Here is a 57,671-nt window from a genome sequence, read left to right as displayed (position 1 = left end):
TTTACCCTAGTTAAAATCTTTCTAAACTTTCGTTACATGGTGACCTGAACGAATTACGGTTTCTAAACTCGCTTAAATTGCCTATAATGATCAAGAACCTAAGTATATGGCCTTTAAATCTTCTTCTACAATTTGATTATGTGTCCTTCTAACAAAATATGCCTTTGCGTTTGGTCGGGAACTAACCGATTTAGTGAGTGTTTCATTTACAAAGTGTAGGGCCACACCATCATCTACGCCATAACCTTCGTTTATTTTTCCTTCTAGAATTAATTGGTGATAAGATGGCCTTCTTTTATTCTCACCATCATAATGAGGGCAATTACTTCCTTTTAACAAACCTAAGCAATCCAGTTTATATAAGGGTGCATTTAACGGATCGGTTAATCCTTCTTCGAACCAACAGATTGCACCCGCACTTAATCCAGCAAGAACAATTCCATTCTCATATGCTTGTTTCAGGATCCTATCTAATCCCCATTCTTTCCATAAAAGAAGCATATTTCTGGTATTTCCCCCACCCACATATATAACATCCTGATCCAGAATATATTTTTCTAGATCCTCAAAATTTGGTTCAAATAAAGATAAGTGCGTTGGTTGACAGGGAAGCGTATTAAACGCCTTGTAGAATCGCTCGATATAGTTTGTTTGGTCTCCACTAGCTGTTGGAACAAAACACACCTTGGGGAAATCCTTGTTTACTTGAGCTAAAATATATTGATCTAACAAAAGATTATCTGGCTCCATCGAAAAGCCCCCGCCGCCCATGGCAATAATCTGTCTCATATGAGATTTTCCTCCTAGAATATCATTTAATATTAATTCTCCAAATACAAACCAATACCTTTTTACTATTAAAATCTATCTGATTGAATTTGGACATTCACCCAGATGGTTCAGCATGAATATCCTAGTAAACATCTACATTTAAAAGGAGTGTTATCATTTGAATCGGTTTTACTCACATTCCGTTCAACCTGGTGATAATCTTTGGCAGTTGGCGAGAGCATATAAGACTACTGCAGAAGAGATTTTCTCAGTAAATCCTGGAGTCAATCCATATTATTTGAGGGTTGGGGAACATATTAAAATCCCAAATACCCAATTGAAAAAGGATCGTTGCATTAGCCAGACTGAGCTTGAATACCGTAACGATATGCGTAGCCTGTGGGAGGAGCACGTTGCATGGACAAGGATGGCCATTATTAGCCTAACCTTCAATTTGCCTGATTTACAATTTGTCCTTACTCGACTCTTACAAAATGCAACAGACATGGGGAATATGATTCGTCGATTGTATGGTGACGAGGCTGCAACCACTTATTCAAATTTAATTAAGGAACATCTTCTGATTGCAGCTGACCTTGTGAAAGCAGCCATTGCCGGTGACCAACAAGCGGCCATGACCGCAGAAAAAAAGTGGTATCAAAATGCAGATGAGATTTCACAGTTTTTAAGTGCTGGGAATCCATTTTTATCTGAAGAAGAAGTACGAAGGATGTTTTATGAACACCTAGACTTAACGAAACAAGAAGCCGTCTTTATGATTAATAAGGAATATCAAAAAGACATAGAAGTATATGATAAGATTGAAAAGCAAGCACGCGAAATGGCAGACATGATTTCTGACGCTATGGTGCTGCTGTATCCGGATATGTTTTGACGTTTTTCCCTCCTTTAAAGTAGGAGGTTTTTTTTGATTATCTTTTATCCAAATCTTTTAGCTGACCGAATCCGCGCACGCTCTGCCTCTACCTCACGATTTTTGGGTTCGGCGCTTGTCTCTAATGCGTTCAACAAATTACCCGTAATCAAAGCTATTTCATTGATTGCCTGATTAAATGCCTCTTCGTTAATCTTTGATGGCTTGTTAAACCCTGTTATCTTTTTAACGTACTGCACAGCTGCAGCGTGAATCTCTTCATCAGTAGCTGGTGGTTCGAAATTAAATAAAGTTTTAATGTTTCTACACATAAGTTACCCCTCTTTTTTTGTTCAGATTATAAACCTACTATACACGATAGGTCCATGTTGATTAAACACAGAATTCATTAATTTTATCAAATTCATTCTGTTTAAAAGCAGAATATCATCATTATCATTTATAATTGGATTATCTAGATGAAAATGAGATCAGGTAGGTAATTAAATGAAGGTATATCGATTAAAAAGGCAGTTTAAAGGATTCAAAAGAGGAACACAGTTCTACCTCGTTGCCGAATCAGAATTTATCGGAGTTAAAGAGTTTGTTATGAGAACGAAAGATTTAACGAATCATATTTCTCTGACTGAAAATGAACTTCAAGCGTATTTTATTTTTATAAAGGATTCATATCAATAACGCCGTTTAGTGAGGTGATCTCTTTGCAATGGAGTAAGACGAAAGCCACAATTGAAAGTTTTTTATGTGAAAAACTAAAAGGAGGCATCAAGGTACATGCAACGGTTTATCGCAAATTCCATGATCGTCCAAGCAGAGTCTGGATAACATTAGATAAAAAGGAAATAGTAAGTGCCTCCGATATTTCGTATGCAGTAAAGTATGAAAAAGTATATCAACAGATGAAAGAAAAAATAGATTTAAAAGGGATTCCTTATAATGAGGATTGGGCAGCAATGTTTAACTCAAAGGAACGGCAGGAATTAGAAAAGCTATCCGACGATGCTGAAGTAATAATGATGAACCAAAATAATACGTTTGAATCTTATTACCTTTATTCAGCTTTTATGAAATATAGCTCTTTATCGATTGAGGAAGCAATAAACTCTGAGAATATCTTGATTAGGGCATATGCCATGTTCGATAGAAGGTTAGGGAAAAGAAGATTAAAAGAATTAGATATAACAGAGCATACACATCCATTAATTCTAGATTTTTATAAGATACGATGTGATGTTGAAGGCATTACTAGTGAATTCAGAAGAACATAAAGAAACTTAGAGATGAATTTTCTCTAAGTTTTTTAGTGCATGATTTATTATATTTAGGTTTTGCTTCATTCGATCGTCTTTCCGGTTAGGTGGGCTTGGAGCTTCTCTTTATTTAGGTTTGTTGGGAAAAATAAAAATGGTTCTAGCATTTTTTGCATGTGGGCACCTTTTTCGTTTAGTGTTGTTGGGATGAAGGACTTTTCTAGGGATTGGGCATTTCGTTCGGGTCTTCATTTGGCTTATGAAGAACTTTTCAGCATGCTGCGAGATCGTTTCGGGTTTTCATCAAGCTTATGAAAACCTCTTTTGCATGTTGCGAGTTCGGTTTAGGCCTTCATTGAGCTTTCGATGATTTTTGACCAAGTCTAGTTGCCATAAAGGCCAAGAGGTTCCTCTTTTTAGGAGGTTAATAGCACTCTAGACGTCTTGGTGTATCATCACTTTCCTATTTTTAGGAGAATGATAGCACTCTAAATGCCCTGGAGTATCATCACTTTCCTCTTTTTAGGAGACTGATAGCACTCTAGACGTCCTGGAGTATCATCAGTTTCCTCTTTTTAGGAGATTGATAGCACTCTAGATGCCCTGGAGTAGCATCAGTTTCCTCTTTTTAGGAGGTTAATAGCACCCTAGACGTCTTGGAGTATCATCGGTTTCCTTTTTTTAGGGAACTGCAAGACTCTAGGTGGCAGCATCAACGAGAAAACTCTTATTCTTTTATTAAATAAACAACTTCCTCGTCTCGCTCAACTTTAAATGTTAGATCATCCTCTACATGTAAGACTGTTGCATACTCGGAAAGAGTCTCTCCTGATACAGAAATTCCATAGCCGGTATTAGACGGATATCCATATACATAACACACCACTTCTCCATCCTTCAGAAACACGATTTGGTTCATGCCTTCGTTCACGGTTTCCTGGATGCGGTCCCACTTGTAGCCTATTGTTTCATAGATTGTATCCTTCGGTGTGTACGGGCTGAAGGAATAGACCTTGTCCCATTCGAATGGTGTAACCTCTTTTAAATTTATCGTTTCAACTGATTGTTGAATGTATTTGACTTCTTCTTGAAGTAAGCCTTCATTCTTCTCCCACAAGTCCTTTTTAAATAAAACGAATAGAACCACTATAATTCCTACAAGGACAATCGTTTTTTTGTACTTCATCAAACTTTCACCTCCACACATACTTCCACAAAAAAGGGCATTAATCCTGCATGGATTAACACCCGAAACTACACTAAATGTCGTTCTATTGTGAACCAGGCATACAAGCGAACTATGGGCACCAAAAGGGCAACTAATCCGACAAACAGAAATGCTCCACCATCTAAAAATAGAATCATAGCTAATACAAAGGCTAGAATCGCTTTAAGATTACCAGAGAATCCATTGATTGGTTCATTTCCAACAAATAGTGTTTTCCTGCCTTTTAATGTTCTTGAATAACACTGATCATAGTAAGTCGTGATATAGAAGAAATACGTTGCAATTACAAGATTGTTTTTATCTGTGATTTCTGCCGCACATTTTTCACAATAAATGTTTTTCACCGTATCATCCCCTCGATAAAAATCTTACCTTGTTTACGACTATTTCCATAAAAAGGTTTCATACTATTTATCGTGGGTGGCCTAGTCTAGTTAGTCGCTCATCTAACATCTCTTTCCACTCATCTGCCAATTCTTCGACAGCCAAAATCTTGTTGATCCCTTCAATATCCCTTGGCCTCTTATAATAAATCTCATTTGCCTCAAGGATAGAGACTTGATTTGGATTTCGTTCTTCTAATGAAATCGTAGAATCCCTTCGTACCGTACCTTCTTTTAATACTCTCGCCAAGTAACCCGTAAAGCCCGTTTGGACCATCATCTTTAAAAGATAAGGATTGTTCGTCCTTTTTGTAATGGTACTGCACGGTATTCTCCCCTGGGTGATTTGAATAACAGCATCACCAATTTGATAAATGTCTCCGATACATACATCTTTTTCTTCCATATTGGTAAGAGTTAGATTCTCTCCAAAGGTTGGAAGTGGAAACTGAACTAAAAATTCACTTCCCCATAGTGCGTAATGTTCATATGGGTAAAAACATACAGCACGGTCAGGACCACCATGATGCTTTAAATCGGCTACTCCATCTCCACTGAATCCGTCTTTTGTTAAAAAAGCTTCTTCCACTTTCTTTTTTCGGATTGCCGTAATGACTTCTTCGTTTTCTCCATATTTCATTTTTTCGGGCAGCCCAATTGAAAAATTCTTAATTTCGATTGTCATCACTATTTCCCCCCACACTTATAGTTTCACTTTATGGATTCCTCCATCAGCCGATTCCGTTGCCCCTTGTAAAATTCTTTTGTAAACTCAGGATGATGTAGAGCCCCCTGTTTTTCTGCAATAGCAAGTGCAAAATCAACATAGGCATGGCCCTGTGCAGTAATGATATTACCTGATTTCACAACTGGCTCGTATCGGAAATTCTCCTCTTCAAAGCAACCTAGAAAATTACGCTGCTCTTGATGGAGAGTGACTGTATATGGTTTCCCTTCAAGCACTCCCGCTCTCGCTAACACATATGTACCACTGCAAATGGCTGCAGTTAATTTGTTCTGTTCATGTAGTGTTTTTGTTATATCATACAGTTCCATCGTGTCTTTGACATTGATCAAGTCTCCGCCAGGGATGATTATCCCGTCGTACTCCGTCGGTTCCACCTGCTGGTACATTAAGTGCGGCACAAATTGTAAACCCGATTCCCCGGTTATCATTTTGAGCGAGTCCGCAACGGTTATAATCTGGTGCGTCCCTCTTAGCATTGCCGTTGCCACGGTTATCTCAAATTCAGAAAACGAATCATATATGGCGAGTAATATTTTTTTCATAAAAAAGCACCCCTTTACCCTAAAAGTTCTACAAGGTTGACACATTTCCCTTCTAGGATTCTATTATTAAAAGAGGTGCTAGTAGAACGTAAAATTACTCCTCGATTCCCACAAGTCCTTTAAACATTTCTACCCCGATTTCAATAATTTCATCGCGGAAATCATATTCGTAGGTGTGGATGGATGGATGATTCTCACCATTTCCTATATAAAAATAAGCACCTTTTACAAGTTTTAAATAATGGCCATAGTCTTCTGACGCACGGTATGGTGAAGTTAGCTCACGTAAGGGCAGTCCTTTCTCGGTTGCAACACGGCGGACATTATTAACCGATTCCTCATGATTGACGGTTTCTGGAAACTCATCCCGATACTCAAAGCTAACATTAATGCCGTGCTCTTTCCCAAGTTGAGTCGCAAGATTCTCGATACTTTGTTGAAGGATATTTAGTTCCGCCTCTTTTTCCGCACGAATGGTTAACCGTAGAACACCCTTATGGGCTGAAATTCCGTAATTCTCCGAGCCGATATCTACTTGAATTATCGTGCATAGAACCAACCCGTCATATGTTTCAGGTGAAGTTAACCTTGGTAAAGTCTCAATGATTTTAGCGATTGCAAAAGAAGGATTGACTCCATCCTCAGGCTGGCTAGCATGTGCAGGTGAACCAACCATTTCAATGGACATCCCTTTCGAAGCACAGTGGGCTGTCCCATCGATCACATGCACGGCCTTGAATTCGATTCCCGACATATTGTGGTAGCCGTAAATTTCATCGACTCTTTCTTCAATCATTATTTCAGCGCATTCTATACCACCTTGCCCCGTTTCTTCTGCATGCTGAAAAAGGAAAATGATATTTTGATCCGCACCTTTTTGATCAACCTCGAGGGCAAATCCGGCAAGAGTGGCGGAATGCCCGTCGTGGCCACATTTATGGGATACCCCTGGATTTTTTGATTTCCACGGAAGGTCAATTGTTTCGGGAATAGGGAGAGCATCAAAATCGGCTCTAATTGCAATCGTTGGTCGGTCCTCACCAACTGCATATTTCGCATAGAAATAATTACCCTTGTCGATAATTTTGATGTTTGTTGTATGTTTTTGAAGGAATTCGATCAAATGCTGTTTCGTCCAAACTTCTTGATAGGACAATTCAGGATTCATATGTAATTCATGCCTCAACTGAATCGCTAACTCTAGATTTTTCTTATCCACTGATATTCCCCCCTACTGTACCCTTAATCACAGCCCTGTGTGATTACTCCTTAAATTTATATGAAACTATCAATTTTGTATGTGGTAGATACTCAAAGAAAATATAACGCCCCATATGTTTGCTCTCGATTTTTGTTGATTCAAACCATCCACCGTTAACCTCGACCTCATTGGCCCAGTCTTTTCCAAGGTCATCTACATATTCAATGAATCCTTCTTCAGAAAGATAATCTCTTTGCATGACATGTGGGAAATCTTTTACAAACGGAACGCTCACATATCCTAAAAATACGGCAACGATTGCAAACGCAAATAGCGCCCCCGTTAACTTCATAAAACTCTTAAAATCCCAAGACTGCTTACTCTTTTTATTTTTCTTAGGTTTTGTCTTTCGCTCACGAACTGCCTCAATTCCTAATGCCGTAATAATCCAAGGTATGATAATAATGGCCATAAGAATAACGGCAAAACAAAAAATAAGCGTGAACCAATAATACAACATTCGTTCTTCCTCTCCCCCTGCCAATCAATGCTGAATATCGTTAATTCCATTCTACTGGAAACTAGGGATTGTATAAATAAAAAATCGACAAGTAAGACACTTGTCGATCACATTCTTATGGTTTTAAGATAACCTTGATACAATTGTCTTCCCTGTCGTTGAAGATTTTATAGGCATGGCTTGCTTCATCTAGAGATACCTTGTGGGTGATGATATCGGTTGGATCGAATTCCTTGTTGACGATTTTTTTGTAAAGCTCTGGCATGAAATGAACAACCGGAGCTTGTCCCATTTTTAAAGTGATGTTGCGAGAGAAAAAAGCACCTAATGGGAACACATTATAGTTTGCACCGTATACTCCAGTCAACTGCACCGTACCACCTTTTCGGACAGCCTTTGTTGAAATTTGTATGGGGCCAAGTGTTCCACCTTGTAGCTTTAGCTTTTGCTCGATCAATTCGAGAGGTGACTTTTTCCCGTCCATTCCTACACAATCAATCACGACATCCGCCCCGCCACTCGTAATTTCCTTCAAATGTTCTCCCATATCATCATGCTTTGTAAAATCAAATATCTCAACTTTATTCGTGGCTTTGGCATGTTCCATTCGATAACCGAGATAGTCAACCGCGATAACACGTTTTGCCCCCTTCATCCAGGCAAACTTTTGTGCCATTAAGCCAATTGGCCCACAGCCCAAAATAATGACCGTATCTCCCTCTTTTACTCCTGCATTCACCACGCTCCAATAGGCGGTTGGTAGAACATCACTTAAAAAGAGCAAAGCCTCATCATCTAATTCGCAGTCTTCTGGAATTTTAAACGGAGTGAAATTGCCAAACGGAACTCTTAAGTATTCCGCCTGACCACCAGGATGATCACCGAATTTTTCTGAGTAGCCAAAATAGCCACCTGAATCGTAATGAGGATTCGCATTATCACATTGACTTTCTAATTCGTGCTCACAGTAATAACACTTCCCACATGCCACTGTAAAAGGAACAACAACGCGGTCGCCTTTTTTTACATGAGTTACGTCAGGTCCTACCTCTTCGACAATTCCCATTGGCTCATGTCCAATTACATAGCCGTCTGGCAAAGGAAAATTTCCTTGATAAAGATGGAGGTCAGAGCCGCAAATGGCGGTTGATGTGATGCGCACAATGACGTCATCGCTTTTTATTATTTTTGGAGCTTCTACTTCCTTGACTTTTACTTTATATGGATTTTGATACGTAACAGCCTTCATGTTCACACTCCATTCTTGAACGGTTTACAGGTTATTTTTTACGTCTTGAGGGAAGTTATGCTACAAGCGTTTTGGCATAAAAATCCTGCGTTCGTAAAAGCTAAAAAATGGCGAGATAAAATAATTGACATACTTGTATATACAGGTTAAAATGAAAACGTAATCACAGCTTGTATATACAGGTTGTCTAATGAAAATATCCTTAAGTTTAAGGGGGAAAAAACATGAGTAAGTACACAGATCCTGCGAAGGAACTGCTTGACCATATTGGTGGGAAAGAGAACGTTGCCGCTGTCACACATTGTGCAACAAGAATGCGCTTCGTTTTAAACGATCCGAAAAATGCAGATATAGAAAAAATTGAAGGTATCGGGCTAGTAAAGGGTACTTTTACACAAGCAGGACAATTCCAGGTCATTATTGGAAATGAGGTTGCTACTTTTTATAATGAGTTCGTCAAACACGCCGGTGTTGAAGGAACGAGTAAGGAAGAAGCAAAGGTTGCCGCTAAGCAAAATATGAACTGGCTTCAACGCATGATGGGACATTTAGCGGACATTTTTACACCGCTTATTCCAGCCCTTGTTGTTGGGGGTCTGATTTTAGGTTTCCGAAATGTCATCGGTGAGATTGATTTAGTGGATAACGGTACAAAAACAATCGTGGAAACCTCTCAATTTTGGGCTGGTGTTCACGCATTCCTTTGGTTAATAGGTGAAGCCATCTTCCACTTCCTACCCGTTGGAATCACTTGGTCGATTACGCGTAAAATGGGAACCTCACAAATCCTTGGGATTGTGCTAGGGATTACGCTTGTATCTCCACAATTGCTGAATGCATACGGAGTTGCAAATGCAGAAGAAATTCCAGTTTGGGATTTTGGATTCACAACCATTGAAATGATCGGGTATCAAGCACAAGTAATTCCAGCTATTTTAGCAGCATTTGTACTTGTTTTCTTAGAGCGTTGGTTACGTAAGATTTCACCAAATGCGATTTCAATGATTATTGTTCCGTTTTTTGCACTAGTTCCAACTGTCTTAATTGCTCATACTGTTCTTGGACCAATCGGTTGGACAATTGGTTCTTGGATTTCTGATGTTGTATACACAAGCTTAACTTCAGCATTTGGTTGGTTATTCGCAGCAATCTTCGGATTTGCCTATGCACCACTTGTTATCACTGGTTTACACCATATGACAAATGCTATTGACCTTCAATTGATGAGTGAGTTTGATGGAACAAACCTATGGCCAATGATTGCTTTATCCAATATTGCCCAAGGTTCTGCCGTTCTTGCAATGATTTATATTAATCGTAAAAATGAAGAAGAAAAACAAGTTTCCATTCCGGCATGTATTTCTTGTTACCTCGGTGTAACAGAGCCAGCGATGTTTGGTATTAACTTAAAATACGGCTTCCCATTCCTTGCTGCGATGATTGGTTCAATGGTAGCTGCCATCATCTCAGTAGGTAGTGGTGTTATGGCGAACTCAATTGGGGTTGGTGGAATACCTGGAATTCTATCCATCCAGGCTGCTGACTGGTTAATGTTTGCTATTGCAATGCTTGTTGCGATTGTCGTGCCATTTATTTTAACTGTCATCTTCGCAAAAGCTAACGTTGGTAAAATTTCATTTGGTAAAAAATAAAAGCTATGGGAGGGGAAATTACCCCTCCCTTTTTTCACATTAACGCGGTAAAATGAGAATAATCAAATTTTTACATCGATTGGGGATTCTTTATGAATAACAAGTATCTAACAATCTATAGCGATTTAGTAGAAGAAATTAAAAATGGAAACATCAAAGCGCATAGTCTTTTACCTTCAGAAAATGAATTGAAGGAAGTATACAATACTTCTCGAGAAACGATTCGAAAGGCATTGAACCTGCTTTCACAAAATGGCTATATTCAAAAAATAAAGGGCAAAGGCTCTATTGTCATTGACGTAAATAAGTTTGACTTTCCGGTCTCAGGGCTTGTGAGTTTCAAAGAGCTAGCCGAAAAGATGGGAGAAAGGCCGATAACAAATGTGCATGAGTTGACGGTTGGTAAGCCGGATACGTTTATTAAGCAACAGCTCCAGCTTTCTAGTAAGGACCAGGTGTGGAAAGTCATCCGCACTAGGGAAATGGGCGGCGAAAAGATTATTTTGGACAAGGATTTTATTTCGCGAAAATATGTCCCGGAGCTTACCAAGGAGATTTGTGAGGAATCGATTTATGCCTATTTGGAAAATGAACTGAAGATTACCATCAGTTTTGCGAAAAAGGAAATTACGGTCGTGGAGCCAACAAATGAAGACCGAGAGCGACTCGATCTAGATGGTTTTCATAATGTCGTTGTTATCAAAAACTATGTGTATCTGGATAATGCGAGCTTATTTCAATACACAGAATCCCGCCATCGCCCAGACAAATTCAGGTTTGTCGATTTTGCACGGCGAACACATGTGTAGGTTGTAGGTGGGGTTTTTATTTGGGGCTAGGTTGGTTGAAACTAGGCGGTTGTTAAGTTAACAATGTGGTTTGCTGGTTCGTATATGGATATTATTAGGTGATTTGAACCTGTTAAGGCAGTTATCTAGTTCACATATGGATAACTTTAGGAGATTGCATACTATTTAATCCAGTTACCTAGTTCAGAAATGGATATTACTAGGAGATTACGAACCTATTAAGGCAGTTATCTAGTTCGCATATGGATAACTTTAGGAGATTGCGTGCTAGTTAAGGCAGTTACCTGGTTCAGAAATGGATATTACTAGGAGATTGCGAACCTGTTAAGGCAGTTATCTGGTTCACAGATGGATAACTTTAGGAGATTGCATACCAGTTAATCCAGTTACCCGGTTCACATTTGGATATTCCTAGGAGATTGCGAACCTGTTAAGGCAGTTATCTAGTTCACAGATGGATAACTTTAGGAGATTGCATACCAGTTTATCCAGTTGCCTAGTTCAGAGATGGATATTACTAGGAGAATGCGAACCTGTTAATGCAGTTGGTCGATTTACAATTGGATAATTATAGAATATCACTTTCTGAAAGGGGTCCAACTGGACCCCTTTTTCAGTTTGTCCACACAAAAAACAGGATGGCCCACTAAAGGCTCATCCTGTTTTTTCGTTATTAGCGAACTGTTTTTAAAGCTCCGCTCCAAGATACAACTTGGTCTAACATTAAGTTTACGTTGTCTAGGTGTAGATCTTGTGGTTTGAACTCTGAACCATTTTCAAAATCTGTGAATAGTGAAAGTGTTGGATGTGTACGAACGTCCGCGATCATTAATTCACCCATGATTCCACGAAGGTGTTCAGCAGCACGTGCACCACCAGTAGAACCGTAGCTTACGATACCAGCAGCTTTGTTGTTCCAAGCTTCACGAGCTAGGTCTAACGCATTTTTCAATGCACCAGTGATAGAGTGGTTATATTCTTGAACGATGAATACGAATCCATCAAGATTAGCTAATTTTTCATTCCAAGCAGCGATTCCAGGTGCATCAGCTTCACCTAGGAATGGTAATTTGAAGTCTGCGATATCTACGATTTCATAGTTTGCATCTCCACGCTTATCAGCGATTTCTTTTACCCATGCTCCTACTTGAGGACTTACGCGTCCTTGACGAGTACTACCTAAAATAATACCAATGTTTAATTTTTCGTTTGACATTACTTGTTCCTCCTTTTGTTGATTACCAAAAAGTTTATCTAGTAAACCCATGATGTACTCTCCTTTTTATATATTAAAGGATATTTTTGTAAAATACCTTTAATTTATTTATCTCTGAAGTAAATATCTTAACTTCAAGATAAATCTTATAACAAAACAATTTTCTTGTCAACCAAAAGACTTCTAAATAATTTGTACCTTTTTTAAAAAAATAAAAAAGATCAAATCGAATTTGATTTGATCCCAAATGCTATTTATCGAATCGGGTTGCCTGCACGTATTTTTTCTGGAATATATCTTCTAATCGCGAATATCAGTTCACCAAGAAAGTACAAGGCAACTGTTGGCCAGATTAAAGCCCAGAAACTTCCGACAGTGCCATACAAAGTGACAAGCCTTGGATGAACATACGCTAGGCACAAAAGAGAGAGCGCAATCCAGCAAACGGAATAGGAGAAGCAAATATGGCCTTGCAGTTGAAACTTATGACCTGAGTAGTCCCACCATTTCCGACCGAAAAACCACTCAAGCAGGAATCCGCTACAATACTCCACTAACGTTGGGATTAGAAAACAGAGAACCAACACGACTGTCCAATGCATATCTTTTCCTATTAACAGAATGAGCAACAGAGGTGCAAACCCGTACATGGGCTTAAATGGCCCGAAGAAAAAGTTATCCTTAAAGAACACTCGCTTCCTTGCATAGCTATAGCTATTTTCCAAAAGCCAACCGAAAAATGAATAAATGGTAAAGAAAAAGACAATCGCCATCACTCCATCCCATGAAAACAGGATCGGCATCTCAAAATCAAAACCACTTACTAAACCCTGAAACATTTACAAATCACCTCAAGGAAAATATTCCTAATTAGGATTAGCACACTCAAATGAAAATATACAAGTGTCGTATGCATGTTAGATCTCTTATAAATCATTGTTGTATAAATTCAAAAAAATAGTGCCCACTACAACTTAATAGAAGCAGGCACTACTTTTAGTTACGTTAGCGTGAAGATTTTGGAGGTTGGCACACGTCACATTTACGTTGATGATTATTTTTAAATTTTGTAAATGTCTTTTCAAAATTGTTCCCACATGCACATTTAAATAATAATTTTTGAGAAAAACCGTGATATTCTGTCGAGAGCAACTTGCTCTCCGAATTTTTCTCAACAAATTCGTTGATTTTGCCGATTGTCCATCGTTTATTCATTCTTATACACCTCAAATATTAGATCGCTAGGCGAAGTCTTTTCTAAGCATCCGTTCTACTTAGCCTCTAATTATAGCATGTACTGAAAAGGAATTAAATATGGGACGAGGGACCTGTCCCCGCGACCCACCTCAGTTAATTTTCTTTTTAATGTTTTCTATTACGGAGTCAATATCCGCATAGCCATGATAACGAAGATAGATGACATTTTTATCTTTTGAAGCGAATACTTCTTTCATTTCCTCATCTTCGTGAACAATCAAAAGGTCAAAATCTGGATGCTGCTTTTTAACATACTCTTCAACGGCATTTTCATGTCTATACCAATCTATCAAATCATACACTAGATGATCCGATATCGCTGAAATACTGAGTTGATAAAAGTTCGTAGAAATACTTGGTGAATATTCACCACTCCCATCCTTCCAAGTCTCCCCTGGAACTACGCCGTTTTCGTCTGTTTCATATTGAACGGGTGCAAAAGGACTCCAGTTATATGAGATCCGATTCGACCAGTCCACATTATCTCTCATATATTCAGATTCTCCACGAACTAAAGCTGGGTTCTGCTCGACATCTGCTAATCTTACAATCGGTAAATTCGGGCTCTCAACTGGCAATGTTTTGACATCCGATTTAACCAGTTGTGTGAAAGGAACGACAGCAGTGAGGCCTGAAACGACCATAAAAAGAAAGGAGATCACCGTAGTTATTCGATGGTGCTTCTTCCATGGGGCATGATGATCAATCGGTTTTCCTTCTATCAATTTTTTTCGTAAAGCACGAATGGAGATGGCTGCTAGTAGGGAGTTATAGGCCTGATAGCCAATAATGATGGATAAAATGGTTTGTACAAGTACTGTTCCCTCTACCAAATGGTAGATTGGTGCTCCATCAAGAAACCAAATTGAAGATGCCATTCCAATGATTAAAAGCACTGCAACAACAACAAAACGAGCAGTTGAGGCTAATTTTTTATCCAGTGCCTTTAATGTATACGATTGCTCGGCAGGGTCTGTATGTAGTTCTGGTGCCTCACGCTCCACTGGTGATGAAAACACGTGAAAACCTTGATAACCCGTTACATAATCCCATCCACTTTCAGCATACATCTCAATCTGTTCCGGTTTCATTTTTCTTTTCATTGAAACATCGATTCTATATCGCATTTGTTTTGGCTCACCTTTAACAAAATGAGCAAAATGAATTCCCATCTTTTTAAAATGGTATCCCTTCGCCGCCATGTCAGCAAACCAACTTTCATGCTCACCAATTCGCCAATAATCACTAGGACGAAGTTTACGGACGATCTTATTCATGTTCGTCACCCCCCTCTAAAATCTTTCCATCCTGAATCTGAGATTTTAATCGGCTGTACTCCATCCGTAATGCTTGCTCCCCTTCAGGCGTAATTTCATAAGTTTTTCGTCGCCCATCATCTTCTGCTAATGAAATCAGGCCATCCTTTTGCATTCGTGAGAGCACTCCGTATAGAGTTCCTGGGCCCATTTTCACCCTGCCATTCGAAACTTCCGTAATGGCTTGCATCAACTGATACCCATGATTAGGATGCATTAACGCAAGCAAAACATAGTACATCGCTTCCGTCATCGGTCCCCCATTATATGCCATTCTTTACACCTCTTCTTTCGTTGGGACACAGGGAAAGGTCCCTTGTCCCAAATGGGATGATTAGCCTGTCACCACATCTTACACCGTTATTATGTACCTCGATATTATGTATCGCGATATATCGCATGACATAATAGTACTTTAAAAAGTATCTAATGTAAACCACAAAAAAAGCGATTGCATTAATTTTGCAATCCGCACAAGTAATTAAATCTTTTTAGGTTTAGGTATACAATCTTCTTCAGGCTTGATGTGAACCTGTTTCCAAGGCTCATTTCCTACTTTTCGAAACTGAGCAATTTCAACATCAGTTCCATTTGTTAATGTAAAAAATAGAATACAATAATCCGTTCCATCCTTACCATGGAAGCAAATCGTTTTCATGTATCCATTTTTAACCGTCGGGTACAAATGTTGAATCATTTTGCACCATTCGCCATATTTTATTCCTACTACGGATTCTACATCGTGGTCCCAGCCATGATATGGGGCACATAGAAAATCTTCTCCTATCTTACTCATATCCGAAATTCGAAAGCCTTCTTTTTCGTGTTCCAACTGGATAAATCCATAAGAATAGCCAAAATACTCAACCATCAGGTCTTCCCGTAACTCAATCGTTTCAATTTCATAAAAGAATCTGATTTTCTCATTTCCATCTGGTACTCGACAAAGCTTTAGCAAACTCGTATGCCCGATTCCAGCAAACGAATCTACATATTTTTCATAGGATAGTTTATTTTGATAGGCTTCGGACAAAAAATTATAGGCAATTGGAAATGGCATCTGACCGTTACCGATTGAACCGCAACTCCTCTTTCCTAGACTTGCTGCCTCCCGTAAAATACTAAAATAGTTGATAAGTGTATCTTCAGGGGTTCTCGTCAATTCTAGAGGTAACTGGATTTGCTCATGTGTTTTATCATAATATGGATCGAAGAACTTCCAACTGCTAAATCTTAGATTTAAAGCGTTTAAGCAAGATGGACGAAAATACTTTTGATGATAAGAGTTTATGTCCATTTGATTCCGATTTCGCATATTCATCACCCTGGTTTCAGTTTATGGGCGAGTGTAGGAAAGGGTGTTTTTCATCAATCTTCATCTACAAAAATGGTACACAAAGGACAGGTCCCTCTTCCCAACTGGGACGAGGGACCTGTCCCCGTGTACCACTTATACTCCGCCATATCTTCTTTTGCGTTGTCGGTATTCTTGTAATGCATTCATGAATTCTTCCTCATCGAAATCGGGCCACAGTACATCGGTAAACCAGAATTCGGTATAGGCCAGCTGCCAAAGGAGGAAATTGCTCAGTCGTTTTTCCCCGCCGGTGCGAATCAGTAAGTCTGGCTCGGGCAGATCTGCTGTATATAGGTATTGATTAAACTGCTGTTCATCTAGCTCATCAAGGCTCAATTTATCATTGTTAATGTCTTTAAGCATTGTTTTCATGGCATGGAGAAGCTCATGCCTGCTTCCATAGTTGAGGGCAAAATTCAGCAGAAGTCCATCATTGTCTTTCGTCCGTTCAATTGCATACTGAATCGCTTCACGTGTATGAGACGGAAGATTCTCCATATCACCGATCGCCTCAATCCGTACATTGTTGGAAATAAGTTCTGGTAGATAAAGGTGAAGAAACTCCTTAGGTAGCCTCAAAATAAACTCTACCTCAGGCTTTGGACGCTTCCAGTTTTCCGTGGAAAACGTATATAATGTCAAAACCTTCACATCAAATTTAACTGCTGCCTTTACAGTTTTTAAGACGGCAGAAATCCCTTCCTTATGGCCAGCAACTCTAGGCAAGCCCCGCTTCTGAGCCCAACGGCCATTCCCATCCATAATAATTGCGATATGTTCCGGAGTTTGACCTTCACGATAATCGAATGATTCTTTCGCTTGTTTCTGATTAAAAAAAGGAATTCTCATTGCCATATTTTTAACTCCTTAAAAATTTGTTTTTCCAGTGGGTCATAGGGACAGGTTCACTGTCCCATTTGGGACGAGGGACCTGTCCCCCTGTACCATTCATTATTCGTCACTTCGGTATTCTAATAGATCTCCTGGTTGACAATCCAAGGCTTTACAAATCGCTTCTAATGTTGAAAAACGAACCGCTTTTGCCTTTCCATTTTTCAATATGGAGAGGTTAGCCATTGTGATCCCAACCCGTTCCGAAAGTTCTGTTACGCTCATTTTTCTTTTAGCTAACATTACGTCAATATTTATTATTATCGCCATTGTTATCACCTCAGACCGTTAAATCATTTTCTGTTTTTATATTGATCGCTTCTTGTAAAAGTTTTTTGAGTAGGGCCGCAAAGACTGCAACCACCATTGAAGCACCAACAATGACCAATCCGAGTAATACGAGGCCTGGTGCATCATCCCACTCTGCTACGATAAACACGAATGGTAAAGCTAATACATATAAACCACAAATCGTGATGGCACAGGTTCTGATTTTCTTTAGAGCTATTACTGATAGATCCGAGAAAGCAATGTTTTTGTCGATATAATTTAAAAGCTTAAACGCTTGGTACAGTGCAACGTAAAACGGAATCGCCGAAACATACATGATAGTTAAAATACCAAGTACCATATACCCCAATGTCGCACCATTTGTTGCTTCTTTAAATGCGATACTCACAACCTGTGGAAGCCCAAATATACAGAGAGCTAAAACGGGAATTCCTATTATAATAACGGCCAACCTTAAAAAACGTGTTGAACTTAGTTTCATAACCTACACCTCTTTTATTTATTGTCAATTTAATTTACCACACTTTTTATCGTTTTACAATAAAATGTTATTGAAATTTATTTTGTTTTTGTTGTTTACAGTTGAGTTAATCATTTAATCCCTTTCTGCTGCATCCACCCGAATATATCTCCCAAACTAAAAAAAGCGCCCGCAAGGACACTTTAAATGATTTATACATATCTCCAAATATACACGCCAACCGCAATCAATGAGAGCAAAATCACGATTGTATAGATCAGGGTCAGGGTGATGCTGTTTCTCTTGGTTTTTTCACGGTAGTTTGCGTCCCCTTTTCCTGCTATTAAAATGGTTCCAATTAATGCAACGATTCCAAGGATAATGACGATAGTAAATGCCGTATTCACTTTATTTTTTCACCTCGATTATAAAGATGTCTCATTTTCGATCATAGCCTTTTTTGGGAGCTTTTCGCTTGTTTCTTGAACAATGATCACAGCTGCAATCACCATGATAATCCCAACATATTGCCACATTTGCAAGGTTTCTTGAAAAATAAAAAAGCCAATAATTGCTGCAACAACTGGTTCTATCGTAGCAATAATAGAAGCCCGGCTTGACTCAATATACTGTAAGCCTTTTGTATATAGGATAAACGCCATCATCGTTGAGAGAAATCCTAATCCGACTATGTAAATCCAAGCTTTTATATCCGTAAATAGATTCGCTACCTTCCATATCCCGCTAAATGGTGTTACTGCAACTGCAGCAAAAATAAACGTATAAACCGTGACAGTAAGAGAATCATATTTTTTAAGTGCAAACTTGCCAAAGATGCTATAAAGCGCATAAAAAAATCCGGATCCGATTCCGACCACAAGACCGAAGAGAGAAATTGTACCTGAAAAGTTTGGAAAGACTCCTACAACAAAAGCACAGCCCACAATAGTTACCACAAGTGCCAGGACTTTTCGTGTGGTGAGTTTCTCTTTAAATAAAATTCTAGCAAATATCGTGACAAATGCTGGTGCGGTATAAAGGAGAATCGCAGCAACAGAAATAGAAGTTTCCTCAATCGCTACAAACATGCACCAGTTAAAAAAGACAATACTTATAATTCCTGTACCAATAAAATATTTGCTGTCAGTTAGCTTCATTTTGAAGGCACTCGGATTTCTCAAAAGAGCATATGTAATGAGAAAAATAGAGGCTGCGATTGCTCTCACAGCAACAACCTGTAGTGGCGTAAAGCCAATTGCGTACAGATTGCTTACAAATAAACCGATAATGCCCCATAAAGCCGCACCTGCTGCAATTGAAAGCCCCGCCGTCTTTTTGTTCATTAGCGTTTCCCCCGATGGATGTATTGCCAATATGTTACCAGAATTCGAAAAATTTTAAAAGTAAATACACCATTTTCGCATTATCAATTACACAAAAGTTCCTAAAGTTACAATTTTACATAAAAAAAGCCGAGCATACACCATCACTCAGCTTTCCTTTATTTTTCTTATCTTATGGGCACTTCAATTGTCTCATCATCAAAAAGCACTTTAAGGACCAATGGTTTATCTGTTTCAGAAACAGGTGTTGGAACTTGGAAATAGATATGAACATTCCCTTTTGTTAGGGGATTTACACTAGCCCCACCGAATTTAGTACCTTCCTCTTCCTCTGTTGCTGCTAAACTTTCAAACTCATGCTTGCCATCGTATTGTAAAAAGAATTTAACTGGTGCAAGCTTGTGTCCATAGTGAAAAATATCCGTTGTATCGTTGTTTATGGTACCTGTTAGATGCAAATAGATTTGAGAATCTGCATTCGTACTGCGTGTTGCCCAAATATCATCGGGCTTCGGATTGGAAACCGAAAATTCTTTTACAAAAGAGGCATTCGTAAGCTTAATCTCTATGGAGTCATTATCATAATAAAATACCTTGTCTGAATCAAATAAGTTTTCAGCAGGTTGTGCTTCTTCTTTCTCATCGTCACCAGAGGCTCTAAAAACTTCTGCTTCCTTGCTATTTGTTTCTTCACTATTTTCTTCGGTTTCTTTTGTTTCAGTGTCTTCTTCCTGAGTATTTGTTTCTTTTTCTGCTACGTCCGTATTAGACGGCTTTGACTGGTTTTCGCTCTTTTTCGATGCTTCATCCGAACTACCACAAGCTGTTAGTAGAATTGCTAATACCAAAGTAAAAAGTATACTTCCCCATTTTTTCTCCATCTTTCTCCTCCTATAAACCCACTCAAAAACTAATTATAGTATCCAAATTTTGGGCATACAACAGAATTCAAAAAAATAGGCAATAATTCCCTCTCCTTAAATTTCAAATACAAGACCTTTTAACTATATCCAACTTAAAATACATCCTTACTTCCTGCTTTTTACAAATCCCCTTGCCTTGAATAAAAACAATACTGATTTTTCCCTTTATGTTTTGCTTCGAACATGGCCATATCGGCATGTTTCATAAGAACCTGCGCTGTATTGCCGTCCTCTGGATAAAAGGCGATTCCTATGCTTGAGGTCACGCTAACAGAAATGTCTTCGATAATGACGGCTTCCCGAATGGACTGGATGATTGTTTCAGCAAATTGCTTTGTCTCCTCAACATTTGTATTCGTAAGAAACAGATTAAACTCATCCCCTGCCATCCTTGACAGCATTCCCTGTTCTGGCAAAAGTTCCTTTAATCGCAATGATATTCGTTGAATGAAGGTGTCACCGACATCATGGCCATATGTATCATTAATCGCTTTAAATCCATCGAGATCTAAAAATAATAATGAAAGAGGTTGTCCTCTCTCGATTGCTTCGTTTAGTTTTTGAGCAAAGTATCTCCGATTAGGTAGGCCTGATAAAGGGTCATGGAAGGCGAGCTGGTGCATCATCTCCTCCACTTCTTTTCTTGCAGTAATGTCTGTAAAAAACACTTGGACAAATGTTTCCCCTTGCATTTCATATGGAAAACCAGATACTTCGGCATAAATGGTCTGCTTATCCACACGAATCATTTTTTCTTCAATCGCTTCAACCGGCTTATCATTTCGGATTGCCTTCCATCTATTTTTAATTATTTGATGATAATCGGGGTGAATGAAGTCGAGAAAATGCTTTCCGACGATTTGCCTTGCAGTCGTGCCTCCTAAAATTTTCATTCCAGTAGGATTGATATAATGAATTATGCCAAACTTATGGATGGTGATCCCAACTGGTGCCAATTCTACTAAACGCTTGTAATGTTCTTCACTCACTAATAAACGAGTTCTCAGTCTGTCGTCGCTGCTTGCATGAAAAAGGAGCAATACAAGCAGAATGAGAATAAAAATCGTAATAGCCGTTGCGATTGTATATCCAGATAAAACATATCCTAAATGGCCACCTTGGTGATGAAAATCGACTTTTTCGAAGGTCGTTGCACTCATTCCAGTGTAATGCATGCCTGCGATTCCTGTGCCTAAAAAGATGGATCCGGCAAATCCAAACCAAGCTTCATTTCTATATTTCGAAAATAGCCAGAATGTCACCGATGATCCGATAAACGCTGCTAAGAGAGAAAGCAACAAAAGTAGAGTTGCATAGGAAAGATTGGCCTCCATTTGCATCGAACGCATGCTTAAAAAGTGCATCCCAAAAATACCGAGACTCAGCAATAAACTACTAATCGCCACTGTTTTCGTTTGCTGTCCTTTCGAGATAAGGGAAAAGGCAAGCAGCGAAAAAAACACAATTAGAAATAAAGAGGCAAGGACAAGCCAGGTATTGTACGTGACGGATACGTTTATATGGACTGCTAGCATCCCGATAAAATGCACCGCCCAAACACCCCCGCCCATCACAAGCGAGGCTGAAAACAACCAAAACATATCGCTTTTTGCGCTTTTCATATTTCGTTTTATTAAATGAAGGGCAACATATGAAGTAAAAATACCAATCAGTATCGAAAGAATAACCATCCATAAATGATACTCTGTCTCATAGCTACCTTGAGTTGAAAACAACATATATAAAACACCTTTTCAAAAGATTTGGGGCGATGCCGTCACCACCTTATCATTAGGATGGTTTAATAGGAGAAATACATTCAAAATACGATTGGATTACAAATAAAAATCCACGAAACTTGTTCGTTTCGCGGATTATCGGTTAGCTCTTTTTTGCCTTTGTAGCACTGCCTCTGACAATGAGCTTTGTGTGAATGGTTATTTTTTTACAGATTTCACGCTTAGTTGCAATTCGTTCAAGCAGTAAGTCGACCGCGGATTCTCCCATAATTTCCGTGTACAATTTTACGGTTGTAAGCGGTGGCATCATGTATTGTGCAGAGGACACATCGTAAAAGCCGACGATGCTTAGGTCCTCCGGTATTTTAACACCTAATTCATAAGCTGCCTTGTAGCAACCGACAGCAATTGAATCGTTTGCAACAAACACCGCGGTTGGTTTTTCTTTCTGAGTGAGCATTTCCTTAAGGATTTGATAGCCATCCTTTGGATTATAGCCGCCAATTTTGACGAATTCCTCATTAAAGATTCCTTTTTCCTTTAAATAGCATTCAAAGACATCCTGTCGTAAGTCCTTGAACCGATTACCATACATATCTGTTTCAACGCCACCGATAAAACCTATTTTTTGGTGTCCTAGGTCAACCAAATAGTTGAGGGCTGTTTTCGTCGCAGAGGTAAAATCGATGACAACTGCATCAAAACTATCCTCATCTGGGTTTGAATCCACAAAAACCGATGGCTTATCAAAGCTCTTAATCAATTCAATATCTGCTTTTTTAAAGGTTCCAAGGCAGATGATTCCGTCCACCTTTGAAAGACTTCTTTTTGTATCGTCTTTTGTAATTTTGAAAAATTCCATCCCCAGGCTTTCAAGCTTCTTTTCTAGTGCAACCCGAATCGAAAGATAATAGGTGTCGACCAATTCCTCTTCTAGTGAATAGGAATAGTAGAGTCCCACTATCCCTTTCTTTTTCGTTTTTTTCTTTTTCGGGGTAACGACATAATTTAGTTCCTCTGCCGCTTCGAAAATTCGCTTTCTAGTCTCTGGTGCAACGTTTAACGTTTCATCATAGTTTAACACCCGAGAGACCGTTGCCATGGAAACCTGCGCTAAATCTGCTATATCTTTAATTGTCGCCATATATCATACCCACTTTTATATATTCAAATGCGCCTTGGCGTATTTGCGCCCGATTTTTTTCGACAATGGTCGAAAAACTCCTTTGAAAAATCGTGGCATCCGCCGGAGGCTTTAACTTTATTAAACTAAAATTATCCCTATATACTCATTGATTTTATCTACTTTAAATAAATTGGAACCTTTTGATGAATAAAGTTAATACTTCCATTTTAATACAGATGATCAATTGTTACACTGCTTCTTTGTAGCTTTTTTTCCTTATGAATTTAAGCTTTGTTTCGGAAATGATGATGGCTACAAGAATAATAATGGCTCCGATGATCATTCTTGTTGTTAACACTTCGCTTAAAATGATAACGGAGAATACCATGCCCCAGAATGCTTCTGTTGATAATATGATGGCCGCATTTGTTTCGGTCGTGAATTTCTGGGCGACTGTTTGCAGTAAAAACGCAATTGTTGTGGAGAAAATCCCTAAGTACAGAACCGCCGATACTCCTTCAAAACTAGCCGTAAAATTCATTTCTCCTTTGAAAAGGACGACGATGAAACCCAAAACCGTGGCAGCCGCCATTTGAATCACCGTTAATAGCACTGGATCTTCATCTTTCACAAACTGTGCCGTGTAGAAAATATGAAATGCAAATGCAACCGCACATAACAAGGTCAAGAAGTCTCCAAAGTTGATGCCTCCTGAGAGCTGAAGTGATAACACTCCTATTCCGGTTATCGCAAGCACTGCGCCAAAGAGCTCAAACTTATCCATTTTTCGTTTAAAGATAAAGAATGCAATAATCGGAACAATCACCACATTTACCGCCGTTAAAAAGGCATTTTTCGATGGTGTGGTATAGACTAACCCGACTGTTTGTAGAGCAAATGCTAAATATAGAAAGATTCCAATGATCGAACCCTTGATTAACGTACTCTTTTTGATGTGTTTTAGTTTCTTAAAAAATACAAGACTTAACAAAAGAACACCAATTAGGAAACGGATTGCTAGAATTTGATAAGGTGTATAATGTTCCAGCGACACCGCGCTCGCCACAAACCCGCTTCCCCAAATGATGGCTACTATCGTAAGACCTATTTCCCCAAAATATTTCCGCATGTAAACCTCCACCTATTGGGACTCAAGGGACAGGTCCCTCGTCCCATTTTTTAGATTCGTGGGACAGGGGACCTGTCCCCGTGTCCCATTAATTGAAGAAAGACGCTTGATGTCCACGTGAAGGAGGTATCGACGAGCCCACTTTCTTAAATATAAGCAGAGTTTTTTCCTGCTTAATGTTTATTTTAGCGTACAATAAAGTATTTAGCTTCTTCAACTAGATTTTCTTTTTTAATACTCCGAATTTCAAATTGAAGGCGGAAGTCCTCAATCACTGTTCGATATGGAGGTAACTGCTCTTCACCACAGCTATTGCTTCCAACACCACTTTGCTTATAATCAATGGTCAACACATTGAATGGTGACTTCTTAATATTACCCCGGTGTTTCGCCTCTTCAAGTGCACTTGTTTCATAATCATGAATTGTGAAGTCATACTCTTCTTTAAAATTAATCAGGTACTTGTGGTCACCTTTTGCTAGCGCTAGGAAAGAGGTATCACATCTTGATCCATTTTCCTGTGGATACACATAATCAGTGTGCATGTCTTCAACAGTCTTGTTGTAAAGTCCAATTGGTTGGCTACGTTTCGTATCCTGATAGGATTCAGAATCCCCACGACCATACCAAGTAACATCGTTGTAATCTTGGTTAAGGTTCATTGTTACTCCAATACGTGGCAGCATTTCTGGAATTTCTATGCCACGTAGAACTTTTTCACCTTTTAAGTCAACGTTTAGTGCACCATTTTTTGTAATCCGGTAATTGTATGTTAAATGGAAGCCCCATGCTTGGTTTACAGTTGATAAGAACTTCGTGATAACTACGTCCACATGGTCTTCAGACACCTCATAAGTGACTTCGCCAAGCTGTTCTTTTGTGTTTTTAAGGAAGTACTTGTTAATCCAGTCATCCTTTTTATACATATCATTGTCAATAATCGCTCTCCAAAGCGTTACCTCAGGGCCTTTGCTGATAATCTCTTCCCCTTCACTTTCGAAGGATTCAAGTGTGCCATACACATTTGAGAAAACAGCCTTGAACATATCATTTTCAATTTTAAGCTGAGCTGCTTCGTCTTCAATGACAAAATCAGACCCGATTGAAGCGACAGTATTCAAGCCTTTTTCAAGTTTCGTAGATTCTAGTAAAAAGCTTTCCTTTGTAATCTCGTGTCCTTTTTCCGCATAGAGAGTATCTTCAGCTTCTCGAAAGCTTAGGTAGATACGAACATCGTCATGCTGGGCAGCTTTTGCTACATCGATTGGCAACTTAATTTCTGCTACTTCCTGAGCCTGGATACTCGGTAGTTTGATTTCTTTTTCCTCGATCAGTGTGCCGAAGGATTTCACTTCAATATGAAGCACGATTCCACTTATGTTTCTAAAATCGTATAAGTTCTTCACACGGATTTTTCCTTCTGCTAAGTTTACTTCTTCCGTCACAATCGGCTCGATAACCTTTTTGTATTCGATTAGTCCTGGTGATGGCGTTCTATCTGGGTAGACAAGCCCGTCAATACAGAAATTTCCGTTAGTTGGGAAGTCGCCGTAATCGCCGCCATACAGATAGTATGTTTCACCATTTTCATTCGTCGTTTCAATTCCATGGTCACACCATTCCCAAATAAAGCCACCTTGTAATCGAGGATACTTTCGCATTAACTGTTGGTACTCAGTTAAACCACCAGGACCATTCCCCATCGCATGTCCATACTCACATAAAATATGGGGCTTCTTACCTTCTGCATTTTTACCAATTTCTTCGAGCGGCTTTAAGCGAGTATACATGGTTGTGTAAACATCACTGTAAGCTGCAACTCTGTCACCCTCATAATGTACGAGTCTAGTAGGGTCGATTGCCTTGATCGCGTTGTACATCGCTGTGAAGTTGCGTCCAGCTCCTGACTCATTTCCTAATGACCACATCACAATACTTGGGTGATTACGGTCTCTTTTTACCATACGAACTGCACGGTCTACATATTGTTTTTCCCATAATTCATTATCGGATATCCAGTTATAATTACCCGTGTTTTCGAAGCCATGGCACTCAAGGTCCGCTTCATCTATTACGTATAATCCATACTCATCACATAAATCATAAAATACATCATTATTTGGATAGTGCGCTGAACGAACAGCGTTAATATTATACTGCTTCATCATTTTAATATCCTGAAGCATATCCTCATAGCTTACCGTTCTACCTGTCTTCGGGTGTGAGTCGTGACGGTTCACCCCATTAAAGAAAATGCGTATTCCGTTGACGCGGATTTCATTGTCGATAACCTCAATTGAACGAAAACCAACGCGAAGCGGCACAATTTCCTTATCACCGTTTGGTAAAGAATATTCAAAAACAAGATGATAAAGATTTGGCTCCTCTGCATTCCATAAATGCGGCTTTTCTATTAATCTACTAATCTCGAATTTTCCGTCAGCCACTTCGATGTCAAACTGATCCACTTTCTCATCTTGGTGATATAGAGTTGCAAATAAACCTTTTACATCGCTTGTTAAAAATTCTCCACCGATTTTCAAACTGAAATTTTCATAGTTTTCATCAGGCAGTGTTTCCACAAAAACATCCTGTAACGAATTTTTGTTGATTTTAAAAAGCTCAACACTTCTAAAAATTCCCGACAGCCACCACATATCCTGGTCTTCTAAATATGTGCCGTCAGAGAACTGATACACCCTTACCGTTAGACGGTTAGTTCCTTGTTTCACATACTCCGTAATGTCAAATTCAGACGGTACTCTAGAAACCTTGCTGTAACCGACATGCTGTCCGTTCACATATAAATCAAATGCAGAGTCAACCCCATTGAATTTTAAAATAAGGGCTTCGTCATCTGCTAAATTAGAAACCTCTAACTCTCTAAAATAAATCCCTGTTGGATTTTCCTGTGGTACAAATGGAGGGTTGATCGCAAATGGGTACAAAACATCTGTGTAATGCATGTTTCCGTAACCCTTGATTTGCCAGCTTGATGGCACTTCGATATCATCTAAACCTTCGATTGCGAAGTCCTCCGCCTCAAATCCCTTTGGTGAAAGCTCTGGTGCATCTACAAATAAAAACTTCCACACGCCGTCAAGTAATGTATAGCCGATACTATTTTCTTTGTTAAACGTTTTTGCATTCTCTTTTGTTTCATATCTATAAAAATCGGTATGTGCAGGGAGTCTGTTGATCCCAGTTAGATGGATATTCTCCCATCTTTTCATCTCTCGTCGCATATTATCTTCCTCCGGAAACCAGTATTTTCTCAATTCACATTTTTAATTCCCAGTACATTAAATGGTTACTCTTTAACTGACCCACCCAATATTCCCGAAATAAAGTGCTTTTGCATAAGCAAGAAAAATACCATGATCGGGAGAGTCGATAAAGCTGTGCCTAGCATTAATTGCCCATAATCAATGCGTGCCAGTCCAATTAAACTTGATAATGCTACAGGCAACGTAAACATTTCTTTTGAATTTAACGTAATTAGTGGCCAGATCAAACTGTTCCACTGAGACATAAATAGAAAAATTGAAACGGCTGCCAATGCTGGCCGAACAACCGGCAAAACAATAGTAAAGAAAATCTTAATTTCTCCAGCACCATCAACACGTGAAGCTTCAATAATCGAATCAGGCACAGATAACATATTTTGCCTCATTAAATAAATAGCAAATGGCGATGCTAAAGTTGGTAGAATAATAGCCTGGTAAGTATTAAGCCAATCAAAGGTCACCATCATTTCAAACAATGGAATTAGGGTAACCTGATATGGAATCATTAATGAACATAATATAATGAAGAAAATTACATTCTTCCCTTTAAAACGAAACTTAGCAAACGCATAACCCGCCATAGCAGCTATAAGCGTACTTAAAACGGTATAGACTATTGCGATAAAGATAGAGTTCCAAAAGATACGTGCAATTCCCAGCGAGTCTTTTAATGATGCAAAGTTCTTTGCAAGAAAATCCCCTGGAGACAATTTAGGCGGTAATGAAAAGATCTGTCCTGTTGGTAGAGTTGATCCTACTATCATCCAATAGAACGGTCCAATTGATATAATCACACCAATTAGTAGTAAGCCATAAATAAATATTTTTGAGAGTTTATTGGAAGTTTTCATTCGTCTGTGTCACCTACCAACTTCATTTGAATCCAAGAAATAACAGCAATAATTAATACAAGTACATATGCAATTGAAGATGCATAACCAAACTCAAAATATTTAAAGCCAACCTCATATAGGTAAAGCGTTATTGTCATTGTTGCACTATTAGGGCCACCTTCAGTTAAGATAAAAGGTTCATCGAATAGTTGAAGGGTACCGATTGTAGACATCACGACTGTAAATACGAAAACCGGTTTTAGTTGTGGAATTGTAATCATAAAAAACTGTTTGAATTTACTTGCTCCATCTATGCTTGCAGCTTCGTATAAAGAATCAGGGATATTTTGCAAACCAGCTAAAAAGATAACCATGTTATATCCCGTCCATCTCCACGTCATAACTAAAATCACTGAGACCTTCGCCCAAAAAGGTGAAGTAAGCCATGTAATCGGCTCAATGCCGGCTACTGATAGAAGATAGTTTACAAGACCAAATTGCTCATCAAGCAAAATCATGAAAACAATTGATGCTGCAACAAGTGCGGTAATGGCAGGCATAAAAAAAGCAATTCTAAAAAGGCTTTTGAATTTAACCATTGACGAGTGCAGCCCAACCGCAATTATTAGAGCAAGAAAAAGCATCAACGGCACTTGAACGATTAGAATTTGAAATGTATTGAGTAATGATTTATAAAAAATTGGATCTTGGAATAACCTTGCGTAATTTGATAATCCAACAAACGTTTTTTCAACCCCACGTACCTCTTGGAAACTTAATAAAAATGAAGAGATAACTGGATAAATTGTAAAAACGATAATTAAAAGAAGAGCAGGTCCCATAAAAAAGTATGGTGCATTTTTGGGAGTAATGATTTGTGAACCGACTCTCTTCTTGGTTTTTCCCTTAACATCTGTAATGATTGTAACGACCTTATCCGGCTGTTCCACTAAAACACACCCCTAACTATTAATAAAGATGAGGGCTTTTTTACTTCTTTTTTCTCACCCTCATCCCAGATATATTAGTTGATACTATTTTTTAATCTCATTTTCTAATTGCTTACTAGCGTTTTGTAATGCTGAACTAACCTCTTTATTCTCAAGTAAAACCGATGCTTGTGTATTACTCATGACTTTACTTGCACGTGCAAAGTTTTCATCTAACGGGATCTCTGGAACTTGGTCTACAATATCAGATACCTTTTTAAAAATTGGACTTTGATTAAAGTATTCACTTTCAGCTGTAAATATTGGTGAATCATATGTGCTATTTAAAGAAGGGAACAAACCAAACTTTTCAAAACCGATAAGTTGTGCTTCTACATTCGTTGTAAAATACTCAACAAAAGCATAAGCAGCGGATTGATTTTTACTAGACGACGGAATTAACAAGGATGATCCCCCAACGTTTGCATATCTAGCACCATCATTTTTGAAACTTGGAAGATAGAAAACATCCCATTTTCCAGCAAGATCAGGAGCTTGATCCATAATTGTTCCTGCGTACCAGATCCCATAAGGGACCGTTGCTACTGCCCCATTCACAGTAGCTGTTACAATTCCATCCCAACCATCATTATTAAAAACTAAATCCTCTTCATGTAATTTTTGAATTACTTCCATTGCTTGGACAGATTCTTCTGATTCTAGGTTGATATTTCCTTCAGTATCAAAATAAGAGAGTCCTTGTTGCTGTAGCATCATGTGAAATACTCCGTCGTACTTCGCAATATCAATTGGTAATAATTGAGCACCTGTTGTATCTTTAATTTTCTTTCCTGCTTCAATGTAATCATTCCAAGTTTTAATTGAATCTGGATCCACATTTGCTTGTTCGAAAAGATCAACACGGTAGAACATAACTGCTGGTCCAATATCCCAAGGTGCAGCTATCATGTCGCCGTCTTTATTCTGAACGGATGCAATTTTAGCTGGGTTGAATGAATCTTTATATTGGTCATAACCATGTTCATTCAGTTTCATGAACCCCTGTGGGAACTGATTAATATAGCCAGGAATTCGTTCATCTTCCATAAGGATTACATCCGGTAAGCCGGAACCTCTTGCTGCTAGACCGACAGTTAACTTCTCATACAAATCAGAACTATTAAAATCTTCTACTTCAACTTCAATATCAGGATGTTTTTTCTGAAAATCTTCCACAGCTAGATTCATAGTTTCAGCTGCTACATCCCATCCCCAAACGGTAATTTTTCCTGAAGGATTATCGAAGTCCCCCGTAGAGCCTTGTTCATCCGTCTTGTTTGAACAAGCAGAGACTACTAATAACAATAAAACCATGATGAATGAAAGATACTTTTTCATTTTCATAACCCCTTTTTTTGTTAAGTCCTATATTTTCCCTTTCAATTTTACAGGTTTATTATATAAAGTATTTTAGTAAATGTAAACGCTTTTAATAATTATTTTACTAAATATTTTTTCTTTGTTATCTCATTTTCACACAAAATCTCTAATTTCTATGATCATTTCAAAAATAAAGTTAGTATAATCAACGCCTTTTCATAAACCTTCACAAAGATTATTTTAGTAAAATACAGAAAACTTAACAAGGTCGTAAGAGACTTTGGCTTGAATTTGATGAAGGACTATTTAATTGAAATTCTTGCTCGGAGTGGTTTTCATTGAACTTATGAAGGACTTTTCGGATGGGATACTTGCTCAAAATGTTCTTCATCGGGCTTATGAAGAACATTTCGAACCAGTTTTCTGCCCCAAGTGGGCTTCATCAGGCTTATGAAGTACACTTTAGTCATGTTTTTCACCCGAAGTGGTCTTCATGCTTACACAACTAAAACTAAACTCATGAATAACAAAAAAGCCGATTCCCCACAATTGGGAAATCGACTCTTGTTAGTATGGGCACGGGATCAGGTACCCTAGATCGGACTAATCGTAAATTCAAATTCCATGTCTTCGTTTGGATTTAGCAGGTATTCTGGGTGAACAGGTGCTCCCCAGCTGTCGTCTCCTCCAACGCCCATTTGTTTGCCTGCCACTGTTACAACTGTGTAGTGTACATTTGGCAACTCATAGTGATGTGCCGCATTTTCTAGTTCAAAGGCCGTGTAAGGTGAGAAATTGCATTCTACTGGACGAGATGTGGATGCAATTTTTATTCCCTGTCCGTCACGGTTTGTAAGGTTTACCCAACGTACTCCCGTGCGATTGCCCGATTCTTGCGGTTTTAAATAGCCAGACAAATTGTCTGCAACTGTATTTTTAAATACCCCGAGCCTTGCGCCAGCAGCTCGGTCTAAATAATTTTCCTCCGGCCCCATCGCGTACCATTCTAATTGGTCATAATCAGAAGAAACCTTGAATGAGACAGCAAAGATTGGCATTTGCGGAAGATTGCCAGCGCCATGATAATTTGATTTTACACGAACACTTCCATCTGCAAATACGGTAAATGTATTCTTCACTTCGATTTCCGAGTGAATCGAGAATTTATAGGCAAAAGTAACCTCTACACGGTCCTCTTTTTCCTCTACATCCCAGCCAATCGATTTGCGAGCTAGACTAGCAGCATACCAACATCCTGATGTAAACCCTTGGGAAAATCCTCTGTCATTGTCGGTAGTAGCTCTCCAGAATAGCGGAAGTAGTGGGGCCTCAATCATCTCTCTGCCTCCATATTTCATCGAAATCAGACTACCAGCCTTTCGACAGAACATGATTGTAAAATCAGTACCATGTATACCAACATTTTGTGTTCCGTATGCTACTCGTAGATTCCCGCTAGGAACTTGAGTAATCTGTTTTTGCTCTTCAAACACATATTGTCCAAAAGCAATTTCATGGCCTGAATCTGCCCAAGTCTCTTCATCTTTCAGTTTGAAAGATGCATGGATGACATATTCACCTGCTTGTTCAAGTAAGTCTGTTGGCCAATTAAATTCAGCTCGACCTTCACTTTGTGCAGGAATCACCACTGTTTGATTCTGATTACGATACAATTCCTTACCATTTAAGAATAAAATGTATTCTAAATCATAATTCGATGTATCTTCAAATAGATTTTCATTTTTAACAGTTACACCTGTTTTATCAACAGTAAGTTTGATATTTTGATAGAGATATTTTACTTCTTGCATCTTCGGTGATAGCTCGCGATTAGCATAGACGATGCCATTCGTACAGAATCCATAATCTGTAGGGCGGTCGCCAAAATCTCCTCCGGTCGCAAGAAACTCCTGACCATAGCGGTCTTTTTTCACCAAGGATTGGTCAATATAGTCCCAAATAAATCCACCTTGGTACATCTCATATTTATTTTCAAGTGCCGTGTATTTGTCCATGCCTCCAAGGGAATTCCCCATCGCATGTATATACTCACAGCTTATATAAGGCTTTTCAGGATTGTCAGTTAAATATTCCTCAATATCTGTAGGCTTTGCATACATCCGGCTTTCCATATCACTTGCGTCGTTGTAGTCACGATTATGGAACACACCCTCATAGTGGACAAGTCGACTTGGGTCAACAGACTTGAAGTAACGAGTAACATTTAAAATAACCTCACCTGCATATGACTCGTTCCCACATGACCAAATCAAGACGGACGGATGGTTTTTGTCTCTCTCTAGCATTGAAACTGCTCGATCTAAGACAATATCATTCCATTCTGGTTTGTTTCCAGGGATATTCCATGATGGTTCTACCTGCCCCATCTTCTGCCAGGATCCATGTGTCTCCAAATTCATTTCATCAATCACATAGATTCCGTATTCATCACATAACTCATACCAATAGCTTTGATTTGGATAATGGGAGGTACGAACGGCATTGATATTGTGTTGTTTCATTGTTTTAATATCCCAAAGCATGTCTTCCTTTGTAATCGCACGGCCGCTCCGATGGTTGAATTCATGACGATTGACACCTTTGAACATAATTCTTTCGCCATTAAGTCGCATGATTTTATCCACAATCTCAAACTTCCGGAATCCAACCTTTTGAGGAATAACCTCCACAAGTTCCCCTGAAGCATTATAAAATTGGATAAAGAGCTTATACAAGTATGGATTTTCCGCACTCCATAGCTTTGGAGCTTCTACCGCCATCGATAGTGAACCTTTTTCAGCCGTAAGCTCGTTACTTATTTTTGCTACAACATTTCCTTGTTTATCATAAAGCTCAGCTATGATTTGTGAACCAACAAGGACATTTGGTAGAAGCTTGAAATCTACTTTTAGCTCTGCCTTTTTAAAAGAAGAATCAAGTTCGGTATGAATGTGGATATCCTGTGCATGAATTTCAGGTACGGTATAAAGATAGACATCTCTATAAATACCGGAAAATCTCCAAAAGTCCTGATCCTCTAACCAACTTCCCGTGCTACGTTGAAACACCTCAACTGCCAGTTTATTTTCACCATTTATTATAAAAGGAGTTAAGTCAAACTCAGCAGGAGTAAAACTGTCTTCGCTATACCCAACAAATTTCCCATTCAACCAAACGTAGAAAGCGGACTCTACACCTTGAAAAGAAATATACACAGGTTTGTTTTCCATATTCTCTGGTACTTTAAAGTACTTCACATAACTACCGACTGGGTTGAAATCTGTTGGGATTTCTGGAGGACGTATATCTTGATGTCCATCCCACGGATAAATTGTATTCACATATTGTGGCGTTCCATATCCTTGTAATTGAATGTGGCCCGGAACGGTAATATTTCCCCAAGCCGAGAACTCAAAGTCCGTTTCGTAAAAACGCTCAGGTCTTGAATCAGGGTTGATTGAATAATAAAATTTCCAATTTCCATTCAAGTCGTAACGCATCTTCATCGCAGATGCATCTTTCGCTTCCTCTATTGTTTCATAGTATACATGGTTAGAGTGAGCAGGTATTCGATTCACGGCAAACACATTTACATCAGTTAGCCAATCTATACTTGGAGTTTGGATTCGTTTTGTTTCTTGAATTTGAGTATTCGACATCATCATACTTCCTTTCTATTCATCTACCAAGTGATGTTAGTTATTTTACAGACCCCATCATCCCTGCTACGAAATGCTTTTGCAACAGGAAGAAGATAAGTGCTGTAGGTAAAGTTGCGATTACAATGGTTGTCATAATAATCCCATAATCCGGTGTAGAACTATAACCGAGATTTGAAATGATTAATGGAATTGTATGATTTTCAGGTGATTGTAACACAACAAGCGGCCACAAGTAGTTGTTCCAGCTTGCCATAAACGTAATAATTGCTGCCGCCGCATAGGTTGTTTTCATCGTAGGTACATATATTCGGAAGAATACACCAAGCTCTGTTAAACCATCCATCCTTCCCGCTTCTAGTAGCGCTTTTGGAAACATCTTTGTATTCTGTCTGAAGAAAAAGATCAGGAATGCCGTTGTAATACTTGGCAACATAGCAGCTGTTAACGTATCAATTCCAATCCCAGGTGCATATTGAGAAATCGTCCCAAACATTCGGAATAGCGGAATCATCAATGCTGCAAATGGAATCATCATTGAAAGTAGTAAAATAGTAAACACGATATCCTTTGCCTTACTTCTGTAAATTTCAAAGCCATATCCTGCAAGCGATGCAATGATCAAGGATAAAATGGTCGTTGCAATCGAGATAATCGCTGAGTTCATTAACGCTGGAACAAGGTTGACCGAATTTAATAGGTTCTGTAAGTTTTCCAACAAATGTGTTCCAGGCAATAACCTTCCATTTGTTACATCAACAGATTTATTTGTCGCACTAACAATCATCCATAGAAACGGGAAAATAGAGATGATCGTAAAAATCGATAGAATGATATAAACGAAAGCCTGTTTTATTTTATGCATTTTTATCACCTGCTACTTTGAACTGAATGATCGAGAAGAAAATGATCATAATCACGATTGCATATGACACAGTCGCAGCATATCCAAAATCAGGAGTATATTTAAATGAGAGATTATAAATATACTGAGAGATTGTTAATGTTGCGTTACCTGGTCCACCCTTTGTTATGTTCATCACTTCATCAAATAACTGAAGCGTACCAATAGTTGATGTAATCGATGTAAATAAAATGATTGGCTTTAGCATTGGAATTGTAATTTTAAAGAATTGTTGAAATGCATTTGCACCATCAATTTTTGCTGCTTCATAAATAGAGTTATCCACGTTTTGAAGTGCAGATAGGTAAAAAATCATATTATAGCCTGTCCAGCGCCATGTGATTGCGATAATAATCGTTACCTTTGCCCAAAAAGGATCTGTGAGCCATTGAATCGGTTCTGCGATCAGCGAAAGATTGATCAGCATTTTGTTAATGATGCCATCTGTACTAAATAAATATTTGAATACGACCGAATACGCGACGAGTGACGTAATACATGGTAAAAAGATGGCAGTTCGGAAGAATCCCTTTAGTTTCAGACTCTTATTATTCAATAAAACGGATAAAAACATGGCCAGAATGATCATGACAGGTACTTGGATAATCAAGTAAATAACGGTGTTTTTCACAGCAGTTATAAACGTCGGATCTTTAAGTAGCCGCATGTAATTATCGAAACCTACAAAACTTAAATTTGTTCCAGCTCCTGATTGAAAAGAAAGAAGGAGCGCTTGGACCATTGGATAGAAATAAAAGATACAGATCATGAGTGTTGCGATCGAAATAAAGGACCAGCCAATTAGTCCATTTTTAAACCGGAGTTTGTTGTTATACTTTCTTGGTTTCGTCTCTATGTTCTGTTTCGTAGATGCTTGTATCACTTCTCTCAACTCCCTACTAATCTATACAATTAGGATTTCAAAAAGGAGGATGAAGAGGACCAAGAATTTCAAGGCGGCGCAGCTTTGAGTACCGGAGCGTATGCAGTTAATACGTGAGGAACGGAAAAGCAAGCCAACACAGAAATTCGATGCGTCATATTCACCGGACTTTTTGAAAATCCTCTATAAGAATAGCCTCGGAAGAGCCCACCTAACGCTAGTTACGCTTCATTATTCCGTACAAGAAGCTGGCGAGTTCCGAGGCTTATGAAATTACGGTAGATTATTTAATCTGTGTTTCCGCTTGTTGTTGTGCATCTTCTAGGACTGTGTCTAAGTCTTGTCCATTCAGATAATTTTGCATTGCCACAATTAATATACTTTCAATCGCATATGTGTGCATCCCATAGTTTACTTGCGGAATTTCTTCAGCCCATTTCGAGAAATCTGAAACTATTGATTGACCACCAAAGAATTCATCTGTTAGCTGATACGCTTCTCCTTCTGTAGCTGGGGTATAAGTACCGATTACCCCAATTTCAGTTACTAATTTTTGATACAAATCTACATTCGAACCAAATGTCTTTGTAAGGAAATCAACTGCATTCTCTTTACCCGGAACATTTAGAACATACCATGATGCACCACCGAGGTTGGATGCATTTACAGATTCAATGCCTGGTAGAGTTGGATGAGGCACGACTGCCCACTTACCAGATTGAGAACTTTCGGCTTTGATGGAAGGCGTAATCCAGTTTCCAGTCGTTACTGTCGCAACTTCTCCACCATTGAATGTTGCCAAGAACTGATTCCAGTCTGAGTGAAAATTCATGAGGTCGTTCTCAACAAGTTCTTTATAAATCTCAAAAGACTTTTTAAGAGCTTCATTTTCAGCTATATAAGGCGTAGTCCCATCTTCTTTTACATACCACTCACCTGCTGACTGAATCATTGTATGAATAACTCCTAACTCATTTGGGTCAAGAGTAAGTAATCTCTTCCCCGTCGCTTCTTTTACTTTCTTACCAATTTCAATGTATTCTTTCCAATCGATGTTTTGTAAATCTTCAACCGTATAACCCGCTTCTGCTAAGTAATCTGTTCTCACGTATAATCCAGTTACTCCTGAGTCAAATGGAAGACCGTAGTTTTCGTCATTTACACTTGTTGCTTCTACCTTATATGGAACAAAATCTTCTGTTTTATAAGTACCAGTAAGTGGATGGAACATGTCTGGATAAGCATGCAGAAAACTTTGTGCACGATAATCCTCAATTAATACGATATTTGGTAATCCCTTCGTTGTACCAGAACTTAAGCTCGTATTCAGCTTTTGCACAATATCGTCTTGCGCATTTTCAATAATCTTGACGTTAACGTCTGGATTTTCAGCTGCATAAGCTTCTTTTGCTAATTCAACTGCTTTAATGTTAAAGTTTGGATCCCATGCCCAAACGGTAATCTCATTGGCATCTGAGTTTCCCTCTGGTTCAGTACTATTCGAAGACCCCGAAGAACACGCAGCCAACAAAAGCATGCTAACCATCAATAGTGCCATTACTTTCTTCATGTTAACTCCCCCTAAGAATGTCTGTTCATGTAAGCGTTATCCTCCTTACAATTTCTATGTTATCATCACGTAGAGCGTATGAGTTAGGACGATATTTTTGTAAATTTGTGATATTTTTGTATGTTGGTTACGCTTCCATTTCTTAACTTGGATTATCTTTAGGTTTTGTGAAATTTTTTAGCTTTTTTGTATTGGAAGTGTGATACGAACCTTTGTCCCTTCACCGATATTACTTGAGATTGTCACACCATAGTCTTCCCCATATAATAGTTGGATGCGTTCGTTGACATTCCGAACACCGATCCCACTGAACATATGTTGTTTGCGTTTCGTATCCGGAAGTTTGTGATCGGTAGACACTTCCATACCGTCACCATTATCTAGGATCTCACAAATGAGGGTATCTTCTTCTTTCCAAACGAGAACATTAATGGTCCCACCACTCTTTTTATTGAAGCCATGAAAAAAGGAATTTTCAATAAATGGTTGTAGAATGAGTTTCGGAATTTGGACATCATTACTCTCCGGTCCGATAAAATAATTTACCCGAATTCGCTCACCATATCGTTTCTGATTAATAAAGACATAGCTTTTTAAATTATCGATTTCCTGGTCCACAGTAATCGTTTCACTAATATTGCCAATGGTATTTTGGAGGAGAGAGATTAGCGCATTGACCGTTTCGGTTGCCTCTTCTTTTCCACCTTGCTGCACCATGAACTTGATTGAAGTTAACGTATTATATAAAAAATGTGGATTGATTTGTTGCTGGAGTGCCGCTAATTCTGCATTCCGTTTCTGTTTTTGGCTCAGCACAAGCTTGTCTACATACTCATGAAGCTCATCAAGCATTGAATTGAAGGCTTGACCAATTTGTTGTGTTTCATACGTACCCGTTACTGGTATATAATGATCAAAGTCATTTTTGGGGGTATTTTCAATTTGCTTTACGAGATTTGTCAACGAATTTGTCAACCTTCTTGAGGCGAAAAACACAATGATAATCGCCAGAATCATAAATAGTACGCTGATCATGACAATTGATTTTTTATCAATGATATCCTTAAATGCTGTTTGCTTATCAATTAAATTGACCAGATACAAATTCATGGTAGGGCTAAATTCTGACATAATAATATGATCTTTCCCCTTAAAATCTGTATCCATATAATTCTTTTGTTGATTCTCTAATTGGATGGCATAGTTAAGAAGTTCTACTTCTTTTTTTCCAATGAACTCCTCCCGATTACTAGATAAAATGGTCCCCGCTTGATCCATCACTAGCACATCATTTCCCAAGCTGGTGTAGCTACTATAAAACTTTCGAAAATCTTCTTCTAGAATCGTAAAGTACATGGAACCATAAATATAGTTTGACGTACGTTCCATAAATGCCTTTGATGCAATAATGAATTGATCATCCTTTTGTTGTTCAAGATGATAAAGCAGTTTTTTAGGCTGTTTTAGTGTAGCCGTAGTAATGAAGTGATCCTGCAATCTTTCATCGGATAAGGCCCATGAAGGTCGATCCGTTGCATAACTAATACCATTTATACCATGGACCAAAATGCTAACATTATAAGCTTCTACACTTGATTCTATCGTTTCCAATTGTGAATTTACTTGATAATAATAGCTGCCCAACATACGATTTGAGTGATTACCTGTGAGAAAACTCTTAACCGTTCCGTTTTGTAAGAGTTTATTCGAAGCGATCACAATCGAATAATGAAAAGTACCTAAACTCTCCTTTATCTGGTCCATCACCTTGCTATTGTTAAAACTAAACCGCTCGACAAAAAACTTCTCTGACATTCGGAAAGTGGTCCATGATATCAATGAGGAAACCGTAACAATGATAACGATGGTAAGAAGAAACATTTTATAAAACAGACTATTATGTTTAAATCCATTACGTAAAATTCTCATGTACATCTCATCTCTTTTTTCGTCTAAATTTACTAGGTGACATTCCGTGTACCTTTTTAAAAACTTTACAGAAATAACTATGATCCGAATAACCAACCATTCCACTAATTTCTGAAATGGGTGCTGTATCCTTTAGCAGGAGCTGTGAAGCTTTTTCAATTCGAACTTTATTCAAATACTCAATAAATCCTTCTTTATTATGAGTCGAAAAATAGCTGGACAAATACGAAGGATTAAAATGGAAATGTTCGGCTACACCAGCAAGGCTTAGTGGTTCCGCATAATGTTCTTCAATATATTGCAGGATTTTTTTCATATTCAAATTAATCGGTTGATTCTTCTCCGATTGTAGGCATTTGTTTACTTGTTCAATAAAAGTTAGTAGAATTTCGACTGTTTCAGTAGATGATTGAGCCTCATTAATTGATCTGAAATATTCATACTTGGCATTCTCTATCTCCGTGAAATCGTACTCCGAATTACCTAGAAGAACGGTAATGTGAAAGATGATATGTTCAAAGAATGATTTAAACTCAAATACATCTGTTGTATAGCTTGTAGAAAATGAAGTTACATAATCCTGCAAATAGCTGAAAGCATCTTGGAAGCGATCTTGCTTACATTCGTTTGTAAACCACTCTATCTTAAAAGGTTCAATGTTAGGGATGTCTTTTTGTAAATCTTGAGCCTGTAAAAGAGGGATGTGTGGAAAATAAAATTGATATTGCATTAGTTTTGAAACCTTATCCCGATAAATGAGTCCAATCTGTGAGAAGTCAGCGAACGGCTCACTTAGAACAAAGCCTGAATCCTTTTGACTTTCCGCCATCATGTTTGCAAAATCGATGACACTTTGAGTGTGGTCATTTTTTACATTCAGAAGAATGACAGTTTCATCTTTATTAAAGGGAATCGTGTGATAGATTCCTTGGTCTATAAAAGATTGGAATTGTCCGGTGATACGATCCTGAATTTGGCTACGTTCAACTCTTGGAAGGTTCACATTAAAAACAACCCCTAATTGATAGAAACTGTCATATGGAAACACCCTAGATATCAGTTCGGCGTCGTAATCTGTTTCATACCCTGACATGATCTTATCAATGACATGATTGATTGAAATGTAATCCTGCTGTTTTGTCTCAATAGAATTTGCTGAGGGTATTCTGCTTACTGCTTTATTTAGCACACTTAATAGTGAATTGGCATCTAGCTTGGGCTTTAATATATAATCAACAACTCCACTTTGAAAACTAGACCGAACATAATCAAACTCTCCGAAACTACTTAATACAATGATTTCAATCTCAGGATATTTTGACTTTACGATTCTTGTTAGTTCTTCTCCGTCCATAATTGGCATTACAATATCAGTAATGACGATTTTGGGCTGCGTTTGTTCAATGATTTCAAGCGCTTCCTTTCCATTCGAAGCTTCCCCTACAATTTGAAAACCTTCCTGCTCCCAATTCACATAATGTTTGATCCCCTGTCTAATTAAGACTTCATCATCAACAATCACAATTTTACACAATTCATTCGTTGTCATTTGTTGTTCACCCTATTTGCAAAATTTTTTTTATATCTATTATACACGTCTATTTCTTATCTCCCTGAGAACAAATATATGAAACCATTTCCTTTGCTGCATATGAAACATACTTGTCTTTTTTTAATATTATTCCTATCTTCCAGATGATAGTTGGTTCAATCGGAATCGCTTTAATAAGACTTTGGTCTACTCTTTTTGCAAGGGATTGAGGAAAAATCGAGACGCCAAGATTCTGTTTCACCATCTCCGTAATAAAGTCCCAATAAGTACTTTGGTACGTAACATTGGGACGGAATCCGGCTTTTAAGCATTCCTGCAGAACTTGCTGATAGAGAGTGGAATCATCTTGAAAATGGACAACTGATTCATCCTTTATGTCGACTAAAGAAACCTTTTCTCTAGTAGCAAGAGGATGAGAAGCATGAACAAATAACATCATCTCCTCCTCTACAATAGGAATCACATCAAATTCATCTTCATCAACAGGTAATGGTGCCACACCTAAATCAAGCATCCCTTCTTTTACCGCATCCTTTATTTTTAGTGCACCATTTTCCACTAGTTGGATTGAGATATCAGGGTGTAAATCTCGGAATCCTTTTATAATTTTTGGGAAGAACAAATATCCAATAAGAGGAGGAACCCCAATTTTCAGCTTTCCTTTTTTCAAATTCATCATGTCATTTAAGAGCGAAGATAAATCATCTATCTTCTCTAGGATCTTTTTTCCTTCCTCAAATACAATTTCGCCTGCAACGGTTAACTCAATCCTCTTCGCTGACCGATCAATTAGTTCCATTTTCAACTCATCTTCAAGATTTTTTACCATTTTGCTAATGGTCGGTTGAGATAAGCAAAGGACTTGAGCTGCACGAGTAAAGCTTTTTTGCTTTGCCACTTCAATAAAATAATATAATTGCTTTGTATCCATTGTTCGACTCCTTTATAGATCCGTTTCATGATTGCTAACATTATTATTCATTTTAGCTATATGTAGAATTTTGTACAAATTTTCGAAGCTGATTGCAAACCAAAGGCAGATGGGGGTCAATGGCGAAATATAGATAAAATGCATAGGTTTTATAATTTATATTCATTTTACTTATAGTTTAATATCGGTTACATTATTATTTGTTAGTGTTCTAATATCTTTAATTAAAGATTCTTTAATTAAAAGTATAATAAAGGGGAAAATTAAAATGGATTTATTAGGTATATTGGGGATTTTGTTAGGTATCGTAACAATCGTTCTCTTTATTATTAAAAAGTTCAATATCATCGTTGCCGCGCCTATAGCGACGATTGTCGTGTTGCTTTTTAACGACGTACCGATACTAGAAACCGTATTTGGCAAGGAAAATTCGTATATGACTTCTCTTGCTGGGTTTATTGCATCCAATTTCGCGATTTTCTTATTAGGTTCGATCTTGGCAAAATACATGGATAAAAGTGGGGCAACGGTTTCAATTGCAAATAAAGTATTGTCTGTGGTAGGGACAAAAAATCCGTACAATGCATTAGTGGCATTGTTTATTATTTCGGCTCTCCTTACGTACGGTGGTATTAATGTATTCGTTATTATCTTTGCATTAATTCCAATGGCGAAACCAATCTTCAGACAACTTAATCTTTCGTGGAAGTTAGTTACCATTCCCGTATTTGGTGGTACTTCAACATTCACGATGACGATGTTGCCAGGGGCACCTTCTTTACACAATGTTGTTCCTTCAACGGCTTTGGGTACTACCTTAACGGCTGCGCCTGTTATCGGAATCTCTACTTCCATTGCAGCCATTATATTTATACTAATCTTTATGAAATTCTCGTTGTCCAGAAGCTTAAAGAAAAACGAGACATTTAATGTAGATGAGAAAGTTGAAAGTGGTAATGAGGCATCTAAACGTGACCTCCCATCATTTATTATCAGTTTACTTCCTATCATCGTATTATTAGGCATCATATTAGTATTTAGTTCTATAAGTAACATCATTATTGTCGCTCTTATTGCTGCGATTGTATTAAGTGCACTATTGTTCCGTAAACAAATCGCACAGCAAAAAGAAGTATTAAATCAAGGTGCTAACGAGTCGCTATCATCGACGATCACTACTGGTAGTACGATTGCTTTTGGTAGTATTGCAACCAGTGTTCCTGCGTTTAAGGGCGTATTCCAATTGATCCAATCGATTCCTGGCCCTCCTGTACTTTCATTAATGATTGGGACAGGTCTTATCGGTGGTATTACCGCTTCAGCGGTTGGAGCAATCGGGATTTCGGTTGCGAACTTTGCCCCAATTTATTTAGATATGGGATTAGACCCTGAAACAGTTCACCGCGCAATCGCAATCGGATCTGGAGCTCTATCAATTGTTCCTTACTCTGGATTCTTGATTATCTTTAACAATATAACTGGTTTAAAAATGAAAGACACTTTCAAAAATGGATTTATCAGTATAAGTGTTACCCACTGGATTGCAATGGCCGTTATTGTCATCATGACAATCTTAGGTTTAGCTTAATAACGATCGATTGTAGGGTTATTAAAGAAATTTGGAAAGACGGGACAATAAGAACTTTATTTTAGAGTGCTTTTTGTAATAAAAAAATCATCTGGAGGAATTTATCATGAGTAAAAAAATTGGATTTGTTGGATTAGGAACAATGGGCTTCCCAATGGCAGTTAACTTAAAGAAAGCTGGGTTTGAAGTAATCGGTTATGATGCATTTAAAGGTGTTTATGAGAAGGCAGAAGCTGCTGGATTTACAATGGTTGAAACGTTAAAAGAAGTGGCGGAACAAGCCGACGAAGCGATTATCTCAATGGTACGTGACTATGCGCAAAATGTTGATGTCATCTTCGGTGAAAATGGTCTATTATCTGCACAGCCAAAAAATAAAACAGTTATTGTCATGAGTACACTTGATCCTCAAACAATGAATGAATTAGGCGAAAAGGTTGAAAGTGAAAGCGGTTTGACATTAATTTCAGCAGCAGTTAGTGGAGGTCGTTCAGGTGCAGAAGCTGGAACATTATCCATTATGACAGCTGGTAAAGAAGAGATTGTAAAATCATTCCACCCATACTTTGACGCAATCGGTTCTAACACATTCTACTACGGCAGCGAACCAGGTAACAGCCAAGTAGCAAAATTAGTGAATAACATGGTTCTTGGCGTTAACATGAATGCAGTGGCTGAAGGACTTAAATTAGGTAAACATTATAACTTACCTGAAGAAGAAATCTTAAACCTATTAAAAGTAAGTACTGGTGATAGCTGGGTCGTTCGAAATTGGAGCGATGTATCTGAGTGGACAGCAGAAACTGCATTATCTGTTCTACTAAAAGACTTAATTGCTACTTACAACCAAGGAATTAAACATAATGTAGCCATGCCATTCAATGCCTTATCTTCAACACAATTATTTGACTCTATGGGGAAAGAAAAACCAAAAGCGTAATATAGTTAGTCGGCCTTCCGGTGAATCGGAAGGCTTTTTATATGGCTACAAATTTTTCTTTGTCCGATATAATAGGGTTTCGGTCCGATATTTTAAGATTTATGTCCGATAAATTTCGATCTTTGTCCGATATATTGCAAGTTTGGTCCGTTATCCACTGATTAGAGCGAAGGTTCCCCTTGCCTCACTTATATGAGCCAACCAAACTAGGACATTGAATCTATCCCTATGTTATACTAGATTCCATATTCTGGTTTGGAGGGTCTTTTTTGAATTCGATTATTAATTTTATTAAAAAGATGACGTTACGACAGAAGTTGTTTTACATAATCGTTCTCCTTTGTTTTTTAGCTAGCATCGTGTTTGTCTATAACAATTATGAATTTTATGAGCGTCCAATCGCTAAAGTTATTGAAGTAAGTTTGGAAGATGAGACAGAAATGATGGATGGGCTTGAGAATAAAGATACGCTGTTCTCCCAGCACATCGTTGCGGAAATAAAAAATGGTGAGGAAAAGGGAAGCCTGATTCATCTAGAAAATGAATATTCCTCCTCAAAAGCGTATGATTACGAATTTCGTGTTGGGAATGAATTGTTTGTTACGATCGATGGGGATAACGAAGGGGATACAGATTTAACTGGCACAATCCTTGAGGTTAAACGTGATAAATATTTACTGATAGTTGCTTGGATTTTTATCTTTATTTTACTATTGGTCGGGAAAAAGCAAGGTCTGTTGTCTATTTTTAGCTTGGTAATCAATGCACTCATTTTATCGTATGCCTTGGACCTTTATTTGGACAAACCCGACCGAAGTCTATTAATGATATGCAGTATCGGGATTATTTTCTTTACGGTCATATCATTGTTACTTGTCAATGGTCTTAATGAAAAAACATATAGCGCGATTATCGCGACCTTACTTGGAACTTTTGTTTCTTTAGCCGTTGCGTATCTAGTAATATTGGTAACTAATGGTGAAGGTCTCCGATATGAAGAACTGCAATTTATTACGCGTCCGTATAAAACGGTATTTATGGCGGGGTTATTTATTGGTTCCCTAGGGGCTGTTATGGACGTCGCCATTACCATGTCTTCTTCAATCTTTAGTTTGTATGAAAAAAATAACAACATTTCCGTAAAAGCACTTGTAAAGTCTGGGTTGGAAATTGGTAGAGATATCATGGGAACGATGACGAATATACTGTTTTTTGCATACATAAGCGGTTCAATCCCATTATTGATTTTATATTTTAAAAATGCATCTCCATTCGGTTTTACTTTGAACATGAATCTTTCGCTGGAACTGGCTCGTGCACTAGCCGGTGGCATTGGAATTGTACTGGCGATTCCAATTGGGTTGTATACGACGATATTTTTCATTTGTAGAAAGAGGGCGCGGTCATGAATGCTTTAGTCTTACTAGCAGCCATTTTATTTATCTTAATGACCCTTATTGGTGGAAAAAAAGGAGTTCGTTCATTTTTGGCGTTGTTCTTTAACTTTGGGGTGCTCATGATTACGGTCATTTTTATGAACGACCCGAGTCTGAACCCAATTTACTTAACTTTGATAGCATGTGTTGCGATAAGTGGCATTAATCTTTTTTATATCAATGAAGTGAATAGTAAAACAAAAACAGCCTTTATTTCTACGATTATTACAACGGTTATCCTGCTATTGTTTATTCTTGTGATTACAAACAAGACGATGATTCAAGGGTTTGGTGAGGAGGAAATCGAAGAGCTTGGTATGTTCTCACTTTATATTGGAGTCGATTTTGTAAAGATTGGGGCTTCCGTCATCATTATGAGTACCATTGGGGCCATTACAGATGCAGCAATCGCAATCTCATCACCGATGCGGGAAATTCATTACCATAATCCGAATCTAAGCCGAAAAGAATTATTCTCTTCTGGGTTAAGCATCGGAAGAGATATCCTTGGAACAAGTACCAATACGTTATTCTTTGCCTTCTTTGGAGGCTATCTTGCCCTTTTAATTTGGTTTAAGGATTTACATTATTCAATCGGTGAAATCGTAAACTCAAAGATATTTAGCGCCGAAATGGTGACGATTCTGATTGCCGGAATCAGTGTAACTCTCGTAATACCTATTACCGCATGGATTACGGCTTACTTTTTCGTAAAAAAAGCAAACTAAGTTACGGTGGGGCACGAGAACAGGTCCATCATCCCTACTGGGACAGTGGACCTGCCCTTCTGTCCCTAATTCCTCTTTGATAGAAATGTGCCTAGTTTTTGAAGAACGTCACTGCTAATATAGGGCTCTATTTTTTTCACTTCTTCTTTGATATTCTCCTCTTTTACTTCAATTAATTGAAAGAAACGGGAGAGGACTTCATGGTTTACTGCCAATTGCTTAGCTAGCTTTTCTCCATTTTCTGTGAAGGTAATAATCCCATATCGCTGAAATTCAATCAGGCCTTCCTCCTTCAACTTCTTTGCCATTTTTGACGCGGAGGGAACGGAAACATTCAATGACTTTGCCAGTTGAGAAACGCGTGTAAAACCTTCTTCATTTATATTCTCATAGATTTCCACAAGATACTGTTCTTGCTTAGCTGAAAGCATCTATTTTCACACCACCTTGAATCAAATCCTTTATTCAAGAGTTACCACTCCTATCATCAGAGGCATTGCCTGTAATTTGGTTAAAGGTGTCCGTATCAAGCACACCCAAAGCCCTAAGAATAATAGAATACTTTACAATCTTCGAATAGATTCTTGGACTTCTTTGCATCTTTTCCACCCTCCTTTTTGGGTCACGGGGACAGGTCCCGTGTCCCACCCTTTTTTTAATAGAAAGCCTAGTGGTCGACAGCTACCCCTTAATCAAGAGGCATATTGGGACGAGGGACCTGTCCCTCTGTCCCAGCTTTTTTGGAGAGCATTCCGTGTCTAGGGGAGAAGATGAAGCTGATGAGAAAGATAACACCTGTTGCAAAGGCCATGGAACCGGAAATAGACGTATCAATCCAGAGTGCAAAATAGTATCCCATTATTGCGGATATCACCCCGAAGGATGCACTTAGACCAATCATAACTAATAGTTTGTCAGTCCAAAGATAGGCGGATGCTGCTGGTGTGATGAGCATAGCCACGACCATGATGGCACCTACTGCATCAAATGAAGCAACCGTCGTAATGGACACAAGTGTCATAAACAGGTAATGCATCCCAAGTACCGGAATACCAATACTGGCTGCGAGTGATGGGTCGAACGTTGTGAGCTTCCACTCCTTATAAAAGAGCCCGATTACCAAAATAACGACAAATAGTACAACGAGTAACATAAGTGTTGCGAGAGGAATTTCTCCAAGTAGAGGCACAAAAACTGTATTCCAAGGAACAAATGAGATTTCTCCCATCAAGGCGTGCTGCACATCAAGATGCGCATTTCCAACCTTTGTCGCAATCAAGATAACACCGATCGCAAATAGAGTTGTAAAAACGACACCGATGGAAGCATCCTGCCCCACGCCTTTTGAATGGAACCACTGTACTAAAAACGTCGTTAAGATTCCAGTAACGGCGGCGCCGATGACCATGTGAATTCCACTTAAGCTATGCGTAAGCAGGTAGGCCATCACAATCCCGAGCAACACGGTATGACTAATCGCATCTGCCATCATTGCCATTTTTCGAAGAATGAGAAACACCCCCACGATTCCACAAGAAATACCAACTAGAGATGCTGTTAGGAGAATCCATGCTGTGTACGTCATTAATTTCCCTCCTTTACAATAGAGGTTGCAACCATCTGTTCATGTACTTCTTTTCGTTTATTTCGTAACATCATAGATTCAATGACCAACCCTTTTTTAATTCCCAAAAATAAGGATATTAGAAAGATAGATCCTGAGGTCACGACAATGAATGGCCCCGTTGGTAATCCAACTCCTAAAGCGCTAATTGTTGTTCCAACAGCACCTGAAACCCCTCCGAAAATTCCTGATAACCACATCATGGTTTTGAATGAGTGCGTCCAATATCGTGCACTGACAGGTGGGATTATTAGTAGGGCTGACATAAGAATGACGCCAACCGCCTGAATTCCTACGACAACCGTGAGTACGAGTATTAATAAATAGATGATGTTCATCCCTTTTATGGATAGGTTTAGCCCCTTTGCGAAGTTCGGGTCAAACAAAAACAGTTTCCATTCCTTGAAGCCAATTACAACTATAAAAATCACAGCAATCGCTAAAATTGACATGGTCATTACATCTGACGAGACCATCGAGGCAGCTTGCCCAAAGATAAAATTGTTTAAACCAGCCTGATTGCCTGTACTCGTCTTATTCACAAGAGTCAACAGAACCATTCCTCCGCCAAAAAACACGGCTAAAATCATCCCCATCGCTGTGTCTTCCGTGATACGAGTTGTTGATTTTATCAACATGATACAGAATGCCCCAAGGAGCGCACTAATAGATGCTCCAATCATTAAAACAAACAAGTCTTTCACCTGAAATAATAGAAAGATCAATACTACTCCAGGAAGAGCTGCATGTGAAAGTGCATCACTCATCAGACTTTGCTTTTTCCAATAAGCTAAACAACCAACCAAACCTGCAGCTACTCCAAGGAGCAATGTACTAAACAAAACCCACTGAAAGTTACTTGAGAGTAGAATTGACAACGCCAACTCCCTCCTTCAACCATCGAATGGTTCCACCATAGGTTCTTTCTATATTTTCCGTTGTGAAGGTTGAAGCAACATCACCGTGTGCAATCACAGAACGATTTAAAAATAAGACTTGATCAAAGTAATCTTCTACAGTCTGGAGATCATGATGAACAACGAGTACAGTTCTCCCTTCATTTTTCAATTCTTTTAAAATTGTCATAATCGCTCTTTCTGTAGCTGCATCAACACCAGCAAGCGGTTCATCCATAAAATACAAATCTGCATATTGGATCAAAGCCCTCGCTAAGAAGACGCGTTGCTGCTGTCCACCTGACAATTCACTAATTTGTCGATGTGCATAATCAGCCATCCCCACTTTATCCAAGGCCTCAAGAGCCTTTACACGATGATGTTTGTTTGGCCACTTTACCCATCCGATTTGTCCGTACATCCCCATCATCACAACATCCAATGCATCTGTAGGAAAATCCCAATCAACTGAGCCTCTTTGTGGGACATACCCAACTCGTGCCTTTTCCTTTTTTAAAGTGGTTCCAAAAAAAGAAGTTGTACCTGTTAAACGTGGGTGAAGTTCAAGTAAAACTTTAATAAGGGTTGATTTCCCCGCTCCATTTGGACCAACGATGCTTGTTAGTGACCCTTGCTTTATTGTAAATGAAACATCTTGAAGCACTGTATTTTTCCGATATGCGGCACTAAGTCCATCCACTGTAAGTACGCTCATTCATCAACACTCCTTGTTAACCCATCGTAAACCGTTTTGACATTGTGACGATACATTCCTAGATAGGTGCCTTCCTCAGTTCCGGCCTGCCCCATCGCATCTGAGAAAAGCTCTCCTCCCAACGAAACTTCTAGACCTTTTTTAGCGGCACCCTCAATTACTGCCTTGATTGAGTTTTGGTTGATACTACTTTCTACAAAGACAGACGGTACCTTTTTTTCAATTAACAAATCAACTGTTGATTGGATATCGGATATTCCGACTTCATCCTCCGTACTTAGCCCCTGCAAACCAACCACTTCGATGTCATACATGCGGCCAAAATAGCCAAATGCATCATGCGCCGTGACAAGGACACGTTGTTCTTCTGGAATACTTGACATTTTCTCGGTTGCCTCAGCTTTTAGCTCATCGATTCTAGCGAAATAATCTTTTTTGTTTTCCTCAAAATAACTAGCATCATTTGGTGAAAGTTTTTTTAAGTTTTCAGTTGCACTATCTAATGCATCCTTCCAAAGGTCTAAGTCAAACCAAATATGTGGGTCAATCGCACCCTCTTCGTCCTTTAACAAGCGACTTTCATCGATTGAGTCCCCAATCGCAAATACCGGTTTCGTTTCATTCAACTTGTCAAAAACTTCGCCTAAATTACCTTCTAGGTGTAATCCATTGTAAAAAATGATATCTGCATTTTGTAGGGTGGCGATATCTCCTTGGGTAGCTTGATACAGATGCGGATCAACTCCAGGACCCATAAGACTTATAACTTCAACCCGGTCTCCACCAATGATTTGCATGGGTTCACCTATTTGCGCAATCGTTGTGACAACTTGAATTGTTCCCTTCGTGGAATCCTCGTTATGCGGCTCACTAGTTGTCTTGCTGCACCCTATAAGTACCAGCGTCATACATACACCCACAACCATTAGTCGAATCATTATTTTTACTTTTTTCAATTTTAGCTCCTCCTTGCATTAATGAAGAAATGTTGCATTAGGGAAACTTTTTGAGTAAAAAAAATAGACTGATGGACTTTCCTCACGGACAAAAAGTTTCCTTAAGGAAAAACTAACTCATTACAACCTATTCTGTCAAGATTAATTTTTAGAAAAATATAAAAATAGGCGGGACGCGGGGACAGGTCCCTCGTCCCAGAAGGTAGAAACGCTGAGGACCTAGGCTTCTGCGGTTTATGAGGGACTTTTCGACTGTGATTTTTGTTAAAAGTGGTCTTCATCCACCTTATGAAGGACTTTTCAGTCGTTTTTTTGCTCAAAATGGTCTTCATCGGGCTTATGAAGAACTTTTCAGATGTGTTTTTTGCTCGAAGTGGTCTTCATCAAGCTTATGAAGATCTTTTCAGTCGTGTATTTTGCTCGAAGTGGCCTTCATGCTTACACAACACAACTCAAAAATACAACCAAATTCAACTAATGCAAAAAAGCCAATTCCCCTCAAGTGGGAAATCGACTCTTTGCATTTGAAACACAGGAACGGGTGGAACAATGGACCTATCCCTTAAAGTGCTTCCTTTATGATCTTTTTGTAATACATCACAGATAGGATACCAAAGATGGAATAGAGTAGGGTGTATAGGACCATGACGATGATCATCGGGGTCCAGAGCTCCGTTCCGAACCAGAACCATCCTGATTTCACGGCGAAATAACTGTGACTTAATCCGACTACTAATGGTATTCCGAAGTTAAATAATTGTTTGATTTTGATACCATTTACCAGGTCCGTTCTTGTGAAACCTAATTTACGCAAAATCGTGTAGCTTCCTTTTTCCTCTTCACCTTCATCCATTTGCTTGAAATAGAGAATACAACCTGACGTAACTAAGAAGACCAATCCAAGAAATCCGACGATGAACATCATCATGCCCATATTTCTTTTTTGGTCGGTAAAGGCATCTAGCTGCGATTCATGCGCCGCCCATTTTGCAATATCTAATTCATGAAAAATATCATTTGCCTTTTGTAGGTCATCTCTTTCTTCAATATCAATCCCAATTGATTTAGAAAATTCATGTGCTACCTCTGGGTCTGTATCGGAAGCTAATTGCTGATAAACTGTATCATCTACAACTGCGACCGGCAACCCACCATTTGTTAAACGCAATGGTAGTACATTTATTTCTTCGAATCCTATAAACTCTAAATCAATCGCTGTTGTTTTACCTTTTACAGTAAAATCCCCTTTGTTAAAAGTCATAAAAGACTCAATAGCAGAGTTGTTATTTACAAATATCGATTCATTTTCAACAACATCGAGATCATCAACTGAATCATCAGAAACAATAACCAGCGGCATTTGATCGATACTATCTGCCCCTGACGGTTGCTCCAGGCTAATTTCGAGTATATTAGTCTGGTCTGAAGTCACATGTAAAAATCCAACTTCTGTTTTAGAATGGTCTATTTGATTTTTATCCAAAGCCTCAATAAATTGACTAGCACGCTCTTCATTCGGGATCGAAAAATCATAAACGACAGATTCTGCCGCTGACTTTTCAGCTGAATAATACGAAATATATGTGAGTGACAGCAGCCCTAGAGATAAAGCTGATACCGTTGTAATAACCGTGAGTAAAATCGAATTAGACTTCATCCGAAACATAATCGACGATAATGAAAGTACTTTATTCACCGTCAGATACCCGTTATTCTTTTTCCGTATTAGATTAAAAACAAACCGAATTGATCCTTTGTAAAAAAAGTACGTTCCAATAATCACAGAGCCTAAGATGGCTATCATAGCCATAAACAATTCTTCCATCGTCGTAAACTGTCCATCGAATAGCTTAGTTGATAAATAATAGCCAAAGATGACTAGCCCAAGCCCGAGTACACCAATCACCACTTCAAGTACGGAGACCTTACGTCTTTTGTCTTCTGTTGTAGAAGTCGTATTGAACAATGATAGAATTTGCTGTTGTTTTATAAACAACGCATTCATTCCCATAATCAACACATAAATCGCAGCAAACACTAGCACCGTTTGAACAAGAGCTTCAGGTGAAAAACGCAACTCGGCAACCTCATTGATCCCAATGATTTTTAACAAAATCATCATTACAAGTTTTGAAGATACAAACCCGAGAAAGATTCCTATGATCATTGATCCGAAATACAAAATCATGTTTTCGACACTTAAGATCCAAAATGTTTTTCCTTTTGAGATACCGACTAATTGGAACAACCCAATTTCCTTACCACGACGCTTAATGAATAAGGTATTAGCATAAACAAGGAAAACCATAACGATGGCGATTAGCATGACAGACGCAGCCTTTATCGCAGCAGCACCCTTAACAGCCCCTGCCGCTTCATCCATCGCTGGGTCATACTGCAACGTAACAAAGGCAAAGTATAACGCGACACTAAAAATGAGAGCAAACACATATAAATAATAGTTTTTAATGTTTTTTACTAGATTTCGAAGGATGAGGCTTTTAAAGCTCATGCTGCACCCCACCTAACACAGCCTGGGTTTTTATAATATCATTGAAGAAGTCCTGTCTGCTCTCTTCGCCTCGATTTAATTTCGTAAAGATTTGCCCATCTCTGATAAAAATAACCCGGCTGCAGTAGCTTGCTGCTTGAGGGTCATGTGTGACCATCACAATGGTTGCTTCCCGCTTTTCATTTAAGTCACTTAGTTTGTTTAGTAAGTCTGAAGCCGACTTTGAATCAAGCGCACCTGTTGGTTCATCCGCAAAAATAATACTCGGTTCATGTACGAATGCACGTGCTGCTGAAGCCCGCTGCTTTTGGCCTCCTGAAATCTCGTTCGGATATTTATCTTTCACTTCAAAAATTCCTAATTCCTTTGCCACATCCTCAAACATGACTTGTGCAGCTCTAGGTGAAATTCTATTAACCGTTAGTGGCAGCATAATATTTTCTTTTACCGTTAATGTATCTAATAGATGATATTCCTGAAAAATAAACCCGAGGTGCTGTTTTCGAAATTCAGCAAGTTGTTTGTCTTTCATGCTTGTGAATTCCTTGCCTTCCACTCGGATCGACCCTGAGCTTACGCGATCAATGGAGGAAAGTACATTTAGTAATGTTGTTTTACCAGAGCCTGAAGGGCCCATGATTCCAACGAACTCACCCTTCTTAACCTCGATGTCGATTCCTTTTAGAACCTCTTGGCGGTTCCACTTGTTTCCGTATGTTTTTACAATTTTATTAGCTTCTAAAATGTTCAATTGTATCAACTCCTTACCTATAGCATAAACGGGATTGAGCTCTTTTTCCTTCGAATCACCGAACAAAACATGAAAGCATGTGACATTCTTGTCACATGCTTGTTAGTTTGAGAAAGTCATTTTCTCTCGGAAAGGTGAGTGTAAAAGTTGTTCCCTCTCCATATACAGAGTGGACATCTATACTAATTTTTAACGGCTTTGCCGCATTTTTTGTGAGGTAAAGACCCATTCCAGTTGCCGCATGATCCCGATGGTCAGTTGTAGACGTGAATCCTTTTTCGAAAATGCGTGGAAGGTCCTTCTCCTTAATGCCGCGTCCGTAATCTTTGATTTCTAAGACCACTTGGTCATTTTTTTGATAGCTTCGGATTTCGATATCGGCATTTTCACTATATTTTACCGCATTGGTTAGGAGTTGCCGCAACATAAATTGAAGCCACTTTCCGTCAGAAACCACATCTGAAGCCTCTAGCGACACATCAAAGCCAATCCCCTTTTGAAAACACCATGATTTTAATGATTGAATTTCTTGAATGAGTAATCCTTTCAAATCAACCTTCTCGATATAGAGGTCGTTTTCCATGAAAGGGATTCGCCGCCCGTGCAGCTGAAGGTCAAGAAGCAAGTGAACCCGAAGCCATTCTGACATGAGCTGCTCCTTTAACGTGTGGTCCTCGACTCTTTCAATCATTAATCTCATCGTTGTCAGTGGCGTTTTAACTTCGTGAATCCAGGATAATAATTCATCTTTTTCCTGTTCAACACTTGTTGCGTAACGACTTATTTCACTTTTATAATAATGATGATGCTGTTTAAGAGCCGATTCTACCATTTTTTCGAAAGGTGTATTACTTTCTTGGAGGCTTTCGATACCTACACCTGGGTCCCATTCTTCTATATTTTTATAAAAAGAAGCTTCCCGATTGTGACGAATCACGAGAAATAAAATAAATATGACGACAAAGACAAAAACAATATAGAGAATAGAACGAAATGACAGGGATGAATCAAGATACCCAATCAGCAGGATTAACACTTGAAGAAAGCAGAATAATAGTATCCAACTGCGCCTTTCGACGAGAAATTTCTTTATCATTCCACGCCATCCTCTTCCCTAGCCATATATCCTTGTCCGACTTTCGTCTCAATAAATTGACCTAGGCCGATTTCATCAAGGCGCTTTCGTAATCGATTGACGTTTACTGTCAGGGTATTGTCACTTACAAATCGTTCATCATCCCACAGACTTTTGATGAGCTCCTCACGGCTGACGATTTGGTTTACATTTTCAATTAGAATTTTCAATATAAACATTTCATTTTTTGTTAGTTCAATTGTTCCAGTATCCTTTTGCACAGTGTTTTTTACGTAATCAACAGATGCCCCATTCCAAATTTTTAAATGAATTTGCTGTTCAAGGCTGTAATTGTAGACTCGTCTAAGGACGGCCTGAATTTTCGCAATGAGCACGTCAAAATGAAACGGCTTCTGAACAAAATCATCCGCACCCAACTGCATCGACATCACCATATCCGTCGGGTGGTCCCTCGACGACAGAAAAATAATCGGGACCTTCGAATGCGTTCGAATCATCCGACACCAATGAAAGCCATCAAATTTCGGCAGCTGAATATCGATAATAACCAGATCGGGTTGAATTCTCGTAAACTCCTTCATTACATTACTGAAGTCACCGATCCCATACACATCATACGACCACTGCAACAACCGCTCCCGTATCTCATTAAACAAACTCACATCATCTTCAATCAACAAAATCTTAAACACACTACCACCATCTATCTGGGACACAGGGACAGGTCCCGCGTCCCACCATTTTATGGGAAACACTTTTTCCTGAACAGGGCCTTCCAATCAGCTATTCCCCTATGTCCAATTTTCTAATATACCCTCATTTTATACCAAAATGTACCATTCGACCATGAGATTGTCTTAAAACAATTACCCTCGAGAAAAGGTAGAAGTAAAAGCACATCTTATTATTTGTTATAATATAAGATATTGAGGTGAAGACATGCAAAAACTAGTATTTGAAGCTGCCTGGGATCGGACGATTTCGCGGAAGGATCGAGATGTAATCGAACAGCTCTTTCGTGAAGAGATCATAGAAGAAGGAATTAGTTTTACTATTATCCGGGTGGCAGTAAACCACAAAAACGAACGGTTAGTAACCGCAATTGTACATAATCGAACGGCACAATATCTTGTATTTGAAAATACACCGTTACAGTTTTGTGACGGAGATAGACTCCTAGTTGAGCACGAGTTTACCCTATCCGCTCTTCAGGTACCACCTGAAACCAGCATGCCGTGGACGTTTATTTTTCCAGCTGATGGTTTTGAGATTCCAAATTCGATCGAACATGCGACACTTAGACATAAAAAAGAGAAGTAGACTCACGTTTAGAATCTACTTCTCTTTTTTTACTTGACTGGACCTTTTGTGATTTCGGTAAGCGTCGAATTGATCGCAAAGATCTTCCCGTTTACACCGTTGATACCAAAGCCACCTAATCTTTTCGTATGCATGTCGAGGTATTTTTCAGCAGTTTCTTTTGTCTCGAATAAATAGATTCCACCCGCTTCTTTTGCTTCCGGATTTTCGGTCCAAATTTTCCAGATGAAACCTGGTTCTTCATTAATGCTTTTGGCCAAATCAGTAAACGCTCCAGCCATTTCATCTCCGAATGGTCCATCCATTTTAAAATCTACCTGTAATACGTATGCCATAGTGACTCTCCTTTTTATACAGTTTGTAATTCAGAATCCTTTTGTCTGATTCCTTTTAATGCTGTAGACCACGCGACAACATCGTCTATTGTTTTATGTAAGGAATCCTCGTGGAAAGGTGCTGGATTAAATCTACTCATATCTTGAAAATCAGTAAATAGACTCATCGCAACAGAAGGTCCAACAGTTGCTACCTTTGGCACTGTTAAAATAAGGCGTAAATCATTTGCCGCGGTAACACCTAAAGTTGATCCATAACTTACAATTCCCGCTGCTTTATGATTCCACTCAACGTATAAATAATCAATTGCATCCTTCAACCCAGAGGTAATAGCCTTATTATATTCCGGAGTGACAAATATAAATCCATCGAGACTACTAATTTTTTCAGACCATGCATGTGCTTCTGGAGCTTGATATTCCTGTGACATAATCGCCGGAATAGGCTCATTAAATTTTGGTAGGTTATAGTCTTTAATGTCTACTAACTCAAATTCTGCATCCGTTCTTTTATCCGCGATTGATTTCACCCATTCTGCGACTTGTAGATTCACCCTTGAATCTCTTGTGCTACCTGTAAGAATACCAATTTTAATCATGTTTATATTCATTCCTTTCGCT

56 protein-coding genes are annotated in these 57,671 nt (G+C 38.6%); 10 read left to right on the top strand and 46 right to left on the bottom strand.

The genetic code is table 11. The features are described 5' to 3' along the window. Positions 1-90: 90 nt before the first annotated feature. Positions 91-789, bottom strand: coding sequence for a Type 1 glutamine amidotransferase-like domain-containing protein (locus CKJ95_RS20875; RefSeq protein WP_099355389.1), 699 nt, complete (start codon positions 787-789; stop codon positions 91-93). 244 nt (positions 790-1,033) lie between these two features. On the opposite strand from CKJ95_RS20875, the gene CKJ95_RS20870 reads away from it, so the two are divergent. Next, on the top strand, positions 1,034-1,666 hold the full coding sequence (locus CKJ95_RS20870; protein ID WP_445079851.1) for a hypothetical protein: 633 nt from the start codon (positions 1,034-1,036) through the stop codon (positions 1,664-1,666). Positions 1,667-1,710: 44 nt separating this feature from the next. Here CKJ95_RS20870 and CKJ95_RS20865 read toward each other — a convergent pair whose 3' ends face one another. Then, entirely contained in the window at positions 1,711-1,977 is a 267-nt protein-coding gene (locus CKJ95_RS20865; protein ID WP_099355387.1) for a DUF2277 domain-containing protein, read from the bottom strand. Positions 1,978-2,152: 175 nt separating this feature from the next. Between CKJ95_RS20865 and CKJ95_RS20860 the strand changes: the two genes are divergently transcribed. Further along, positions 2,153-2,344 carry a hypothetical protein gene (locus tag CKJ95_RS20860; protein ID WP_099355386.1) on the top strand — a complete coding sequence of 64 codons (192 nt, stop codon included), beginning with the start codon at positions 2,153-2,155 and terminating at the stop codon, positions 2,342-2,344. Between the two features lie 23 nt (positions 2,345-2,367). Continuing rightward, positions 2,368-2,934 (top strand): SF0329 family protein, encoded by a 567-nt coding sequence (locus CKJ95_RS20855; RefSeq protein WP_099355385.1) that lies wholly within the window; start codon positions 2,368-2,370, stop codon positions 2,932-2,934. A gap of 709 nt (positions 2,935-3,643) precedes the next feature. Here the strand turns inward: CKJ95_RS20855 and CKJ95_RS20850 are convergent. The 7 genes from CKJ95_RS20850 to CKJ95_RS20820 all read right to left on the bottom strand — a co-directional run bounded on the left by CKJ95_RS20850 (position 3,644) and on the right by CKJ95_RS20820 (position 8,787). Next, positions 3,644-4,102, bottom strand: a complete 459-nt coding sequence (locus CKJ95_RS20850) for a hypothetical protein (RefSeq protein WP_099355384.1) — start codon at positions 4,100-4,102, stop codon at positions 3,644-3,646. Positions 4,103-4,170: 68 nt separating this feature from the next. Further along, the gene (locus CKJ95_RS20845) at positions 4,171-4,488 is read right to left on the bottom strand and encodes a hypothetical protein (protein ID WP_099355383.1); all 318 of its coding nucleotides are present in this window, start codon (positions 4,486-4,488) and stop codon (positions 4,171-4,173) included. Between the two features lie 67 nt (positions 4,489-4,555). Further along, on the bottom strand, positions 4,556-5,212 hold the full coding sequence (locus CKJ95_RS20840) for an MOSC domain-containing protein (protein WP_099355382.1): 657 nt from the start codon (positions 5,210-5,212) through the stop codon (positions 4,556-4,558). Between the two features lie 26 nt (positions 5,213-5,238). After that, positions 5,239-5,817, bottom strand: coding sequence for a DJ-1/PfpI family protein (locus CKJ95_RS20835; protein WP_099355381.1), 579 nt, complete (start codon positions 5,815-5,817; stop codon positions 5,239-5,241). 94 nt (positions 5,818-5,911) lie between these two features. Then, complete coding sequence (locus tag CKJ95_RS20830) at positions 5,912-7,036, bottom strand: M20 metallopeptidase family protein (protein WP_099355380.1); 1,125 nt, start codon at positions 7,034-7,036, stop codon at positions 5,912-5,914. Positions 7,037-7,079: 43 nt separating this feature from the next. Continuing rightward, on the bottom strand, positions 7,080-7,538 hold the full coding sequence (locus CKJ95_RS20825) for a hypothetical protein (RefSeq protein WP_099355379.1): 459 nt from the start codon (positions 7,536-7,538) through the stop codon (positions 7,080-7,082). 115 nt (positions 7,539-7,653) lie between these two features. Next, the gene (locus CKJ95_RS20820) at positions 7,654-8,787 is read right to left on the bottom strand and encodes a zinc-dependent alcohol dehydrogenase (RefSeq protein ID WP_099355378.1); all 1,134 of its coding nucleotides are present in this window, start codon (positions 8,785-8,787) and stop codon (positions 7,654-7,656) included. Positions 8,788-9,011: 224 nt separating this feature from the next. On the opposite strand from CKJ95_RS20820, the gene treP reads away from it, so the two are divergent. After that, on the top strand, positions 9,012-10,439 hold the full coding sequence (gene treP, locus CKJ95_RS20815; protein WP_099355377.1) for a PTS system trehalose-specific EIIBC component: 1,428 nt from the start codon (positions 9,012-9,014) through the stop codon (positions 10,437-10,439). 92 nt (positions 10,440-10,531) lie between these two features. Next, positions 10,532-11,248, top strand: a complete 717-nt coding sequence (gene treR, locus CKJ95_RS20810; protein ID WP_099355376.1) for a trehalose operon repressor — start codon at positions 10,532-10,534, stop codon at positions 11,246-11,248. A gap of 673 nt (positions 11,249-11,921) precedes the next feature. On the opposite strand, the gene CKJ95_RS20805 is transcribed toward treR, so the two are convergent. From CKJ95_RS20805 to CKJ95_RS20680, 26 genes are all read right to left on the bottom strand, one after another. After that, the gene (locus tag CKJ95_RS20805; RefSeq protein ID WP_099355375.1) at positions 11,922-12,515 is read right to left on the bottom strand and encodes an NADPH-dependent FMN reductase; all 594 of its coding nucleotides are present in this window, start codon (positions 12,513-12,515) and stop codon (positions 11,922-11,924) included. A gap of 203 nt (positions 12,516-12,718) precedes the next feature. Next, complete coding sequence (locus tag CKJ95_RS20800) at positions 12,719-13,303, bottom strand: putative ABC transporter permease (RefSeq protein ID WP_099355374.1); 585 nt, start codon at positions 13,301-13,303, stop codon at positions 12,719-12,721. A 166-nt stretch (positions 13,304-13,469) separates the two neighbouring features. Beyond that, complete coding sequence (locus CKJ95_RS23960; RefSeq protein ID WP_099355373.1) at positions 13,470-13,679, bottom strand: hypothetical protein; 210 nt, start codon at positions 13,677-13,679, stop codon at positions 13,470-13,472. 131 nt (positions 13,680-13,810) lie between these two features. After that, entirely contained in the window at positions 13,811-14,998 is a 1,188-nt protein-coding gene (locus CKJ95_RS20790; RefSeq protein ID WP_099355372.1) for a DUF2812 domain-containing protein, read from the bottom strand. Beyond that, positions 14,991-15,311, bottom strand: a complete 321-nt coding sequence (locus CKJ95_RS20785; protein WP_099355371.1) for a PadR family transcriptional regulator — start codon at positions 15,309-15,311, stop codon at positions 14,991-14,993. The genes CKJ95_RS20790 and CKJ95_RS20785 overlap by 8 nt, the downstream gene beginning before the upstream one ends. 207 nt (positions 15,312-15,518) lie before the next feature. Then, complete coding sequence (locus CKJ95_RS20780) at positions 15,519-16,352, bottom strand: hypothetical protein (RefSeq protein ID WP_099355370.1); 834 nt, start codon at positions 16,350-16,352, stop codon at positions 15,519-15,521. Between the two features lie 135 nt (positions 16,353-16,487). Further along, positions 16,488-17,249, bottom strand: a complete 762-nt coding sequence (locus tag CKJ95_RS20775; protein WP_099355369.1) for an isoprenyl transferase — start codon at positions 17,247-17,249, stop codon at positions 16,488-16,490. 96 nt (positions 17,250-17,345) lie between these two features. Beyond that, positions 17,346-17,555, bottom strand: coding sequence for a helix-turn-helix domain-containing protein (locus CKJ95_RS20770; RefSeq protein ID WP_099355368.1), 210 nt, complete (start codon positions 17,553-17,555; stop codon positions 17,346-17,348). Positions 17,556-17,565: 10 nt separating this feature from the next. Further along, positions 17,566-18,057 carry a DUF2975 domain-containing protein gene (locus CKJ95_RS20765; protein WP_099355367.1) on the bottom strand — a complete coding sequence of 164 codons (492 nt, stop codon included), beginning with the start codon at positions 18,055-18,057 and terminating at the stop codon, positions 17,566-17,568. 191 nt (positions 18,058-18,248) lie between these two features. Then, on the bottom strand, positions 18,249-18,443 hold the full coding sequence (locus tag CKJ95_RS20760; RefSeq protein WP_099355366.1) for a hypothetical protein: 195 nt from the start codon (positions 18,441-18,443) through the stop codon (positions 18,249-18,251). An 18-nt stretch (positions 18,444-18,461) separates the two neighbouring features. Continuing rightward, the gene (locus tag CKJ95_RS20755) at positions 18,462-19,379 is read right to left on the bottom strand and encodes a DMT family transporter (protein ID WP_099355365.1); all 918 of its coding nucleotides are present in this window, start codon (positions 19,377-19,379) and stop codon (positions 18,462-18,464) included. A gap of 167 nt (positions 19,380-19,546) precedes the next feature. Further along, a complete protein-coding gene (locus CKJ95_RS20750) occupies positions 19,547-20,260 on the bottom strand; it encodes a hypothetical protein (RefSeq protein WP_099355364.1) in 714 nt (237 codons plus the stop codon). A 161-nt stretch (positions 20,261-20,421) separates the two neighbouring features. Continuing rightward, positions 20,422-22,041 carry a diguanylate cyclase domain-containing protein gene (locus tag CKJ95_RS20745; RefSeq protein WP_099355363.1) on the bottom strand — a complete coding sequence of 540 codons (1,620 nt, stop codon included), beginning with the start codon at positions 22,039-22,041 and terminating at the stop codon, positions 20,422-20,424. A gap of 142 nt (positions 22,042-22,183) precedes the next feature. After that, positions 22,184-23,185, bottom strand: a complete 1,002-nt coding sequence (locus CKJ95_RS20740) for a LacI family DNA-binding transcriptional regulator (protein ID WP_099355362.1) — start codon at positions 23,183-23,185, stop codon at positions 22,184-22,186. 229 nt (positions 23,186-23,414) lie between these two features. Beyond that, positions 23,415-24,296 (bottom strand): DMT family transporter, encoded by an 882-nt coding sequence (locus CKJ95_RS20735; protein WP_099355361.1) that lies wholly within the window; start codon positions 24,294-24,296, stop codon positions 23,415-23,417. A gap of 185 nt (positions 24,297-24,481) precedes the next feature. After that, positions 24,482-27,541, bottom strand: a complete 3,060-nt coding sequence (locus tag CKJ95_RS20730; RefSeq protein ID WP_099355360.1) for a glycoside hydrolase family 2 TIM barrel-domain containing protein — start codon at positions 27,539-27,541, stop codon at positions 24,482-24,484. Between the two features lie 65 nt (positions 27,542-27,606). After that, positions 27,607-28,434, bottom strand: a complete 828-nt coding sequence (locus CKJ95_RS20725) for a carbohydrate ABC transporter permease (protein WP_099355359.1) — start codon at positions 28,432-28,434, stop codon at positions 27,607-27,609. Beyond that, on the bottom strand, positions 28,431-29,258 hold the full coding sequence (locus CKJ95_RS20720; RefSeq protein ID WP_180271621.1) for a carbohydrate ABC transporter permease: 828 nt from the start codon (positions 29,256-29,258) through the stop codon (positions 28,431-28,433). The genes CKJ95_RS20725 and CKJ95_RS20720 overlap by 4 nt, the downstream gene beginning before the upstream one ends. 192 nt (positions 29,259-29,450) lie before the next feature. Further along, entirely contained in the window at positions 29,451-30,743 is a 1,293-nt protein-coding gene (locus CKJ95_RS20715; protein WP_099355358.1) for an ABC transporter substrate-binding protein, read from the bottom strand. A 575-nt stretch (positions 30,744-31,318) separates the two neighbouring features. Next, positions 31,319-34,387: a glycoside hydrolase family 2 TIM barrel-domain containing protein gene (locus tag CKJ95_RS20710; RefSeq protein ID WP_099355357.1), complete on the bottom strand. Its 3,069-nt coding sequence runs from the start codon at positions 34,385-34,387 to the stop codon at positions 31,319-31,321. A 37-nt stretch (positions 34,388-34,424) separates the two neighbouring features. Continuing rightward, the gene (locus CKJ95_RS20705; protein ID WP_099355356.1) at positions 34,425-35,249 is read right to left on the bottom strand and encodes a carbohydrate ABC transporter permease; all 825 of its coding nucleotides are present in this window, start codon (positions 35,247-35,249) and stop codon (positions 34,425-34,427) included. Further along, a complete protein-coding gene (locus CKJ95_RS20700; protein ID WP_180271616.1) occupies positions 35,242-36,171 on the bottom strand; it encodes a carbohydrate ABC transporter permease in 930 nt (309 codons plus the stop codon). The genes CKJ95_RS20705 and CKJ95_RS20700 overlap by 8 nt, the downstream gene beginning before the upstream one ends. A gap of 283 nt (positions 36,172-36,454) precedes the next feature. Continuing rightward, positions 36,455-37,741, bottom strand: a complete 1,287-nt coding sequence (locus tag CKJ95_RS20695; protein WP_099355355.1) for an ABC transporter substrate-binding protein — start codon at positions 37,739-37,741, stop codon at positions 36,455-36,457. A 177-nt stretch (positions 37,742-37,918) separates the two neighbouring features. Beyond that, on the bottom strand, positions 37,919-39,670 hold the full coding sequence (locus CKJ95_RS20690; RefSeq protein WP_099355354.1) for a sensor histidine kinase: 1,752 nt from the start codon (positions 39,668-39,670) through the stop codon (positions 37,919-37,921). 7 nt (positions 39,671-39,677) lie between these two features. After that, positions 39,678-41,219: a response regulator transcription factor gene (locus CKJ95_RS20685; protein ID WP_099355353.1), complete on the bottom strand. Its 1,542-nt coding sequence runs from the start codon at positions 41,217-41,219 to the stop codon at positions 39,678-39,680. Positions 41,220-41,268: 49 nt separating this feature from the next. Further along, on the bottom strand, positions 41,269-42,153 hold the full coding sequence (locus tag CKJ95_RS20680) for a LysR family transcriptional regulator (protein ID WP_099355352.1): 885 nt from the start codon (positions 42,151-42,153) through the stop codon (positions 41,269-41,271). 268 nt (positions 42,154-42,421) lie between these two features. Between CKJ95_RS20680 and CKJ95_RS20675 the strand changes: the two genes are divergently transcribed. The 4 genes from CKJ95_RS20675 to CKJ95_RS20660 all read left to right on the top strand — a co-directional run bounded on the left by CKJ95_RS20675 (position 42,422) and on the right by CKJ95_RS20660 (position 46,845). Further along, complete coding sequence (locus CKJ95_RS20675; protein ID WP_099355351.1) at positions 42,422-43,741, top strand: GntP family permease; 1,320 nt, start codon at positions 42,422-42,424, stop codon at positions 43,739-43,741. 106 nt (positions 43,742-43,847) lie between these two features. Further along, positions 43,848-44,681: an NAD(P)-dependent oxidoreductase gene (locus CKJ95_RS20670; protein ID WP_099355350.1), complete on the top strand. Its 834-nt coding sequence runs from the start codon at positions 43,848-43,850 to the stop codon at positions 44,679-44,681. A gap of 299 nt (positions 44,682-44,980) precedes the next feature. After that, entirely contained in the window at positions 44,981-46,090 is a 1,110-nt protein-coding gene (locus CKJ95_RS20665; RefSeq protein WP_099355402.1) for a YibE/F family protein, read from the top strand. Continuing rightward, entirely contained in the window at positions 46,087-46,845 is a 759-nt protein-coding gene (locus CKJ95_RS20660) for a YibE/F family protein (RefSeq protein WP_099355349.1), read from the top strand. The genes CKJ95_RS20665 and CKJ95_RS20660 overlap by 4 nt, the downstream gene beginning before the upstream one ends. A gap of 65 nt (positions 46,846-46,910) precedes the next feature. On the opposite strand, the gene CKJ95_RS20655 is transcribed toward CKJ95_RS20660, so the two are convergent. The 9 genes from CKJ95_RS20655 to CKJ95_RS20615 form a co-directional block, all read right to left on the bottom strand. After that, on the bottom strand, positions 46,911-47,276 hold the full coding sequence (locus CKJ95_RS20655) for a metal-dependent transcriptional regulator (protein ID WP_099355348.1): 366 nt from the start codon (positions 47,274-47,276) through the stop codon (positions 46,911-46,913). A gap of 257 nt (positions 47,277-47,533) precedes the next feature. Beyond that, positions 47,534-48,430, bottom strand: a complete 897-nt coding sequence (locus CKJ95_RS20650; protein ID WP_099355347.1) for a metal ABC transporter permease — start codon at positions 48,428-48,430, stop codon at positions 47,534-47,536. Then, complete coding sequence (locus CKJ95_RS20645) at positions 48,430-49,347, bottom strand: metal ABC transporter permease (protein WP_099355346.1); 918 nt, start codon at positions 49,345-49,347, stop codon at positions 48,430-48,432. The genes CKJ95_RS20650 and CKJ95_RS20645 overlap by 1 nt, the downstream gene beginning before the upstream one ends. Then, positions 49,325-50,080 (bottom strand): metal ABC transporter ATP-binding protein, encoded by a 756-nt coding sequence (locus tag CKJ95_RS20640; RefSeq protein ID WP_099355345.1) that lies wholly within the window; start codon positions 50,078-50,080, stop codon positions 49,325-49,327. Before CKJ95_RS20640 ends, CKJ95_RS20645 begins: the two co-directional genes overlap by 23 nt. Next, entirely contained in the window at positions 50,077-51,006 is a 930-nt protein-coding gene (locus tag CKJ95_RS20635; protein WP_373604862.1) for a metal ABC transporter solute-binding protein, Zn/Mn family, read from the bottom strand. Before CKJ95_RS20635 ends, CKJ95_RS20640 begins: the two co-directional genes overlap by 4 nt. A 592-nt stretch (positions 51,007-51,598) precedes the next feature. Beyond that, positions 51,599-53,548: an ABC transporter permease gene (locus CKJ95_RS20630; protein WP_099355344.1), complete on the bottom strand. Its 1,950-nt coding sequence runs from the start codon at positions 53,546-53,548 to the stop codon at positions 51,599-51,601. Beyond that, positions 53,538-54,299 carry an ABC transporter ATP-binding protein gene (locus CKJ95_RS20625; protein WP_099355343.1) on the bottom strand — a complete coding sequence of 254 codons (762 nt, stop codon included), beginning with the start codon at positions 54,297-54,299 and terminating at the stop codon, positions 53,538-53,540. The genes CKJ95_RS20630 and CKJ95_RS20625 overlap by 11 nt, the downstream gene beginning before the upstream one ends. 91 nt (positions 54,300-54,390) lie before the next feature. Continuing rightward, a complete protein-coding gene (locus tag CKJ95_RS20620; protein ID WP_099355342.1) occupies positions 54,391-55,395 on the bottom strand; it encodes a sensor histidine kinase in 1,005 nt (334 codons plus the stop codon). Then, complete coding sequence (locus CKJ95_RS20615) at positions 55,392-56,087, bottom strand: response regulator transcription factor (protein ID WP_099355400.1); 696 nt, start codon at positions 56,085-56,087, stop codon at positions 55,392-55,394. Before CKJ95_RS20615 ends, CKJ95_RS20620 begins: the two co-directional genes overlap by 4 nt. Positions 56,088-56,334: 247 nt before the next feature. Between CKJ95_RS20615 and CKJ95_RS20610 the strand changes: the two genes are divergently transcribed. Then, the gene (locus CKJ95_RS20610) at positions 56,335-56,715 is read left to right on the top strand and encodes an SLAP domain-containing protein (protein WP_099355341.1); all 381 of its coding nucleotides are present in this window, start codon (positions 56,335-56,337) and stop codon (positions 56,713-56,715) included. A 29-nt stretch (positions 56,716-56,744) separates the two neighbouring features. Here the strand turns inward: CKJ95_RS20610 and CKJ95_RS20605 are convergent, their stop codons facing one another. Both CKJ95_RS20605 and CKJ95_RS20600 read right to left on the bottom strand, forming a co-directional pair. Beyond that, positions 56,745-57,050 (bottom strand): monooxygenase, encoded by a 306-nt coding sequence (locus CKJ95_RS20605; RefSeq protein ID WP_099355340.1) that lies wholly within the window; start codon positions 57,048-57,050, stop codon positions 56,745-56,747. A 14-nt stretch (positions 57,051-57,064) separates the two neighbouring features. After that, positions 57,065-57,649: an NADPH-dependent FMN reductase gene (locus tag CKJ95_RS20600; protein WP_099355399.1), complete on the bottom strand. Its 585-nt coding sequence runs from the start codon at positions 57,647-57,649 to the stop codon at positions 57,065-57,067. Positions 57,650-57,671 lie beyond the last annotated feature (22 nt).

Source organism: Fredinandcohnia onubensis (genome assembly GCF_002734285.1).
Lineage (GTDB): Bacteria > Bacillota > Bacilli > Bacillales > Bacillaceae_L > Ferdinandcohnia > Ferdinandcohnia onubensis_A.
The sequence above is the reverse complement of the archived record's forward strand: the minus strand, read 5'-3'. Positions and strand labels throughout refer to the sequence as shown.

Coding starts and splice junctions, on each gene's coding strand:
- CKJ95_RS20875 (WP_099355389.1), bottom strand. CDS start 789: ATGAGACAGATTATTGCCATGGGCGGCGGGGGCTTTTCGATGGAGCCA.
- CKJ95_RS20865 (WP_099355387.1), bottom strand. CDS start 1,977: ATGTGTAGAAACATTAAAACTTTATTTAATTTCGAACCACCAGCTACT.
- CKJ95_RS20860 (WP_099355386.1), top strand. CDS start 2,153: ATGAAGGTATATCGATTAAAAAGGCAGTTTAAAGGATTCAAAAGAGGA.
- CKJ95_RS20850 (WP_099355384.1), bottom strand. CDS start 4,102: ATGAAGTACAAAAAAACGATTGTCCTTGTAGGAATTATAGTGGTTCTA.
- CKJ95_RS20840 (WP_099355382.1), bottom strand. CDS start 5,212: ATGACAATCGAAATTAAGAATTTTTCAATTGGGCTGCCCGAAAAAATG.
- CKJ95_RS20835 (WP_099355381.1), bottom strand. CDS start 5,817: ATGAAAAAAATATTACTCGCCATATATGATTCGTTTTCTGAATTTGAG.
- CKJ95_RS20825 (WP_099355379.1), bottom strand. CDS start 7,538: ATGTTGTATTATTGGTTCACGCTTATTTTTTGTTTTGCCGTTATTCTT.
- CKJ95_RS20820 (WP_099355378.1), bottom strand. CDS start 8,787: ATGAAGGCTGTTACGTATCAAAATCCATATAAAGTAAAAGTCAAGGAA.
- treP (WP_099355377.1), top strand. CDS start 9,012: ATGAGTAAGTACACAGATCCTGCGAAGGAACTGCTTGACCATATTGGT.
- treR (WP_099355376.1), top strand. CDS start 10,532: ATGAATAACAAGTATCTAACAATCTATAGCGATTTAGTAGAAGAAATT.
- CKJ95_RS20805 (WP_099355375.1), bottom strand. CDS start 12,515: ATGGGTTTACTAGATAAACTTTTTGGTAATCAACAAAAGGAGGAACAA.
- CKJ95_RS20800 (WP_099355374.1), bottom strand. CDS start 13,303: ATGTTTCAGGGTTTAGTAAGTGGTTTTGATTTTGAGATGCCGATCCTG.
- CKJ95_RS23960 (WP_099355373.1), bottom strand. CDS start 13,679: ATGAATAAACGATGGACAATCGGCAAAATCAACGAATTTGTTGAGAAA.
- CKJ95_RS20790 (WP_099355372.1), bottom strand. CDS start 14,998: ATGAATAAGATCGTCCGTAAACTTCGTCCTAGTGATTATTGGCGAATT.
- CKJ95_RS20785 (WP_099355371.1), bottom strand. CDS start 15,311: ATGGCATATAATGGGGGACCGATGACGGAAGCGATGTACTATGTTTTG.
- CKJ95_RS20780 (WP_099355370.1), bottom strand. CDS start 16,352: ATGCGAAATCGGAATCAAATGGACATAAACTCTTATCATCAAAAGTAT.
- CKJ95_RS20775 (WP_099355369.1), bottom strand. CDS start 17,249: ATGGCAATGAGAATTCCTTTTTTTAATCAGAAACAAGCGAAAGAATCA.
- CKJ95_RS20770 (WP_099355368.1), bottom strand. CDS start 17,555: ATGGCGATAATAATAAATATTGACGTAATGTTAGCTAAAAGAAAAATG.
- CKJ95_RS20765 (WP_099355367.1), bottom strand. CDS start 18,057: ATGAAACTAAGTTCAACACGTTTTTTAAGGTTGGCCGTTATTATAATA.
- CKJ95_RS20755 (WP_099355365.1), bottom strand. CDS start 19,379: ATGAACAAAAAGACGGCGGGGCTTTCAATTGCAGCAGGTGCGGCTTTA.
- CKJ95_RS20750 (WP_099355364.1), bottom strand. CDS start 20,260: ATGGAGAAAAAATGGGGAAGTATACTTTTTACTTTGGTATTAGCAATT.
- CKJ95_RS20745 (WP_099355363.1), bottom strand. CDS start 22,041: ATGTTGTTTTCAACTCAAGGTAGCTATGAGACAGAGTATCATTTATGG.
- CKJ95_RS20740 (WP_099355362.1), bottom strand. CDS start 23,185: ATGGCGACAATTAAAGATATAGCAGATTTAGCGCAGGTTTCCATGGCA.
- CKJ95_RS20735 (WP_099355361.1), bottom strand. CDS start 24,296: ATGCGGAAATATTTTGGGGAAATAGGTCTTACGATAGTAGCCATCATT.
- CKJ95_RS20730 (WP_099355360.1), bottom strand. CDS start 27,541: ATGCGACGAGAGATGAAAAGATGGGAGAATATCCATCTAACTGGGATC.
- CKJ95_RS20725 (WP_099355359.1), bottom strand. CDS start 28,434: ATGAAAACTTCCAATAAACTCTCAAAAATATTTATTTATGGCTTACTA.
- CKJ95_RS20720 (WP_180271621.1), bottom strand. CDS start 29,258: ATGGGACCTGCTCTTCTTTTAATTATCGTTTTTACAATTTATCCAGTT.
- CKJ95_RS20715 (WP_099355358.1), bottom strand. CDS start 30,743: ATGAAAAAGTATCTTTCATTCATCATGGTTTTATTGTTATTAGTAGTC.
- CKJ95_RS20710 (WP_099355357.1), bottom strand. CDS start 34,387: ATGATGTCGAATACTCAAATTCAAGAAACAAAACGAATCCAAACTCCA.
- CKJ95_RS20705 (WP_099355356.1), bottom strand. CDS start 35,249: ATGCATAAAATAAAACAGGCTTTCGTTTATATCATTCTATCGATTTTT.
- CKJ95_RS20695 (WP_099355355.1), bottom strand. CDS start 37,741: ATGAAGAAAGTAATGGCACTATTGATGGTTAGCATGCTTTTGTTGGCT.
- CKJ95_RS20690 (WP_099355354.1), bottom strand. CDS start 39,670: ATGAGAATTTTACGTAATGGATTTAAACATAATAGTCTGTTTTATAAA.
- CKJ95_RS20685 (WP_099355353.1), bottom strand. CDS start 41,219: ATGACAACGAATGAATTGTGTAAAATTGTGATTGTTGATGATGAAGTC.
- CKJ95_RS20680 (WP_099355352.1), bottom strand. CDS start 42,153: ATGGATACAAAGCAATTATATTATTTTATTGAAGTGGCAAAGCAAAAA.
- CKJ95_RS20675 (WP_099355351.1), top strand. CDS start 42,422: ATGGATTTATTAGGTATATTGGGGATTTTGTTAGGTATCGTAACAATC.
- CKJ95_RS20670 (WP_099355350.1), top strand. CDS start 43,848: ATGAGTAAAAAAATTGGATTTGTTGGATTAGGAACAATGGGCTTCCCA.
- CKJ95_RS20665 (WP_099355402.1), top strand. CDS start 44,981: ATGACGTTACGACAGAAGTTGTTTTACATAATCGTTCTCCTTTGTTTT.
- CKJ95_RS20660 (WP_099355349.1), top strand. CDS start 46,087: ATGAATGCTTTAGTCTTACTAGCAGCCATTTTATTTATCTTAATGACC.
- CKJ95_RS20655 (WP_099355348.1), bottom strand. CDS start 47,276: ATGCTTTCAGCTAAGCAAGAACAGTATCTTGTGGAAATCTATGAGAAT.
- CKJ95_RS20650 (WP_099355347.1), bottom strand. CDS start 48,430: ATGACGTACACAGCATGGATTCTCCTAACAGCATCTCTAGTTGGTATT.
- CKJ95_RS20640 (WP_099355345.1), bottom strand. CDS start 50,080: ATGAGCGTACTTACAGTGGATGGACTTAGTGCCGCATATCGGAAAAAT.
- CKJ95_RS20635 (WP_373604862.1), bottom strand. CDS start 51,006: ATGGTTGTGGGTGTATGTATGACGCTGGTACTTATAGGGTGCAGCAAG.
- CKJ95_RS20630 (WP_099355344.1), bottom strand. CDS start 53,548: ATGAGCTTTAAAAGCCTCATCCTTCGAAATCTAGTAAAAAACATTAAA.
- CKJ95_RS20620 (WP_099355342.1), bottom strand. CDS start 55,395: ATGATAAAGAAATTTCTCGTCGAAAGGCGCAGTTGGATACTATTATTC.
- CKJ95_RS20610 (WP_099355341.1), top strand. CDS start 56,335: ATGCAAAAACTAGTATTTGAAGCTGCCTGGGATCGGACGATTTCGCGG.
- CKJ95_RS20605 (WP_099355340.1), bottom strand. CDS start 57,050: ATGGCATACGTATTACAGGTAGATTTTAAAATGGATGGACCATTCGGA.
- CKJ95_RS20600 (WP_099355399.1), bottom strand. CDS start 57,649: ATGATTAAAATTGGTATTCTTACAGGTAGCACAAGAGATTCAAGGGTG.